This window comes from Paenibacillus sp. LHD-38 (assembly GCF_031157315.1).
Classification (GTDB): domain Bacteria; phylum Bacillota; class Bacilli; order Paenibacillales; family Paenibacillaceae; genus Pristimantibacillus.
In genome coordinates, this window is the sequence record NZ_JAVIFU010000050.1 from 1 (window position 1) to 46,815 (window position 46,815).

Annotated in this window: 38 protein-coding genes and 6 pseudogenes; 38 read left to right on the forward strand and 6 right to left on the reverse strand. The window is 44.0% G+C overall.

What is annotated here, in order from left to right:
- The first annotated feature begins 328 nt into the window (after positions 1-328).
- The 23 genes and pseudogenes from RCO25_RS28335 to RCO25_RS28440 all read left to right on the forward strand — a co-directional run bounded on the left by RCO25_RS28335 (position 329) and on the right by RCO25_RS28440 (position 23,530).
- Complete coding sequence (locus RCO25_RS28335) at positions 329-1,489, forward strand: enolase C-terminal domain-like protein (protein WP_308999437.1); 1,161 nt, start codon at positions 329-331, stop codon at positions 1,487-1,489.
- Between the two features lie 160 nt (positions 1,490-1,649).
- Positions 1,650-2,483, forward strand: a pseudogene (locus tag RCO25_RS28340) (glycoside hydrolase family 5 protein); the annotation flags it as partial.
- Positions 2,484-2,591: 108 nt separating this feature from the next.
- Positions 2,592-2,984 (forward strand): RICIN domain-containing protein, encoded by a 393-nt coding sequence (locus tag RCO25_RS28345; RefSeq protein ID WP_308999474.1) that lies wholly within the window; start codon positions 2,592-2,594, stop codon positions 2,982-2,984.
- A 516-nt stretch (positions 2,985-3,500) separates the two neighbouring features.
- Positions 3,501-4,280, forward strand: a complete 780-nt coding sequence (locus RCO25_RS28350; protein WP_308999438.1) for a phosphotransferase — start codon at positions 3,501-3,503, stop codon at positions 4,278-4,280.
- Positions 4,281-4,344: 64 nt separating this feature from the next.
- On the forward strand, positions 4,345-4,824 hold the full coding sequence (locus tag RCO25_RS28355) for a ribonuclease FAU-1 family protein (RefSeq protein ID WP_308999439.1): 480 nt from the start codon (positions 4,345-4,347) through the stop codon (positions 4,822-4,824).
- A 14-nt stretch (positions 4,825-4,838) separates the two neighbouring features.
- The gene (locus RCO25_RS28360) at positions 4,839-5,084 is read left to right on the forward strand and encodes a phosphotransferase-like protein (protein WP_308999440.1); all 246 of its coding nucleotides are present in this window, start codon (positions 4,839-4,841) and stop codon (positions 5,082-5,084) included.
- A 39-nt stretch (positions 5,085-5,123) separates the two neighbouring features.
- A complete protein-coding gene (locus tag RCO25_RS28365) occupies positions 5,124-5,744 on the forward strand; it encodes a chloramphenicol phosphotransferase CPT family protein (protein WP_308999441.1) in 621 nt (206 codons plus the stop codon).
- A gap of 319 nt (positions 5,745-6,063) precedes the next feature.
- Complete coding sequence (locus tag RCO25_RS28370; protein WP_308999442.1) at positions 6,064-7,302, forward strand: TolB-like translocation protein; 1,239 nt, start codon at positions 6,064-6,066, stop codon at positions 7,300-7,302.
- Positions 7,303-7,907: 605 nt separating this feature from the next.
- Positions 7,908-8,363 (forward strand): GNAT family N-acetyltransferase, encoded by a 456-nt coding sequence (locus tag RCO25_RS28375; RefSeq protein WP_308999443.1) that lies wholly within the window; start codon positions 7,908-7,910, stop codon positions 8,361-8,363.
- 234 nt (positions 8,364-8,597) lie between these two features.
- On the forward strand, positions 8,598-9,245 hold the full coding sequence (locus tag RCO25_RS28380) for a 2OG-Fe(II) oxygenase (RefSeq protein WP_308999444.1): 648 nt from the start codon (positions 8,598-8,600) through the stop codon (positions 9,243-9,245).
- Positions 9,246-9,813: 568 nt separating this feature from the next.
- Positions 9,814-12,426, forward strand: a complete 2,613-nt coding sequence (gene ppsA / locus RCO25_RS28385; protein WP_308999445.1) for a phosphoenolpyruvate synthase — start codon at positions 9,814-9,816, stop codon at positions 12,424-12,426.
- 380 nt (positions 12,427-12,806) lie between these two features.
- Complete coding sequence (locus tag RCO25_RS28390; RefSeq protein ID WP_308999446.1) at positions 12,807-13,379, forward strand: TetR/AcrR family transcriptional regulator; 573 nt, start codon at positions 12,807-12,809, stop codon at positions 13,377-13,379.
- A 343-nt stretch (positions 13,380-13,722) separates the two neighbouring features.
- On the forward strand, positions 13,723-14,475 hold the full coding sequence (locus RCO25_RS28395; protein WP_308999447.1) for an SDR family NAD(P)-dependent oxidoreductase: 753 nt from the start codon (positions 13,723-13,725) through the stop codon (positions 14,473-14,475).
- 50 nt (positions 14,476-14,525) lie between these two features.
- The gene (locus RCO25_RS28400; RefSeq protein WP_308999448.1) at positions 14,526-14,951 is read left to right on the forward strand and encodes an oxidoreductase; all 426 of its coding nucleotides are present in this window, start codon (positions 14,526-14,528) and stop codon (positions 14,949-14,951) included.
- On the forward strand, positions 14,908-15,603 hold the full coding sequence (locus RCO25_RS28405; RefSeq protein WP_308999449.1) for an oxidoreductase: 696 nt from the start codon (positions 14,908-14,910) through the stop codon (positions 15,601-15,603). The genes RCO25_RS28400 and RCO25_RS28405 overlap by 44 nt, the downstream gene beginning before the upstream one ends.
- 81 nt (positions 15,604-15,684) lie before the next feature.
- Positions 15,685-16,683 (forward strand): annotated as a pseudogene (locus RCO25_RS28410) (NADP-dependent oxidoreductase).
- 834 nt (positions 16,684-17,517) lie between these two features.
- Positions 17,518-19,695, forward strand: coding sequence for an alpha-glucan family phosphorylase (gene glgP, locus RCO25_RS28415; protein ID WP_308999450.1), 2,178 nt, complete (start codon positions 17,518-17,520; stop codon positions 19,693-19,695).
- A gap of 314 nt (positions 19,696-20,009) precedes the next feature.
- Positions 20,010-20,204, forward strand: coding sequence for a hypothetical protein (locus tag RCO25_RS28420; RefSeq protein WP_308999451.1), 195 nt, complete (start codon positions 20,010-20,012; stop codon positions 20,202-20,204).
- A gap of 256 nt (positions 20,205-20,460) precedes the next feature.
- A pseudogene (locus RCO25_RS28425) lies at positions 20,461-20,883 on the forward strand (VOC family protein).
- Positions 20,884-21,368: 485 nt separating this feature from the next.
- A complete protein-coding gene (locus RCO25_RS28430; protein WP_308999452.1) occupies positions 21,369-21,701 on the forward strand; it encodes a PadR family transcriptional regulator in 333 nt (110 codons plus the stop codon).
- Positions 21,702-21,769: 68 nt separating this feature from the next.
- Positions 21,770-21,904: pseudogene (locus RCO25_RS34960) on the forward strand (permease prefix domain 1-containing protein); the annotation flags it as partial.
- 45 nt (positions 21,905-21,949) lie between these two features.
- Positions 21,950-23,011, forward strand: a complete 1,062-nt coding sequence (locus tag RCO25_RS28435; protein WP_308999453.1) for an FtsW/RodA/SpoVE family cell cycle protein — start codon at positions 21,950-21,952, stop codon at positions 23,009-23,011.
- 372 nt (positions 23,012-23,383) lie between these two features.
- Positions 23,384-23,530 (forward strand): hypothetical protein, encoded by a 147-nt coding sequence (locus RCO25_RS28440; protein WP_308999454.1) that lies wholly within the window; start codon positions 23,384-23,386, stop codon positions 23,528-23,530.
- 118 nt (positions 23,531-23,648) lie between these two features.
- On the opposite strand, the gene RCO25_RS28445 is transcribed toward RCO25_RS28440, so the two are convergent.
- On the reverse strand, positions 23,649-24,938 hold the full coding sequence (locus RCO25_RS28445) for a sensor histidine kinase (protein WP_308999455.1): 1,290 nt from the start codon (positions 24,936-24,938) through the stop codon (positions 23,649-23,651).
- A 5-nt stretch (positions 24,939-24,943) separates the two neighbouring features.
- Positions 24,944-25,618, reverse strand: a complete 675-nt coding sequence (locus RCO25_RS28450; RefSeq protein ID WP_308999456.1) for a response regulator transcription factor — start codon at positions 25,616-25,618, stop codon at positions 24,944-24,946.
- Between the two features lie 229 nt (positions 25,619-25,847).
- Here RCO25_RS28450 and RCO25_RS28455 point away from each other — a divergent pair, with 229 nt between their 5' ends.
- The 3 genes from RCO25_RS28455 to RCO25_RS28465 are packed head-to-tail and all read left to right on the forward strand — an operon-like array spanning position 25,848 to position 29,450.
- Positions 25,848-26,654: a polyphosphate polymerase domain-containing protein gene (locus tag RCO25_RS28455; protein ID WP_308999457.1), complete on the forward strand. Its 807-nt coding sequence runs from the start codon at positions 25,848-25,850 to the stop codon at positions 26,652-26,654.
- Positions 26,647-27,339 (forward strand): DUF4956 domain-containing protein, encoded by a 693-nt coding sequence (locus RCO25_RS28460; RefSeq protein WP_308999458.1) that lies wholly within the window; start codon positions 26,647-26,649, stop codon positions 27,337-27,339. The genes RCO25_RS28455 and RCO25_RS28460 overlap by 8 nt, the downstream gene beginning before the upstream one ends.
- Positions 27,340-27,374: 35 nt before the next feature.
- Positions 27,375-29,450, forward strand: a complete 2,076-nt coding sequence (locus tag RCO25_RS28465) for a carbohydrate-binding domain-containing protein (RefSeq protein WP_308999459.1) — start codon at positions 27,375-27,377, stop codon at positions 29,448-29,450.
- Between the two features lie 878 nt (positions 29,451-30,328).
- Here the strand turns inward: RCO25_RS28465 and RCO25_RS28470 are convergent.
- Positions 30,329-31,373: pseudogene (locus RCO25_RS28470) on the reverse strand (IS110 family RNA-guided transposase).
- Positions 31,374-31,681: 308 nt separating this feature from the next.
- Here RCO25_RS28470 and RCO25_RS28475 point away from each other — a divergent pair.
- The 3 genes and pseudogenes from RCO25_RS28475 to RCO25_RS28485 form a co-directional block, all read left to right on the forward strand.
- Positions 31,682-32,155 (forward strand): hypothetical protein, encoded by a 474-nt coding sequence (locus RCO25_RS28475; protein WP_308999460.1) that lies wholly within the window; start codon positions 31,682-31,684, stop codon positions 32,153-32,155.
- A 45-nt stretch (positions 32,156-32,200) separates the two neighbouring features.
- A complete protein-coding gene (locus RCO25_RS28480) occupies positions 32,201-32,770 on the forward strand; it encodes a hypothetical protein (protein ID WP_308999461.1) in 570 nt (189 codons plus the stop codon).
- Between the two features lie 346 nt (positions 32,771-33,116).
- A pseudogene (locus RCO25_RS28485) lies at positions 33,117-33,482 on the forward strand (class I SAM-dependent methyltransferase); the annotation flags it as partial.
- 683 nt (positions 33,483-34,165) lie between these two features.
- On the opposite strand, the gene RCO25_RS28490 reads toward RCO25_RS28485, so the two are convergent.
- Positions 34,166-35,314 carry an IS4 family transposase gene (locus RCO25_RS28490; protein ID WP_308999462.1) on the reverse strand — a complete coding sequence of 383 codons (1,149 nt, stop codon included), beginning with the start codon at positions 35,312-35,314 and terminating at the stop codon, positions 34,166-34,168.
- A 966-nt stretch (positions 35,315-36,280) separates the two neighbouring features.
- On the opposite strand from RCO25_RS28490, the gene RCO25_RS28495 reads away from it, so the two are divergent.
- The 3 genes from RCO25_RS28495 to RCO25_RS28505 all read left to right on the forward strand — a co-directional run bounded on the left by RCO25_RS28495 (position 36,281) and on the right by RCO25_RS28505 (position 39,017).
- Positions 36,281-37,546: an acyltransferase gene (locus RCO25_RS28495; RefSeq protein WP_308999463.1), complete on the forward strand. Its 1,266-nt coding sequence runs from the start codon at positions 36,281-36,283 to the stop codon at positions 37,544-37,546.
- A 155-nt stretch (positions 37,547-37,701) separates the two neighbouring features.
- A complete protein-coding gene (locus RCO25_RS28500; protein ID WP_308999464.1) occupies positions 37,702-37,944 on the forward strand; it encodes a hypothetical protein in 243 nt (80 codons plus the stop codon).
- Between the two features lie 317 nt (positions 37,945-38,261).
- Entirely contained in the window at positions 38,262-39,017 is a 756-nt protein-coding gene (locus RCO25_RS28505) for a class I SAM-dependent methyltransferase (RefSeq protein ID WP_308999465.1), read from the forward strand.
- A gap of 369 nt (positions 39,018-39,386) precedes the next feature.
- Here RCO25_RS28505 and RCO25_RS28510 read toward each other — a convergent pair whose 3' ends face one another.
- Positions 39,387-40,019, reverse strand: coding sequence for a hypothetical protein (locus RCO25_RS28510; RefSeq protein WP_308999466.1), 633 nt, complete (start codon positions 40,017-40,019; stop codon positions 39,387-39,389).
- A gap of 160 nt (positions 40,020-40,179) precedes the next feature.
- On the opposite strand from RCO25_RS28510, the gene RCO25_RS28515 reads away from it, so the two are divergent.
- Together RCO25_RS28515 and RCO25_RS28520 are read left to right on the forward strand one after the other, a co-directional pair.
- On the forward strand, positions 40,180-41,073 hold the full coding sequence (locus RCO25_RS28515) for a LysR family transcriptional regulator (protein ID WP_308999467.1): 894 nt from the start codon (positions 40,180-40,182) through the stop codon (positions 41,071-41,073).
- A gap of 159 nt (positions 41,074-41,232) precedes the next feature.
- Positions 41,233-41,376, forward strand: coding sequence for a DUF1963 domain-containing protein (locus RCO25_RS28520; RefSeq protein WP_308999468.1), 144 nt, complete (start codon positions 41,233-41,235; stop codon positions 41,374-41,376).
- A 485-nt stretch (positions 41,377-41,861) separates the two neighbouring features.
- Here RCO25_RS28520 and RCO25_RS28525 read toward each other — a convergent pair whose 3' ends face one another.
- The gene (locus RCO25_RS28525) at positions 41,862-42,083 is read right to left on the reverse strand and encodes a hypothetical protein (protein ID WP_308999469.1); all 222 of its coding nucleotides are present in this window, start codon (positions 42,081-42,083) and stop codon (positions 41,862-41,864) included.
- A 326-nt stretch (positions 42,084-42,409) separates the two neighbouring features.
- On the opposite strand from RCO25_RS28525, the gene RCO25_RS28530 reads away from it, so the two are divergent.
- The 4 genes from RCO25_RS28530 (at position 42,410) to RCO25_RS28545 (ending at position 46,712) form a co-directional block, all read left to right on the forward strand.
- On the forward strand, positions 42,410-42,751 hold the full coding sequence (locus RCO25_RS28530; protein ID WP_308999470.1) for an ArsR/SmtB family transcription factor: 342 nt from the start codon (positions 42,410-42,412) through the stop codon (positions 42,749-42,751).
- 14 nt (positions 42,752-42,765) lie between these two features.
- Complete coding sequence (locus tag RCO25_RS28535; RefSeq protein WP_308999471.1) at positions 42,766-45,372, forward strand: heavy metal translocating P-type ATPase; 2,607 nt, start codon at positions 42,766-42,768, stop codon at positions 45,370-45,372.
- Positions 45,373-45,618: 246 nt separating this feature from the next.
- On the forward strand, positions 45,619-46,176 hold the full coding sequence (locus tag RCO25_RS28540; protein ID WP_308999472.1) for a copper resistance CopC family protein: 558 nt from the start codon (positions 45,619-45,621) through the stop codon (positions 46,174-46,176).
- A gap of 2 nt (positions 46,177-46,178) precedes the next feature.
- Positions 46,179-46,712, forward strand: coding sequence for a hypothetical protein (locus RCO25_RS28545; protein WP_308999473.1), 534 nt, complete (start codon positions 46,179-46,181; stop codon positions 46,710-46,712).
- Positions 46,713-46,815: the final 103 nt, after the last annotated feature.

Genomic DNA, 46,815 nt, shown 5'->3' on the forward strand with positions numbered 1-46,815 from the left:
ATTGCTCGTCACAATCACTATACCAAACCGAAGCGGTGTTTTCTATTTTGCAAGAGATTAATATTTTCTTGGTTTAGCTATACTTATCAAGGGTTTAAAGCCAATTTCGCTCTGCGAAGGTTGAGAATATAAGTTAAGATCAACTAATTGAAGTAAAAAACTTCGTGATCTGTAACTTCCTTTTTTTGATCATTTCATTATTCAAGACTACAGACTTCCAATTGATGAAGAATCTTTTAATCTTCAAACAGTATAATTCTATAATATGGTATTCTACTTACAAATCAAATCAGGAAATGAAGCCGTCGAATCGGTTATGGAGGATCCTGTGAACATTACGGGTATACATTCTGATTGGAAAGTGGAAAAAATCGAATTCGCCAAGTTAACGGGAGAACGAGCCAGAAGCGCGGGGGCTAATGGCAGAATCGGCATTCATGGCAAAAGCTGCACAGTGGATATCGCTAGAATTACGATCGATGGGCAAACGGGTTACGGTAGCTCGATTCAAATGACGCCGAAATGGGCCGAAGACATGATAGGCCGCCGATTGCTTGACTTATTCGACGACCGGAGCAGACTGCGCGAAGAGTATCGTTTGCAATTGGAATATCCAATATTCGATTGGTTGGGACAGAGACAAGGCAAGCCTGTTTATGACTTGGTGTCGGGTGCCCACTTGGAAAGAGGAGTCCCATTGGTTGTCCCCTGCTATGATACCTCTCTCTACTTCGACGATTTGCATCTGCCCGATGAGAGAACCGCGGTCGCGTTGATGCAAGAAGAAGCGATACAAGGATATGCGAAGGGCCATCGTCATTTTAAGATTAAAGTTGGTCGAGGCGGACGCCATATGCCACTCTGGGAAGGGACGAAACGAGATATCGCGATCGTACATGGGATCTCGGAAGTGGCAGGTCCTACAGGCAAGATCATGATCGATGCGAATAATGCATATAATTTGAACTTAACCAAAGAGGTCTTGGCGGCTTTGGCGGATGTGAATCTGTATTGGCTGGAAGAAGCGTTCCATGAGGATGAAGCCTTGTACGAGGACCTGAAGGAATGGCTCCGGCAACGTGGGCAGAATGTGCTTATCGCGGATGGGGAGGGGCTTGCCTCACCGCATCTTATTGATTGGGCGACTCGCGGCCGTGTCGATGTGCTGCAGTACGATATCATCTGGCCCGGCTTCACGCATTGGCTGGAATTAGGCGAGAAGTTGGATACGCAAGGGTTGCGGTCAGCGCCTCATTGTTACGGCAATGCTTATGGCATTTACGCATCGGGGCATTTGTCAGCCGCGGTGCGCAACTTCGAATTTGTGGAATACGACGACATTACAATTGAAGGAATGGATGTATCAGGGTATCGAATCGAAAACGGAGAGATTCATATTCCGACCACGCCGGGTTTCGGAATCGTCTTCGACGATGATCTTGTAACAAACCTTATAAAGCGATCCGGCTGGTCCTTGGGAATCCGATAATAAGCCAGAGAATTTAATGATTTTGGAGTACGGATTTCTATTATATTGTGGATAAGCGCTATTGCGTTGCAATAGCGCTTATTAGTGTGGTCAAGATGGTTTAAATCCTAATCAAGTTGTTGAAGGTCCAATGGGATTTGGCTAGGCAGCAGGATTTAAAACAATCCGTATCCCTGTTTCGTATTTGAATTATATAGGGAGTGCACCAAATTATACGATTAATTCTACATGGCTGAACAGAGTTAAAACAGTCGTTGACTATGCCTACAACGAGGGCTTGCATGTAATCATTAACATTCATGGAGACGGTTACAATTCAGTTACCGGGTCTTGGCTGTTGGTCAATTCAAGCGATCAAACAACGATTAGAGCAAAATATCAAAAAGTCTGGCAGCAGATCGCAAATACGTTTGTAAATTATGATGAGCATTTGATCTTTGAATCCATGAACGAAGAATTTGATGGTACTTATGGCACACCTAACACCACATACTATTCAAATCTTAATGCTTATAATCAAATCTTTGTAGATACCGTAAGACAAACCAGAGGAAACAATAGTGCAAGATGGCTTCTTATTCCTGGCTGGAATACTAACATTGATTATACAGTTGGTAATTATGGCTTTGTGCTTCCTACAGACAATTATAGATCGTCTACAATTCCGAGTTCTGAAAAGAGAATCATGATATCCGTTCATTATTACTCGCCTTGGGACTTCGGTGGTGAGGAATCCGGCACAATAACCCAATGGGGAGCAACAGCTATCAACGCTTCGAAAAAATCAACCTGGGGACAGGAAGATTATTTGGATTCGCAACTAAAGTCCACGTATGATAAATTCGTAATACAAGGATATCCTGTGGTCATCGGTGAATACGGTTCCATAGATAAAACTGCCTTTGATTCAACGAATAATACTTATCGTGCGGCATTTGCAAAAGCAGTAAGCGGGACTGCCAGGAAATACGGTTCTGTACCTATTATTTGGGATAATGGAGTCAACGGACAGTATGGTTTTGGATTGTTAAACAGGTCTACCAATGCTATAACTCAGCAAGGAATTATTGATGCGATCATGAGTACTATGAGCACTCATAAAATGAAGAACGTTACTACAGGTTTGTATATTGACGGCATGCGCCGTACGACAAACGGCTCAATTGCAGGCCAATGGAGCGAAAGCACCAGCAACAACCAACGATGGGTAATGGAATTCTACGAAAGCTATTACAAAATAAAAAATGTTGCTACAGGTTTGTATCTTGACGGCATGGGCCGTACCACAAACGGCTCCATTTGCAGGCAGTGGAGCAACGGTACCAGCAACAACCAGCGGTGGGTATTGGAAGCCTACGGAAGTAATTACAGGATAAAAAATGTTGGTACCGGACTTTATTTGGATGGCGGGGGCAATGCTACAAACGGCTCCGACTTGAAATTGTGGAGCAGCAACACCAGTACCAACCTGCAGTGGCAGTTTGTTAATCCCTAATCGTAATAAAAACAAATGGATGGTTACAGTAGGCCAATACAATCGTGTGACCTCCTCTGAAAATAAGTTCAAGTCACGATTCGAACAGCAGCATTTCAATGTACTAACCATACGATTACGTTAAATGGAATGGCCCGAGGACGGTTTTTTCGACGACTGATCAGCGTCAGATACAGCAAAAATATGACTGTATCTGACGCATTTGATTTCGTGGTGCGGTACTACCCCAATATTTGATCTGTAGCAGGAGTAGTTGTTCAACGAAAATAAAGTTTTAGACTAACGTAGTTGTAAGTAACTCATGAATACATAGCCTTCAGATAACACAGCATTCACGCATCGGGCCATACGGCCCGCGGTCCGCAAGATGTTTTTTCGAAGCAGCGGAAGCAGTGGACAACCCTGCACCGGCTAACTGCGAAAGCGCAGCCGCTCCTTCGGAGCCTGAGCCGGTGAGGGTTCGTGAATGCAAGAACGTTATATGAAAAGGCACGAAGGGCGGAAGAGGAGAGACCAATGGACATACATGATATTCCTGTTGAATTTGTAGATCAAATAGGAGCGATTAAGAACATCTCATTCCCTCAACAAGGGCATACTTCGCTTGTTGTTAAAATTGAAACTCGTGATCAGCAGTTCATTATTAAAAAGACTGAGCATGGTTTATTTAATGAATGGTTATCGGAGGAATATAAAGCATTACAATATCTTTCGACTACTGGACTACCGGTTCCAAAGGCATATGCTTTCCATATTCAGGACAAATCTAGATGGCTACTCATGGATTATATAGATGGAATTAGTTTGAGACATTTCCTGGCATGTAAACCTAATCTCAGGGATAGAGAGAAAGTTATATCTAACTATGGTTTATGTTTAAAGCAAATCCATGAAAGCCAATGCCCTGTTGGGTTGCGCAAGAATGATCAATCTTGGTTAGATATGATGCTCATGAAGGCAAGCCACAATCTTGCTAATTATAATGTGAATGGCACTGAAGAATTACTTATACGACTGAAAAATGATAGACCTAAACCGATTGAGAATACTCTGATTCATGGCGATTTTCACACTAATAATGTATTGGTTAACTACAATAATGTAATTGGTATTATCGATTGGCCTAGAGCTGCGTTTGGTGATCCGCGATTTGATATCGCGTTGGCAATCAGACCTAAGCAGGATGTTTTTGATCACAAGGGGGATAAAGAATTATTCTTTGAATCCTATGGTAGATTAAGGATAACAGATGAAGAATATAGGTATTTCCAAGAAGGTTTGTATAAGTTCTTTTAAATATCGCTTCGAAGGTGCCCCATCAGATAGACGATGAATTTGAAAGCGAGATTGTTACAGACAAATGTATATCGAAGAAGTGGATTTCACTGGGCATGTAACTCTTGTTGTTTTTAATAAAGTAAAGGAACCTATATCTTTTAAGCTGGCTGATCATGACGATTTTAATATTGTTGCAAATGGATTTATGTGGTTGCAGTATTTTCCAAGCAATGCCCATCATACAATAACGGCAGTTATTAATGAAAAAAGAGAGATAGTTCAATGGTATTTTGAAATTACCTTGGCTAATGATCTGACTAAAGATGGAATGCCTTATTTTGATGACCTATTTCTGGATGTGGTAGTGTTGCCTAACAAAGAAATATTTGTATTGGATGAAGATGAATTATTAAATGCATTGAAAAACGAAAAAATATCGGAGGACGATTATAGATTGGCAAGAGTGGAGCTAGATAAATTACATACGACTTTAACGGCTGGCAACTATGATTTACTAAAGAGATGGGATGCTGATTTTAAAACATTATGCTCTGTTATTTAAGTTACTGTTAGTTTGTGGGTGTGCGATGCCCATTAGAGGTTGTCATGCAGCGGCGGATAGCTACCTGGAATTCCGGCTACGAAGAGGACGGCTCTGTGCCAAAGCCGGTGAGATTGTGGCAGCAGGCTGTTCATATGCCAGGTATCTATGACCTGGAGGTTGACACCTCGGTGCTTAGTTCCGAAGAGTGTGCCGCCCTGATCCGCCAGCGCCTCGAAGAGGGGCTACTGCCTTCGGCTTTCCAGCGTCTTGAGGTTTAGATCAGGAACTTCTTTTCATTTCAATCAAGGGGGAAGCAAATGTTACAGGTAGATAAGCCCGGGCAGATTATTATTATAAATGGAACTCCGCGATCAGGGAAATCCAGTATTGCCACTGAGATTCAGAATACGTTCGAAGGTGTGTGGATGAACATTGGAGTCGACCGGTTCATGCAGATGATCCCTGAACGCTGCCGGCCTGGGATTGGGCATCGGCCTGGTGGGGAACGCCCCGACCTTGAGCCACTCATTGTGACCCTGTATCAAGCCATGTATGAGGCTATTGCTGCGCACAGTCGCCTGGGGCTGAATGTTGTAGTTGATGTCGGTCACCACGATGCTTATTCGATCCCGCGGGGGATTCTTCCCAGCTGTGCCCGGATCCTGAGTGGACTGCCCGTTTTGTTTGTGGGTGTGCGATGCCCATTAGAGGTTGTCATGCAGCGGCGGATCGCTACCTGGAATTCCGGGTATGAAGAGGATGGCTCTGTGCCAAAGCCGGTGAGATTGTGGCAGCAGGCTGTGCATGTGCCAGGTATCTATGACCTGAACGTTGACACCTCAGTGCTCAGTTCCGAGGAGTGTGCACGACTGATCCGCCAGTGCCTCGAAGAGGAGCCGCCACCCTCAGCTTTCCAGCGTCTTGAGGCCATGACGTAGGTGGTGGAGTATCCACTCTGAAACTACTCAGAAAGCGCAACAGTCGTATTATCTACCATGTATGGTGAAATTTGTTCCTCTACTTTGTTTTTTGATGCATCATCAACGTTTTTCGCTGTTGTAGCGTCTTGCTCCCGCCCTTATAACTCTATATACTCCTTTATATCCGCCAGAGGCAGGCCCGTTGAACGGAGAACCTCACGCTTCGGCAGCTCCTCTTTTTACTTTAATAAATTAGAATGCGAGTATATTAACAGATTAATTTTCGATAATAAAGGGCATTCATAATGGAAAATAAATTTCCAGTAGGTGAGTGCTTATGTTTTTTCGAAAACTTGTACTAACGATTGCCATCTTTTTCATGGTATGTCATCCGGTTGATTCAATTCAAGGTTCGAGGAAGGTGCCTGCGAAAGTTTCTTTTTTGCGGGACGGCAACGTGTGGGTATATGTGAATGGTACGGAGATTCAGGTATCGAAATCGGGGAGGGCGATGGCCCCGGAATGGTCCGTTGATGGAAAATTACTTTCCTATGTTGAAGAAGATGGAGGGGACCCGCTTCAGCAGAGCGTTCAGATCTATGATGTCAGCGCCAAGAAAACGATAAAAATCTATAAAAGAGGGTATTTGCCGAAGTGGTCTCCCAGCGGTGAAATTCTCGCTTATAAAGACGGTACCGTTCTCAACGTTTCCGACTTCAAGCAATTCAATAACGCTGCAATTGGAGTTGGTGAATATATCTGGATCCCTGACGGCAGCGGATTCATTTTATCAAAGAGTGGCACTCTCACTCCGGAAGGATGGACGGGAGGGACACTTTATAGGAAGGTTCTTCCACAGAATTGGGCGGAGGCGGGGTATTTGGAGAATGTCGACAAATTCTTTAGGCTGCCGAATGAGATATCAAGTAACGGTACAAAGATTATTGCGGTCGATCCCAGTAATTTTTCTTTCTCACCGAGTGGCGGCTGGCTTTCTTTTGTTGTATCACCGACCGCATCTTGGTCTATGGACAGCAATATGATTTGCGCGATCTCAGCAGACGGCCTTCATTTTGAAGTATTGGATGAGATCATTCTGGAAGTCGGACTTCCGAAATGGGCGCCATCGAAAGATATTTTAGCGTATATTGCAGGGGGAGGAAGACTGGTGTTCGGATTTAGGGATAAAGATTTAAAAACGAGGGAATTCCCTGCATTCGCAACCTATACACCTAAGAACTATGCCGACTTGGATTTCGCATGGAAGGATGACTATACGATCTTTGTCTCCCGAATTAAAGAAGCTGAATGGTCGAATGATTTTTCTAAGCATCCTCTTCCGGCTTTATTTGTCATTGACACAGTCTCGGGTAAGCAAAGCCAAATTACGGGCCCTCCGGAAGGATATGCTGATTACAGTCCCAATTACATCCGTTCCGCCGATAAATTGATTTGGATACGACGAAAATATTATTATAAAGACGCTAATATCTGGATTGCCAATCCTGACGGAAGTGAAGCAAGCCTATGGTTGAAAAATGCCGATTCACCGGTAATTTATTCACCGAAGCTTTAATGTGAAGTTAGTAATTGTTGTTGCATGGTTTCTAGATGTTACAAGTCCGCGTAAATCGCGGGCTTTTTTAGTTATGCGATCAAGTTCTTGTCACATCTGCGGCCGTACGAAATCCGGAAGAGCGAAACTTTTCCATAGTATCGGATGACAACGAGCGGCCTCGCTTGGTTTACCTCGAAAAAACCATAGATCTTATCTATCGTTATCATTGAAATAATGATATTGATCTATAATCTTTAATTTCATAGAATGAGGCATCAGGAGAGAGTTGCATTAATCGAATAGAAATAAGGGTTCCTCATTGCGCTTCCGGGAGAGGTGCACGCTGCATTCGATAAACAATAATTTGTAAAGAAAGTGGTGACCGTCCATGTAAACCATGGCTGCCGTACAGAAACAAAGAAGCATCGGTTCTATTCAATTCTTACCCTTTAATCTATTTGCGTCTGTTATGGGAATTTTAGGTCTGTCATTGGCTTGGAGATATTACTGGCTGGACCGCTCTTTCCCTGAATTCCTTACGGTGTTGAATCCTCATAGAGGGAGGATAGTTCAGCATAGTTGAAGAATTCAGGTTAGAGAAGATTTTGGGGGAGATGGTTTAGGTGAATGAAATTATTATCCTAAAAGTTAATCATCTAGATACTCATAAATTAAAACAGTTGGTTGTAGAAAGTGCTGGTGAAGGATTTCGTCATATTAAACGGTTAGTAAACGATTTTGAAACAGGAGCTAATATATTCGATAAAGATGGAGAAGCACTCTATATCGCTTATCAGAGCAGCGATGTTGTTGGAGTTTGCGGATTGAATCAAGACCCCTATATGAATAGCAAAAAAGTTGGACGTGTTCGTAGGCTTTATGTTTCCAAAAAGGTACGTCGATTTGGGATAGGGCGAATGTTAATGGATTCTGTTATTACAGAAGCTAGAAAGCACTATAACATGCTTGTACTAAAGACTGATAACCCTATTGCAGATACATTTTATCGCTCTATTGGTTTTTCGGTTAATATTAATTCAGAAAATGACAGTCATTTTCTTCTGTTATCATCCAACTAACGGGACACGTTACTGTAAGGACAACAACTTGCCGGCAATATTGGTCTCGAAAAAATAGTCATACAAAAAGCCTTAGGATTTTATTCCAAAGGCTTTTTTTTGATGAATTTCACAGGCTGCCCGACATAGATACAGTTTGATTATTTCGATTTTTCTGAATATAAAAGAGTAAATAGTTCAAATTTATGGTATGGTATTTTGTGGTGAATGTCATACTATAGGGGCTGCATAAGGATGAATGGGGATACGACTGAGAAAGAGCGGACGATATTTGATCATGCTGGAAATACGATCAAGACAGAAGATCGAGAGATTCGTATTCTTGCCAAGTATGAAGCGCCATTGGTTGTCGTACTAGGAAATGTGCTTAGCGATGAGGAATGCGATGAGCTAATTAAACATTCTAGGGAACAATTGCAACGTTCAAAAATAGGTGGAAATCATGCAGTTAATCAAATTAGAACGAGCAGTGGGGTGTTCTGTGAGGAGAATGAGACGATTACTAGAATCGAGAAGCGATTCTCTCAAATTATGAATATTCCTATCGAGCATGGTGACGGTTTACAAGTTCTGCTGTATACCCCTGGCCAAGAGTATCAACCTCATTATGATTTCTTCGCGGAAACGAGTCGAGCAAGTGCTAACAATCGGATTAGTACACTCGTGATGTATTTGAATGATGTGGAAGAAGGCGGAGAAACGGCGTTCCCCAAGCTTAATATCTCAGTTATTCCTAACAAAGGCATGGCTGTTTACTTTGAATATTTTTACAGCAATCATGAATTAAACGATTTCACCCTGCATGCAGGTACACCTGTGATAAAAGGGGAAAAGTGGGTTGCAACGATGTGGATGAGAAGGCAAGCCCTTCGCTTTTCCTAGACGTAAGATCATACCGTAGAAGCCTATGTGGCGTGATCTTTGAACAGGGGATCAAATCCCCTCGCCTCCGTATCCACCATGGAAGAATCCGACCTCATAAGGTCGGTTTTTTTGATTTTTAGTTCATCATATGAATCCGCTGAAACAGTTGAAGGATTATGGGGAACAAAGTTCGCTATTGAACAGATAGAGAAGAGATGGGGATATTCCATAAATGCGTGCGATTTACTACGAGGGATTAAAAGTTCAGATCGTTGAACTAATATGAAACCGACGCAACTTCCGGATTTCCTTAGGCTGCATAGGACCGCTAGGTAACTATGAAGTGACGGAGTTCGGCTCGAACCATGGTTTTTGATGTGACTTATGATAGCGGGAAATCAAAAAAGAACCTGGGTAGTTTTATCAGGTTCTTTATTATTGCATATAAATAGACACGATGATATAATCATGTTGCGACTTCGATAATTTAGGTTGGCATAATTAATTCAGCTTATACTTAAAGTGTACCATGCCGGTAAACTCTTGTCAAATGTTTTCTCAATTTAATAGTTAGGAGAGATATTGAATGAGTTCTTTGGTTCTTGGTTTTCAGGAAATGGAAAAAACGCAGCTTTTGCTCGTTGGCGGAAAAGGGTTAAATTTAGGGGAATTATCAAAAATTGAAGGAATACAAGTACCAGAAGGATTTTGTGTTACAACAGTGGGAAATCAAAAAGCCATCGAACAAAACGAAACGTATCATGCTTTGCTGGATCGACTAACCATGCTAAAAGTAGAAGATCGAGATCAAATTGGTGAAATCAGCAGGGAAATTCGACAAATCATTATGGAAGTAGAAATTCCATCCGATGTTGTGAAAGCAGTTACTCACTATCTCTCCCAGATTGGTGACGAACATGCTTATGCAGTGCGTTCTAGTGCGACTGCTGAGGATTTACCACATGCCTCTTTTGCAGGTCAACAAGACACCTATTTAAATATCATCGGCAAAGAAGCAATCATGCAGCATATCAGCAAATGTTGGGCTTCCCTATTTACGGACCGTGCGGTAATCTACCGTATGCAAAATGGATTTGACCACAGTCAGGTTTATTTGTCCGTTATCGTTCAAAGGATGGTTTTCCCACAGGCTTCGGGGATTTTATTTAGCGCTGATCCGATTACTTCCAACCGAAAGCTGCTATCAATTGATGCCAGTTTTGGACTTGGAGAAGCGCTGGTCTCTGGCTTGGTATCTGCCGATTGTTATAGAGTACAGGATGGGGAAATTGTCGATAAGAGGATAGCAACCAAAAAAATAGCTATCTACGGACGAAAAGAAGGCGGAACAGAGACAAAACAGATCGATCCTGATCAGCAAAAGACTCAAACACTTACGGAACAACAAATTTTGCTGCTAGCACGCACAGGAAGACAGATCGAAGCTTATTTTGGTTGCCCGCAAGATATCGAATGGTGTTTGGTTGATGATACATTTTATATTGTCCAGAGTCGGCCAATTACGACTTTATACCCGATCCCTGAAGTAAATGATCAGGAAAATCACGTTTATATATCTGTCGGTCATCAACAAATGATGACTGACCCGATAAAACCATTGGGATTGTCTTTTTACCTGTTAATAACTCCTGCACCCATGCGTAAAGCCGGTGGAAGGTTGTTTGTTGATGTTACACATATGCTGGCTTCACCTGTCAGCAGAGAAACTTTCTTAAATACCCTGGGAAAATCCGATCCGCTCATAGAAGACGCATTTATGACCCTAATAGAGCGAGATTTTATAAAATCGTTACCAGATGATAGAAAAGAACTGAGTCCCGATAATATCAGTAAAGGTATGTCGTATGCAGGTTTTCAAGCACAAATCGAAAACGATCCGGCAATCGTTTCTGATTTGATTAAGAACAGTCAAACATCGATAGAAGAATTAAAACAAAACATCCAAACGAAATCAGGAGCAGATTTATTTGATTTTATTCTGGAAGATATCCAGGAATTAAAGAAGATCTTATTTGACCCACAAAGTTCAAAGGTTTTTATGACAGCTATGAATGCTTCTTCATGGATCAATGAAAAAATGTACGAGTGGTTAGGTGAAAAAAACGCAGTAGATACGCTTTCTCAATCTGTACCAAACAACATTACTTCGGAAATGGGTCTGGCGCTATTGGATGTCGCAGATGTGATTCGTCCTTATCCGGAAGTAATTGATTATTTACAACATGTAAAAGATGATAATTTTTTGGATGAACTGGTTAAGTTTGATGGTGGACAGGAAACTCAAGACGCTATCTATGCTTATCTCAATAAATACGGAATGCGATGTGCCGGTGAAATCGATATTTCGAGAACTCGTTGGAGTGAAAAACCAATTACACTTGTCCCCATGATTCTCAGTAATATTAAAAACTTTGAGCCTAATGCTGGCAATCGGAGATTTGAGCAAGGGCGAAAGGAAGCTTTAGAAAAAGAACAAGAGATATTAGATCGATTGAAGCAATTACCGGATGGTGAACAAAAAGCTGAAGAGACAAAACGAGTGATCAGCTTAATCCGGAATTTCATCGGTTATCGTGAATATCCTAAATACGGCATGATTAATCGCTACTTCGTTTATAAGCAGGCTTTACTGAAAGAAGCCGAACAACTCGTACAAGCTAACGTTATTCATGAAAAAGAAGATATATACTATCTCACTTTTGAAGAACTTCACGAAGTCGTACGCACAAATAAACTGGATTATCAGATCATCAGTAAACGAAAAGACGATTACAAATTTTTTGAAAAACTAACTCCCCCACGTGTAATCACGTCTGATGGTGAAATCATTGCGGGTGAGTACAAACGAGAAAATCTGCCAGACAAAGCGATTGTAGGTCTACCTGTTTCTACGGGAGTTATAGAGGGACGAGCACGTGTCATCATAAACATGGAAGATGCTGATCTGGAAGATGGAGATATATTAGTCACCGCCTTTACTGACCCTGGCTGGACATCATTGTTTGTATCCATTAAAGGCCTGGTCACCGAAGTTGGCGGACTGATGACCCATGGAGCCGTTATCGCTCGTGAATATGGCTTGCCAGCAGTTGTCGGAGTGGAGAATGCTACCAAACTGATAAAAGATGGGCAACGTATTCGCGTGCACGGAACAGAAGGGTATGTAGAAATATTATAATGTCTGAATACGTCAAGTAAGAGCCTCAGTCATAAAGGATCTATTTTGGCGCAACAAGCGTAAACGGCTGTCGCCGTCCTCTGTGGCAAAAGCAGTCGTTTCGCGGAGATATATAAGCACATTTATATGTGAAAACGTATAAATTCTTATATATTGAAAAAAAACAAGCCGGCTTAGTGCCGGCTTGCCTTTGATCAGTCATAATAAATTATTCTTGTAGGAGTGCCTTTATAATTTGTTTTTTTCACGTAAAGTTCGGCTTGACCGCCACCGTCAGTAAATCCGATCAAATACATCATTCTCACCAGGGCAGACAGAGCGTTTTCCTATATAGTCTGATCGTTCACTTAAATGTATAATTATTGTCTGAGGTGATTTCAATGGCAAGATCCAAAGAATTTGAAGTTAATGAAGTATTGGATAAAGCAATACAACTGTTTTGGACACAAGGATATGAGAAAACTTCGATGCAGGAATTAGTTGATTTTATGGGCATTCATCGGAGAAGTATCTATGACACGTTTGGGGACAAGCATGCCTTGTTTATGAAAGCTCTCGAACGGTATGAAGCTAAGCAAACCCAAAAAATGAGATTCCTCGTTGAAAAGAAAAAGCCGGTCAAGGAATTAATCCGTGAAATGCTCGATTCGACATTGAGAAATGAAGGAGAGCCTCTGGGATGTTTACTTGTGAATTCGGGTGTGGAATTGGGGGTATTGGATTCGGAAGTTGCATCCTTGGTTGATGAAAGTTATTCCAAGACTGAAGCGTTTTTAACTCGAATTCTTCAGGAAGGGCAGCAAACCGGTGAAATCAGGGCTAACCTTGAAGCTAAAGTTATGTCTCACTTTTTAATGAATGCCTGGTTGGGACTACGCACATTAGTTAAGACCACAACGGATCAACAAAAGCTAAAGGATATTGTTGATACGACGCTGGCTGTATTAGATTGAACGTGATTACAACCAGTGTCATTTTTGAATTCCATATCAATGCGGGCGAATAACAGATAGAACTTAAGGGGCAACTGGACACCCTTAATTGTTGCAACGATACAAGTTCCAAGATAAGAACTTGTATCCTGACCGTAAAAGTGAACAATTTTGGTTATGATGACTAACGGGATCACTTTCTAGGCATAGGTATGAGTTAATCCTTTCAAAATAATTCTTTACCGATCATTCTAGAAATGGTATAGTAAAAGCATGTTAGATCTAACTTTTTTTATTCTAATTAGAACGATCATTCTCGATTATATTGCACACATGAATCTTAACTTTTGGAGGAGAGATGAATATGAAGTACACCGTAATCACAGGAGCAAGCTCCGGCATTGGATATGAGACCGCATTGGCGTTTGCTGCACGTGGCAAAAACTTGATTTTGGTAGCCAGAAGATTGGACAAATTAGAAGAGCTTAAATCGACGATCCAAAATAACCATCCTGACGCAGATGTTGTGATTCGTTCAAGCGACCTTTCGGTTACGGATCAAGCCTATACCTTGTATAAGGATTTAAAGGAATACCAAATCGAGACATGGATTAATAATGCAGGGCTTGGTGAAGGCTCCTTTGTAGCCGAGCAGAAACTGGAAAAAGTCGAAACCATGTTACGCGTTAACATCGAATCCTTGACCATCCTGTCAACACTATATGTGCGAGATTATGCTGACGTAGAAGGTACTCAATTAATTAACGTATCATCAGCACTCGGATATGTCATTGCTGTAGGTAGTGTTGCTTACTCTGCATCAAAATATTATGTGAGTGCCTTCACAGAAGGGCTTGCAAAAGAACTCGAACTAAAAGGCGCGAAAACAAAGGCAAAAATCCTGGCACCAGCCATAACGGAAACGGAATTCGTGAAAAAATCAATCGATGTCGAAGATTTTGATTACTCAGCCAACTTGCCGAAGTACCATACTGCAAAGCAAATGGCGAGCTTCATGCTGGATCTATATGATAGCAACGAAGTGGTAGGGATCGTAGACCAGAACTACGATTTCAATTTGAGAGGGCAAATCTATCCGATCTATGAAGGGCTGTAATATTTATTTGATTGATGGGATACATCATTTGAAAAGGGGAATATGGAAGAATGGAAAAGTTGTGGAGTAAAACGAAAATCGGAAAAATGGAATTGCCTCATCGGTTATCGATGGCACCAATGACACGTAGTAGAGCTCAAGAAGACGGTACACCTGGAGAGGAGGCTTCCCTTTATTACGCCCAGCGCGCATCCATGGGACTTATTATTACAGAAGGTGTGCAACCTTCAGATGATGGTCAAGGTTATTTGTGGTCTCCCTGGATATACACGGAAAAGCATATTGAAGGATGGAGAAAAGTTACAGATGCAGTGCATAAAGCTGATGGGTATATGTATATCCAATTGATGCATGCCGGTCGTATGTCGCACCCCGACAATACCCCATCATCGACAACCCGTAGCACCTTCCCCCATCGCGCCAGGTGCAGAAATGTTTACTGCTACAGGCATGCAGGATATCCCCGTACCACGTGAATTAAGTAAAGAAGATATTCAAACGACCATTGCTGACTTCCGCAAAGCGGCTGCGGCAGCTATTGCAGCAGGAGCTGATGGTGTTGAAATTCATGGAGCTAACGGTTATCTGATTAATCAATTTATCGGGGAGAGTTCGAATACGCGGACGGATGAATATGGCGGATCTATAGAAAATCGTGCTCGCTTCGCCATTGAAGTAGCAAGAGCCATCGTCGATGAGATTGGAGCCGAAAGAACAGGCTTCCGCATTTCGCCAGGGACCCCTCTTGGGGGAATTCACGATGGTGAACAAGGTCCTGAACTTTACCGTTACTTGGTGCAAGAATTAGCTCAATTGGATTTAGCTTACCTTCATATTATGCACCTCGGAAATGAAGAACTGCTCCGAGACATTCGTTCCCTCTGGACGAATCCATTGTTAGTTAATCGGGCTGGACGGGCACTGGAAGATCTTAGTTCTGACATAGATAGTGGTCTTGCTGATCTAGTACCCGTCGGTGTATGGTCATTAGCTAATCCAGATTTAGTGGAACGACTTCAAAAAGGTGCGCCATTGAATGAAGCGGATCCGGCAACATTCTTTGGTCACGGAAGCAAGGGATATACGGATTACCCTACGATGAATGAATTAGCTTCTCAAGAAAGGTAACAATAAAAATGGCGTACAACTGAAAATTGTACGCCATTCTTCTTCCGCGGGCACTGATTATGCATAGAAAGAGGATAAAACATGAGAGCAGCGCAATTGCACAAGTATTCAAAAAAAATTCAACTGGAACTGAATGAGGCGGAAATACCGGTAATCAATAACGATGAGGTTCTCATTAACGTAAAAGCTGCGGGTGTAAATCCATTAGATATTCTGATTATAAATGGCAGTATTCGGATGATTTCTGATTATGAGTTCCCATTAACTTTAGGAAATGAACTATCAGGCGTTATTGAAGCCGTAGGAAAAGAGGTTGTGAATTTCCGTGTGGGTGATCACGTTTATACGCGATTGCCGATGAACCAAATTGGTGCTTTTGCGGAATACGCAGCGGTGAAAGAAGAGGCTCTAGCCATAATGCCTGAAAATCTTTCGTTTACTTAAGCAGCGGCTGTACCCCTCACTGCTTTGACGGCATATCAAGCTTTACATGAAATGCTTCATGCTCAGCCCAATAAAAAGCTGTTTATTCCTGGAGGAACCGGAGGCTTTGGTGCAATGGCAATTCCTATCGCCAAATCCATGGGTTTGTATGTCATTACAAGTGGCTGCGAAAGAGGCAGATCACGTACCCTGTCGATTGGCGCAGACCAATTCATTAATTATAAAGAAGAGAATTATGCTGACGTTCTATCCGACATTGATTATGTGATCGACACCTTGGGAACCAAAGAGATCAAAGCCGAAATGGGTATTCTAAAACCCCAAGGAAAATTGGTATCCTTGAAAGCTGCGCCAAATTATCACTTTGCGGCTGATCAAAATTTTCCATTATGGAAAAGACTATTATTTGGCTTAGTTGGGTCCCCCATCGATTTTTTGGCACGCAAGCATCAAATTGAATATCGTTTTATATTCGTGCAGGCCAATGGCAGTCAGTTACAAGAGGTCACTAATCTTGTTGAACAAGAAAACATCAAGCCCTCAATAGACTCCGTTTATCATTTTAATGACATTAACAAGGCATTGGTTAAAGTCTCTACTGGCCATTCGCAAGGCAAAGTAATTGTAACGTTCTAAGCCGAGCTGTCGTATCTGGAATTCCGATGACAGTGACTTTTAGAAAAGCGACATATTTTTTTATAAGAATGATCATTCCCGAATTTTCAGTCTCTCCGTGCCCTGACCCAAAAAAACTGACACAAGCGTTTCTGTCTAGGGACAAACACCACCTACATTATTGACTGAGTGAAGCTTGAGAATGCAGGCTTTTTAATTTATATGTACGAGAAATTGTGTCATCAAAATGAATAAGTCAGGCACAGAAGTATTCAGTTGTAATCTAATCCATTCAAGCATATATGTAAAAAGCTCCTAAAATTCAGGAGCTTTTTAATTTGGGCAATTTATTTTCTGCTACAAATCAAAAGAGATGAAGCAGCTTTATCAACATATTATTTTTAGCGAGCAATAGAACACATATAATGTGTAACAATATATCCAGATGTTAACTTTTTTAAGATTAACGTCAATCTGAGGCTCTTATTGCATGGTATTGTAATACAAACTGCAGAAGTGAACCAAGTTATCGTTAAAGTACATTTACTCCGTCATTCTTTCGCTACCCATGCTATTCAGAACGAAAGGATCCCAATCGACAATGTAAAAGACACTTCTCCATCAAAGATACGTTGAGGTTATAGCATACTGTGCTGCCCCAATAGCTCAACAATTGCCAATCTCAGTCAGTGATCTGTATGAAAAATGGGTTTCCAATACCCGGCTTGCCGGGGTTTGCCACACCGTGGCTCCCGCTTGCTATAGGCACGTGTACTGCAAACCGGCATATAGTATAGAGGCATCAAGTCATGCGCTTACAAGGCGAAGCGCAATTTTTCGCGAAAATGAGGTGGGATGATGTCAAACGGCGGTGTAGCGTATTTCTCGGCAGAATTTGGACTTGACGAAACTTTACCGATTTACTCGGGCGGCCTTGGCATATTGGCAGGCGACCATATCAAGGCGGCCTCAGACATGAATGTTCAGCTTACAGGCGTAGGCATATTTTACGGTAACGGTTACTTCCAGCAGCACATCGATGAGGGCGGCTCGCAGCAGCATTTGTATCACAAAATCGACCCAGAGGCGAGCTCCTACCCAGTTCGTCTCGTGCGGGATGCCGAAGGGCGGCCTCTCGTCGTCGACGTGATGGTGGGCGGCAGGCAGGTGTATGTGAAAGCGTGGTCCGTTCAGATGGGCTCAGTCAATCTGTACCTGCTCAATACCGACGTTGAATCGAATAGCGATGCGGACCGCCGCTTGACCGACACACTCTATCCGAGCGAACAAGACGTTCGCATAAGCCAGGAGATGATCCTCGGCATCGGCGGAGCGAGACTGCTTGCAACGCTGGGCATCCGGCCGGACGTCTGGCATATGAACGAAGGGCACCCAGCGTTCCTGACGCTCGAGCGCATCCGCATGCTGTCCGCCGAAGGAGTGCTGTTCGAGACGGCACTCGAAGCGGTCAAGGCGAGCACTGTATTTACGACGCACACACCGGTTCCGGCCGGGCATGATGTCTTCTCCATCGACATGATGGACCGTTATTTCGGCGACTATTACTGGCAGTTCGGGACGGACAGGGAGCGAGTGCTGTCGCTCGGACGAGTGGGCGATGCGTTCAACATGACACGGCTTGCCGTCAGCACGTCGTCAAAGGTGAACGGGGTGAGCAAGCTGCACGGTGAGGTGACCCAGGACATGTTCCGCCGGTGGATGCCGCATATTCCGAGACAGGACATTCCAGTCGAATCAGTCACGAACGGCATCCATATCGGGACGTGGCTGGCCACCGGCATGAAGAAACTGTTCGACCGGCACCTCCCGTCCGACTGGGCCGTCCGCACTGCGGAACCGGAAGTATGGGCTGCTGTTCGGGATATCCCACACATAGAGCTGTGGGAGGAGCATCAGCGGGCGAAATCTGAAATGGTCCGGGAGTTGGGCCTGCCGCTTTCCTCATCCGGTGGAGGCCCGTTGATCGTCGGCTTCGCCAGGCGGTTTGCGACGTATAAGCGGGCACTGCTCATCTTCCGCAATCTAGAGAGGCTCGCGCACATTCTGGGCGATCCGGAGCGCCCCGTGTGCTTAGTTTTCGCCGGAAAGGCGCATCCCGCGGACGGACCGGGACAGGAACTGATCCGCAGAATAGTAGAGCTATCCAGGGAGGAAAGGTTCAAGGGCCGGGTTTACATCGTAGAGAACTATGCGATGGATAAGGCGAAGAAGCTGGTTCAAGGCGTCGACGTTTGGCTTAACACGCCCGTGAAGCCGATGGAAGCGAGCGGTACAAGTGGGCAAAAGGCGGCCATGAACGGCGTACTCAACTGCAGCGTACTGGACGGCTGGTGGGCGGAAGGCTACAATGGGCGGAACGGCTGGGCCATCGAAGGCGCGACGGACGGCGACCTCGAGTACCAGGCGCAGCAGGACAGCGAAGCGCTTTACCGACTGCTCGAGAAAGAGATTATTCCGCTGTTCTACAAGCGGGGTGATCGCGCAGTCCCAATGGAATGGGTCAACCTGATGAAAGAATCGATCTGCTCAATCGCGCCCGTCTTCAACACCCACAGAATGGTAAGCGATTACTGGCATAAGTTGTATGTCCCCACGACCGTTAGGGGGAAGCGGTTCGCCTCTGACAACTTCGAGGTCGCATCAAGGGTTGCCACCTACAAGCAATTCATCCGTGACAACTGGTCCGGCGTCTGCGTCAGGAAAGCGGACATTCTGGCCGACCACAGCAGCAGGATCGGGCTGAACAAGACGGCCTTCCGTGCCGAAATTCAACTCGGCGCAATCTGGCACAAGGACGTTCGAGTGGAGGCGGTCGGCTCCGACGGCCGTCATGGCATCTGGAAGGTGAAGCTGGAGCCGGTACAACAGCAGGCCAAGGGACTATACGTCTACGAGGGCGCTTCACCCGAGGTATCAATCAACATCTGGAAGGCTAACGTGAACGTGCGGGTCACGCCGATCAGCCCAGATTTCACGACCGATTTCGAGATGGAGCTGGCTGCTTGGGGATAACGGAAGAACGGCATATAAGACGGCGGAGCCTTGAAGGACACCGTCGTCTTGCATTCCCGTAAATGGTATTTCAGAAGAGCAAAGACGGTAAGAAAGAATTGAAACCCGGCGATAAAGTGAAGTTCCACGACGACGACGAGCGCGGATATGCGAAGCTTGAGACCTTTCACAGGCGAAGACGTCTGGTACTACATAAGCGATGAGTATGTGTACCTCACCGATTATTTTGATGGGCTGATCCTGTATGACCGATCGTTGAGCAAGAAGAAGGGGAGTCATGATTTTCTCTATTTTAGGAAAACGGAGCTATACGTTTGCTGAATGAGGAAATGATGATGAAGTGCACCATGACTCTGGCTGCCGCATGTATCCTGATTGCTGCTTCGATGTTCATGCATGGGATGCCCCATGTTGCATCGGAAGCCTTGCTGCCCCAGCCTGAGGAAGATTCGAGGGAGCTGCAGTTGGACAGCTCTGTGCAAGCCGCACTAATTGTGTTTCCAGAATAAATATAGCACAGTTTTGCAAGATGTCGGAAGTCAAAAACATTGTCCCATTAAATGTCGCGTAAATCGCGGCATTCTTCATTTATGAGATCAAGTTCTTGTCATTGACCGGTGTCAAGAACTTGATCCCATTCCCGAGGGGAGGGAGCATCATTAAGCTATCGGGAGATTGGTTTAAAAAGAAATCGTAAATTTTGTGTTAATTTGTTTATATTAATTTGAGATTAGATCAAAATTTTAAAAAGAGGTGTTTCTTAAGATTTTAGGTATCAACCCTTATTTAATATTGAATGGAAATGGACAGGAAGCTGTTTCATTTTATGAACATGCATTCAATACAAAGACCCTTATTCTTCAAAGATTTGGCGACATGCCTGGGGAATAAGATACAAAACTATCTGATGAAGAAAAAAATCGTATCTTACATGCACATCTCAAAGTTGGTTCAACAGATTTAATGATTTCTGACACATTTACAGGTCTACCTTATCAAATTGGTGATCAAACCACCTTAGCTATTTTAATTAATGACGTTGAAACAACGAAAGAAGTATTCGGCAAATTACAAGATGGTGGAAAAGTGATCATATCATTACAAAAAACTTTTTGGAGTCCTTTATGCGGACAAGTAATAGATAAATTTGGTGTTACATGGCAGGTTTCAACACAGTCAGCTCAATAGTGAGTATGGCAAGAAATCGCTCAGAAAGGTGCAGAGTTGAAATTTGCTCCACATGGCAAGAGGATTCCAGGTCAGTTTGACTGGAATCTTTTTTTTGTGCTTTTCAACTACAAATATGCGACACAAATTACCCACTTTGTTTGGAGTAGCGACACAAATTACCCATTTTGATTAGAAGGAGCAACATTTATTGAAGTATTCTTATGGATTAAGCAGCTTCAGCGCTGAAATAATGTTCCAAAGAGGGAGTATTGTGTCGTTTATGATGGGAGTATTGTGTCATTTAACAACATCATAAAAAATCCTTAATAAAGGAATTACGCCTCTATTTAGACATTTGTACAAAATGCAGCCTGTTCAACCTCCGGGGACCAAATGTTTATCGGAAATGGTTGAACTTGATATTTGTAGATATTTCCAATATTATTGTACATAGATATACGATGCATAGTGGTTCGATGCAATTCGCTTAGGAGGCGATTTTTTTGAAAATTAATAAAGAACTTTTAAAGGGAAGCACAGTCGGTTTAGTTTTAAAGATGCTAGATCAAAAGGACATGTACGGATACGAAATCATCAAAGAGATGCAGCATAAATCCGGTGGCGTTTTTGAGTTCAAGGAAGGGACCTTGTATCCGATTCTGCACTCCTTGGAAACAGACGAATTAGTTATAGCCTATTGGGAAGTGAAGGAATCACGTAATCGCAAATATTACCGGATTACGCCCAAGGGTCAAAAGCAGCTGTCAGAAAAAAAGCGAGAATGGAATTTGTTTCGCAACGCTGTAGATGGTGTACTTGGGGAGGGTAGTGTATGACAAATATCGGCACCCACCCGGAAATTGTTCTTTTTCTGGATTTAGTATGAGGCCAAGTCAGAGCCAAAAAGCTTCACTATGATATCAGGGAGGAATTATCTGCACATCTTGAAGAGCTAGTAAAAGAAAACCTCGCTAACGGAATGACAGAAAAGGAAGCAGTTGATCTAGCGGTTTCTCATATGGGTGAGCCCTACCAAATCGGAAGACAGCTCGATCATACTCACCGTCCTAGGAAGGATTGGTTCATGTTTGTTTTGATCGCATTACTATCCGGAGTAGGATTGCTGGCCATGTATAGTCTTCAAATCGCCGGTACAGGACCGACAAGATACATGGATTTCTTTGATCGTAAAATGGTTCATATTAGTATTGGTGCTGTTTTGATGACTATCCTATGGGCATGTGATTATCAAAAAATAAAGAAATATTCGGAGTACATATTTGGTTTTGGAGTTTTATTACTGATATGGGTGAATTTTTTCGGTACTAATGTGAATGGAGAGTCTGCATGGTACTACGGTCCTTTTTTAATCTATATTCCGACCGTTTCGATATTGATTATGATCGTAGGGTTTGCCGGAATCAAACTGTTGAGGGAACATGACTGGAAAGGTAGTATACTGCTTATCGCTTATCGAGGGATATTGCCTATTCTCTTATTAATGAAAACAAACTCTTTTACGATGGCCGCCTTGTACTCGCTGATATTTATCTTTTATTTGTGGCTAACGAAGGGTTATGCTTGGCAGGTTATTGCCTATGTAGGCAGCAGCGTTTTGTTGATGGCTTACGCTCTCATAAGCAAGAACAATATGTTTACACGAGAATTCAGATATTTGAATCAGACTGATGATCCGTATGACAGCGATTATGTGGTCAAGCGTTCTTTGGATGCTATGCAATCTGCCGGATGGTGGGGAAAAGGTGAATTTCCTATGACTATTCGTTATCCTCAAGCCGATGGGTTCCTTCCTAGTTTCATAAATTATTTCGGCTGGATAGCAGGGGCTGCCGTTCTTTTGTTAATTATGGGTTTTATTGGCAAGACTATCATCGCTTCCACAAAGATAAAGGACGAATATGGCAAGCTTGTGTTTGCAAACATAGGGGCACTGTTTGTCTTACAATTTATCTGGGCGGTTGCAATGATATTCGGATATGCTCCGTTTGTCGGCATCACACTGCCGTTTTTAAGCTATGGAGGTACTGATCAAATCATCCAACTCGCAGCTATGGGCCTGCTTCTTAGTATATACCGCCGCAGAGGCATGGTATCCGTTCACAGACGGACAAAATCAACGGATTGAGAGAATTACAAAACACAGCTCGTTGTAGGGATCGATATGGCAAAAGTACATGTGGCACAGTATGAATGAAATGGCTCAAATTGATTGTAGCCACCAATGCCATGGCGGCTTTTTTCATTTCAGCACGGGAAGGGAACTAACTTATTATTTTATCCTCGAAAAATGGAGATATATAGTGTATGACACCAAATACAAAACGTAGGGAATGGGATCGAGTTCTTGTCATTTATGGGATCAATTGTATGAAAAATCGGTTCAATCCCTTGTCTCGTCTGGATTATCATATGGTGTCATACACCATAATTTATCGGTAACGGCGTTCCTCGTGGGAACGCCGCTGTTTTTCCTAGTGGACGGCGACAAGAACTGCCGATGGTTATCTCGCGGAATTTAACTTATTTTACCGTGCAGAAAGAGACTTCGGTCGAACTCGGAATGGGTCAGACGTTGTCAGATCATATCGACTGGAAGGTCACCTATGGAGGCTGCGGCATGTACTTGGACCCTGAGGGCGGTTGAAGTTATTCGACGGCTCGACGCGGCCTGTAATTATAGAATGTCCCGAAACGACAAAAATCAAAAATCCCTTGCGACCGCTGAAACGGTCGTAAGGGATTTTTTTTCGTTTCGAGGGCCTCTAGTCCAAATGCAGATAGAAAGTCGTCGATTCCCCAAGCTCGCTCTTCGCGTAAAGCTTGCCGCCGTGCTGATCGACGATGGATTTGGCAATGGCAAGACCCAGTCCATGGCCGCCTTGGGCGCGGGAGCGGGAAGCGTCCGTCCGATAGAATCGGTCGAAGATCCGGTGCAAGTGCTCCGAGGCTATGCCTTCGCCCGTGTTGGTGACCGACAGGACGACATCCTGATGCTGTTTCTTCAGCGCAATCTCGATCGATCCACGTGTACCCGCGTATTTGATGGCATTGTCGAGCAAGATCATGATGACCTGCTTGATCTGCTCGCTGCTGCCGTTCACCGTCAGTCCGGGCTCAATATCATAGTCGAGTTGGAGCTCCTTCTCGAAAATAACGGCTTCCATCGTCAGCATAATCGTCTCCACTGCTTCGCTCAGGTCGAACTCGGCGCGTATCATGACGGAACGCGAGTCCTCCATCTCGGTCAGATAGAGGAGATCGCCCGTCAGCTTGGCCATGCGAAGCGTCTCCTGCTTAATGACATGCAGCCACTTGGCTTGGTTTACGATCGTATCCTCGCTGTTTGCGAGCATCACGTCTGCGTTGGTCTGAATGACCGCAAGAGGCGTCTTCAGTTCGTGGGAAGCATTGGCGATAAACTGCTTCTGCTTCTCGAACGCCTCCTTAACCGGAGCAATGGATCGGCTGGCGAAATAACGGCTGATGAAATAAATGACGACAAGCATAACGAGTGCGACGGCCCCGAACGTATAAATCAAATTCGTCAAAATGCCCTGCTGCGCGGTGACATCCGTGAAGACGAACATGTTGCCGGCAGCAGCGGACGGCTGAACGATGAACGCCCATTCATTGCCGTCCAGCTTGAGTTGACCCGTGGTTTTACCCGTAGTTAGTGCCTTCTCGAGTGCCTCTTGGTAGAAGGACTCCTCCATATCAAACCGCGAGTCGGTGCTCGTTAACGTGCCGGAGCTGTCCGCTTCCAGTTTGAACGATACGGACCGTTCGGGTCGCCAACCGTTGTCTTCCATGCCTGCAGGTGGCTCGCCTTGGAACTCATCCGGAGGTGATGCGCCGTCATCGTCCGGTTCGAACCGTCTAGGTCCGTCCTGCTGTTTATGATAAAATTCTGAAACTTGATGAAGCTCCATATCGATGTCGCGTTTCACGTCTTGATAGGTGATGGCATAAATGGCCATGAAAGCAGCCAGCATCATGACGGTGATCGTGATCAGGTTCAGCAGGAGAAATCGGTTTTTAAGCTTTTTGAACATGCTACTCACGTCACCTCCAGGATGTACCCAACGCCCCTGATCGTTGCAATCTTCACGGACGAATGGAGGAAGGTCAGCTTCTTCCGCAAGAAAGAGATGTACACCTCCACATTGTTGTATTCCGCGTTCGAATCGAAGCCCCACAGTTTTTCGATAATTTGCTCCTTCGACGTGACCGCCAGCTTCCGCGTCACAAGCAGCTCGAGCAGCTCGCTTTCCTTCAAATTCAGCTTCAATTCCTTGCCTTTGACGGTCAGCTTCAATAGCGTCGTATTCAGCTCAATATCCCCGAACATCAGCGCGTCCTCCGGGACGACTTCTCCCTTACGCCTTAGCGCAGCGCGTATGCGGGCCATCAACTCCTCGGTCGAGAACGGTTTGGCCATATAGTCATCCGCACCGTAATCGAGTCCGGTTACTTTGTCCGTGATCTCGCCTTTGGCCGTGAGCAGGATGACCGGCGTCGCCTCGCCATCCCCCCTCAGCTTGCGGAGCACGGCGAAGCCGTCCATCTCCGGCATCATGACATCGAGCAGGAGGAGATCGTAGATGCCACTCAGCGCGTAATCGTAAGCGGATCTGCCGTCGTGGACGATATCCACGGAGTAGTTCTGCTTCTTCAATAATTGGGATAAGGCTTCCGCCAAATGTATTTCGTCTTCCGCGATTAAAATTCGCATCGGCTTTTCATCCTTTGCTGTTTTTCTAGACTTGATAACCCCATTATAGCAAGCGAACCTTTAGCCAACCTTAACTGTTTTCGTTCAATCGCTTCAGGTAGCTATATATAGGAAACGCAATTTTTTTAAGGAATTGTAAATCGATTTAAGATTCATTAAAGGTTGGGGGACTAAGATACAGACATGAGAGATGAGAACACAGCGAACCGCGGAAAGGAATGAAACAAGGATGGCCATTGAAGTGTTCAACCGTTACGAGAACAAATACTTGCTGGACCATGATGCGTACCTTCGATTCTATAGCGACCTGCTTGATTATATGGGGCTTGACGATTATAACAAGCAGCATGAATTTTATTCGATCAGCAACCTCTACTTTGATACTCCGCATGATTCGCTTATCCGGACGAGCTTGTCGAAGCCGAAATACAAGGAGAAGCTACGGTTGAGAGCGTACGGCGTGCCAAGCGGCGACGCGAAGGTGTACCTGGAGATGAAGAAGAAGGTATTCGGTCTCGTCAACAAACGAAGGACGGGGCTGAAGGTGAACGAAGCGTACGAGTTCGTGCGAACCGGGATCGAGCCAGTATTCCAGCCTTACATGAACAAGCAAGTGATCGAGGAAATCAAATATTTCCTCTGCCGCTACGAGCTCGAACCGAAGGTGTATCTGGCTTACGAGCGGAAGGCGATGTTTAGCAAGGAGAGCCGAGACCTCCGCATCACGTTCGACACGAACATCCGCCATCGCCGGTACGACCTGGGACTGGAGCTTGGCGATCATGGTGAGCTTCTGGACCCTGCCAACATGTGGCTAATGGAAGTGAAGGCGGAGAATACGATTCCGCTGTGGCTTTCACGGCTGTTATCGGAGCACGGATTATACCGCACTAGCTTCTCCAAATACGGTAACGAATACAAGAAGACGGTAAGACACGGCAACGCGCGACCGACGTTGCGGGTGCAAACAACACCGACTACCCAAACGACAAAAACAACACCATTTATGGAAAGAGAGCGTGTACTCTATGTTTGATTTCGAAACCTTGTTCAATCCGACCTCCACGACAACCACGATGACGCTTGGCAGCTCCATCGTCACGATCCTGATCGCCATCGCCCTTGGCGCCATTATCAGCTTCACTTACATGAAGACGAGCCCGACCGGCTATTCGCAAAATTTCACGCTAACGATGATCATTCTGCCCACAATCGTCGCCATTATTATTCTCCTGATCGGCAGCAATATTGCCCGAGCGTTCAGCCTTGCGGGAGCCTTCTCCATCATCCGGTTCCGAAGCGCGCCCGGCGATCCGAAGGATATCGCGTACGTCCTGTTCACGATGGCGGCCGGTCTGGCTTGCGGCGTAGGCGCCTTCGGCTACGCGGTATTGTTCACTTTAATCCTTTGCGGCTTGATGTTCATCTTGAGCAAAACCAACTTCGGAGCGAGAAAGTCGGATCAGAAGCTGCTTAAAGTCACGATTCCGGAAAACCTTGGCTACGAAGAAGCATTCGCCGAAGTATTCGCTACGTTTGGTGTTGCGTATGAAATGAAAAAAATCCGCACGACCGAGCTTGGCAGCTTGTATGAGCTCGTCTACACCGTAACGTTGGATCAGAACACGAACCAGAAGGAATTCCTCGACGCGATCCGATGCCGCAATGGCAACTTGGATTTGTCCCTGACGATGGTCCCTACGGCTCAGGCCGAGTACTAATGCTACAACAATTACAATTCGGAAGGAAGATCGATATGAAAAAGACGAAAATAAAACATTATGTAGGCGTAATCGCTTTGTGCACGGTGCTTCTGGCTTCGGCCTGCAGCAATGGCAGCAATAATACGGCGGCATCCGGCAATGCGGCGGTCGTGGAGACCGCTTCGACGGATCAGCAGACGGAGACAGCAGCGGTTGCTACAACCGAATTGTCGATGGACGAACTCGTGGAGCTCGACGATGAAGACTACAACACGGAGTGGAGCGAAGACAGCTCAACGAAGATTGTTTTAAACGGCACATCAGCTAGCGTGACGGGAGCCGGAGCCGCAGCAGGCGAAGGCGGTTCGGTGAGCATTACGGAAGCCGGCACATACGTATTAAGCGGCACACTGAACGACGGCCAGTTGACGGTGAACGTGCAGGACGGCACGGTACACCTGGTCCTGAACGGCGTGGAGCTGCATGATAACGACAGTGCTCCGCTGTATATTGTGAAAGCGGGCAAGGTTGTCATGACGCTGCAAGAAGGCACGGAAAATAAGCTGTCGGACGGCACGAACTACGTCTATGCCGATGCGACCGCCGAAGATCCGAACGCTGCCTTGTACAGCAAGGCGGACCTGACGATTAACGGAACGGGCAAGTTGACGGTGGAAGGCAACTTCAACAACGGCATCAACAGCAGAGACGACTTGAAGCTGGTATCGGGTACGATCGCGGTTAAAGCAGTAGACGACGGCATACTGGGCAAAGACCGCGTGGCTGCTCTGGAAGGTGCGACGCTTACGGTGGAAGCGGGCGGAGACGGCGTGAAAGCGACGAACGCAGAAGAAGAAGGCAAAGGCATTATTGCCATCGGCGGCGGCACGTTCGACATTACGTCCGGCAACGACGCGCTTCAAGCGGAAACATCAATGCTGGTTAATGGCGGTACATTCTCGCTTATCACTGGCGGCGGCAGCGTGAACGGAGAGACGCATGTCGAAGAGCGCGGCGGCTGGGGCGGCGGTCAACAAGCTGCGCCAGATACGGCAAGCACGGCGACCGGTACGGATGCGGCGGTAACGGAAGAAGAATCGACAAGTGCCAAAGGGCTGAAATCAGGTACGGATATTCAAGTTGGAGGCGGCACGTTCGAGATCGACTCAGCGGACGACTCCGTCCACAGTAATGGCAATCTGACGATAGCTGGCGGCGAGCTCATGCTCACAACCGGTGATGACGGCATCCATGCGGATACGGCGGTTACGATCGCAGGCGGGAAAATCAACATTACGAAGAGCTACGAAGGCATCGAAGGCTCCGTCATTACGCTGGCGGGCGGCGAGACGACGGTAACGGCGTCCGACGACGGCGTAAACGTGGGAGGCGGTAACGACGGTTCGTCCGTGAACGGACGTGCGGGACAGAACACGATTACCGACGGAACGCACATGCTGACGATTACCGGAGGCACGTATTACGTGAACGCGACCGGCGACGGACTCGACTCAAACGGTTCGATCGCGATGAGCGGCGGCACGGTAACCGTTAGCGGTCCTACCAATGCGGGCAACGGCTCGCTTGATTACGACGGCACGTTCGAGATGACGGGCGGCTACCTGATCGCCGCGGGCAGCTCGGGCATGGTGCAATCGACTTCCGATACGTCGACGCAGCAATCGGTACTCATGACATTCCCGCAGGCACTGGAAGCTGGAACGATGGTACGCCTCGAGGACAGCGAAGGAAACGCGATCGCGACGGTCGCTCCGGCAAAGGCGTTCCAATCGATCATGATCAGCTCGCCTGACCTGAAGCAAGGAAGCACGTACACAATTTACTCGGGTGGCTCGTCTACCGGTACCGAAACGAACGGCTTGTATGAGGGCGGCGAGTACACGGGCGGTACGAAGGTCGTCAGCTTCGAGATTACGAGCGCTGTGACTTGGGTGAACGAGTCGGGCGTAACGACTGCACAGAGCGGCATGGGCATGGGCGGAGGCAGAGGCGGCATGGGCGGCGGTGAGCGTCCGATGAGAGGCGAGGGCGGTCAGCCCCCGGCTGATGGCACGGTCCTTGAAGCCGCACCGCAAGGAACGACGGACACCGGTACGCAGGCGCAATAAGGTATCACGCGCGGTAAGGATTATTCGCGAACGGTAAGAAGCTGCTCCCAAGCGGATCGACATTATTGTTCAAAAAAATGAAGTTTTAGACTGAAGTGCTTGATTTAATGTGGTTTATAAGATTGAAAATCTTCAGCCTTCTAAATTTAACTATTGGACTTGACAAATAATTAAACAGCGGCGGACTAAGACTTGAAAAATAAAGTCTTAGACTGCCGCTGTTTTCATTGAACTAACGTTATCCGTCCCTCGCTACACGATTCAAGCGAAGAGCGCGGTGATGGTGTCGTCTTGAGCGCACGATTCTGTACTTCGTCACGGTTACAAGTTTGCTTGAACCCATTCCCGACGAGTGACAAGAACATTTTCCCATTCCCCACAGAGAGATCATGCAGTACTATGTAGTCTATTCTAATACAAAAGTGCTGCCGTAGTATTCATGAGTAAGATGTGATTAGAGAATATAAAGCATTGATTGAAAATGCGTCATTAAGCTCCCGTGGTACGATATGTTTTTCTCACGAATGCTCGCTTATTCGCAGGATTTCGCCCGGTTAGTAAGGGCTGAAAGACAAGAAGGGGAACGCCGTGTTAGACTTCGGCAACGTGAAGGCGCACGGGAATAAAGGGGGAATATTGACGCCCCATATACTTCCATTTACTGCACGCATTCTCCACGCCGCCCTTGGAGGTTTTCACTCCCATGTCTTAACGGGTCAAAGCCCTCTCATTCCTTCGTTACGCCTATCCAAGGGGAGGAGGCCGGTCTTGCTAACGGTACGGGTCGGTGCCCTTTGGTTTAATGAATCCGGTACTCCGTGCTTTCTTTGAAATCCTGCGAATAAGCCAAAACTCGTACAACGAAACGGGTTGTTAGGTTAAGCTGCTTGCAAGAGCGGTAACGTTTTTTGTGGCATGTAGGCTTGACCGCTGCGCGCCATCCCGACTAGTATTCTAGGCAATTTACCGCATAGTTACATAATGGACATCATTTTCTTCATCTTCTTGAATTGCACATTGTAGGCATGCATCGCTTGAAACTCCGAATTGTTCATGACCAAACTCATAGTAGCCATGAAGAGGAAACGGCGAAGGCGGGATCGTCCGCGTTTGCTAATCTTCATTTACCCCGTCCATTTGCCTGAGCTCGCTTCTGCGAGGTTAAGTCCTGCATGGCGCAGCAAAGCATTTCCGTGAACAAATCCGCTTAAGTCCCCAGCCTCACCCAAAATACCTGCTAGTGCAATGACACTAATTCCTTTAATCGCGAGGATGGATTTTGCAAAGGGAATGCGTTCTAATACGGTTGAAATTTCCTTCTCCACAACCTCTAGCTGTTCGTAAGCAAGGTCGTACTCGGCGAGCAATTGTTTCAAGTGAAGCTTGTAGTAGTGCGAAGCTGACGGAGATCCTACAGAATGGTTGGCCAGCTCGATGAGTGCTTTTGCTTTTCTAGCACCACGGGGCCGTTTCATGATGGTTTTCCATCCCTGAATCAGGTTCTGAGGTTGCAGCTTACTGAGCTCCGTTGGAGTAGGGAGGAGGCGAAGCGTAGCGATGGAACCGATAAATGTGATGTCCTTGAATACGTGGCGTAGTTCAGGGAAAACAACGTCAACCCAGCGGTGAATCTGGTTTTTGGTTCTAACAAGTCGTTTGACGACGAAGTCACGATTAGAGAGAAGCACACGTAGATCCTCGAATGCTTCGGGGGTCGTGCGAGTTTCTGAGTAGTAACCGTTCTTGACCATGTCGGCGATAACGAGTGCATCCTTTCTGTCACTCTTTGAGGGCGTATTGTCGCGATTTTCTTTGTTCTTTTTGACGAGATGCGGATTGAGCGATGTCGATCCCGACAACTAAATGCTGAGCAGTAATTTTTTCAATGCGTTGATTTTGTTTGTCCTGCGATTTAAACTTCATAGTAGAGCGTCCTCCTGGATGATGGGATTTTTAGGGCTATGACCCGTTGCGTACTCCCATCGTACCGAGGCGCTTCTTTTTTTGCAAAGCTGATAATTAACGCTCTACAGGAATGCTAACGGGCAGTTTAACGTAATAAAATTCCCTGCATTTGATATGCAACAATATAATTTAGCATAACGTCTATAATAGGTGTTGATTCTAAATTTTGGAGTATATAGGCGTGGGAAAAGTAAAGCGTATGCCATATCAATAACCAAAGGAGGTTTCAAAATTGAAACCAAGCAAAACAATAACAACCTTAGCACTTGCCTGGTACTGGTGCAATCGTTTATGGGGAAGTCTCATTTGATAAATTCACCCCCACTGTAGCTCCTGAAAGAGCAGCGGAAGTACATGCAATTCAGAAAAAAATGCAAACAACATGGAAGAATGGAAAGAATCAAATCATCAGTGAAGGAAAAGAAAATATAACTGATTGGACATTTACGGACATAAGAACATTGCATGAGATTTTCTTACCAACTTTAACAAATGAGGAAAAGTCTTTTTTTCTTGAGGCTTTTAATGGTGAGGAGAAAAGAAAAAATCTTGAGGTTGGAGATTTCATGCCAGGTTTACTTTTTAGTCACGACAGAACGGAAGCAAAATTATATTGGCAAAAAAAAGATGAATCATATGTTTACATAAGTTTAAAAACTCGAATAAATGAAGAAGGACATAAGATGTGTTATGTAGATGGGAATGCAAGGAAATTGCCTAAAATAAAGAGTCAAGAATAACAAAAAGAACAATCTGTTTATCATATTTTTCAATTGGAGGATGAAATGAAAAAATTGATATCAATTGTTGTTTTTTATGCGATTATTACTTTGTTAACTGCTTGTTCAAACAATATTGAAACGACAGTGGTAACGTCAGAAACTCCAGTAATAACGAGTCATCCGATTGAAAGCGGAGTACCTTCGGAAGTTCCATCAGAATTATTGAAATATCAAAGTAACGATGGCTGGACTATTCAATATCCTGCATCATGGGATAAAATTACTGATAGTACTTTGCAAGAAAGTGCCACCGAAAAATATATCTCTTTTCGAACACATGTTATCCCTGATGAGGGTGTGGAAAAATGGTTGGATTCAGAGATCAAACGAAAACTCTCATTTGAAGAAGCAGATAACAAACTTTTTGAGGATGTAACCAAGGAAACAAAAGGTGATTTTACGGTTTATAAATATGCAATACAATCAGCATATGTTCGACCTACTAATATTTCCGAGCTTAGAAATATCATTTATGTCGACAAGGAGCATATTTATGAATTTCATGGTCAAATTCCACCATTAACGAAAGCGGAATTTGAAAATATCGTTAATACATTTACATTCGAAAAGTGAAAAGGTAAAGATGCTTCACAGTCATGTAAAAATAAACAAAAACTATCGGGGCATCTCGATACACTTTGTTACTCAAACGGGTAACGATAGTTCCACCCCTGAAGGGCTGCCACATGGCAATCCTTCGCTACGATAACGGGTAGTTTTGTCTAATAAGGCCTAAAATTCCTATTGTCAAAAATTCTCCTATGGTGTAATTTGGAAGCATCCTTTTAGAAAGTGAGTGATTATCGTGAGAACCATTATTAAATCAGTTGGCGACGCAGTTATTTTCGAGGTGCGGAAGGGATAGTTGCTTGCGCTGATCTCTTCCGTGCAAAAACCAAATCACGGAGGGAAAGCATATATGTCTTTTAGTAATTACGGTGAACTCTGCACGGAGGTCTATGACCTAACCAAAAAAATTGGTCAATCATTCAGCGGAGATGTTGAGTATTATCGCGAAAAGCTTAAACATTGTAAGGGACGCATTCTGGAGGCCATGGTTGGCTCAGGACGCGTGATCATTCCTCTTCTTGAATCTGGCCTGATCGTAGAGGGAGTGGACTATTCCACGCAAATGTTGGCTTCATGCCGAAGCCGATGTGATGAACGCGGATTAACTACCAACTTATATGAAGCAAACTTGCAGGAACTTTCTTTGCCACATAAGTATGAGGCAATCATCATTCCTGGGGGTTCGTTTAATTCAAGTACATCCTTGAAAGCGTTGGTTTTTCCAATGTCATTGTTTGTGCAGATTTTGAGGATGGAAAAATTCCAACAAGCGGCAATCAGAAATTCGTTTATCAAGCCACTAAACTATAAATCACATAAGCCCCCGTACTTTACTGTGCGTGGGGCTTGTTAAGCTAACGAATACGATAGTTGAACAAACTGAACTGAACCTAAGTCGGTATATGTCGCCAGAAGAGTTTCATCTATGAGCACAGATTGACGAAAGATCAAATGTTATTCTTATGGGAGTTAATGCACTTCAGTTGTTTGGCGGCGGAATGAAACGCTCTTTAGATAAATGGAAATATAACGCATAACTGTATTCTGTCGTATTAAAAGCTATTAATATAGAAAAAGACGATTGCTATCAAACAATTGATGAGTATTTTGAAGTATGGAACACAGCAAGTTGTGATGACATAAATTGAAGTATTGCCGCCAAAGTTAAGGCGGCTTTTTTTATTCCAGCGTACCAGAAGAAACCAACAGAAACCAACTATCAATGATATCACTAGCGTTGCATAAACATCCGATCCGTTATAATCGAAAAATTCAGAAAACGAATTTTCAACTCGAAATCCAAAAGGTCGAACATCCCTTAAAGGTAGCCCTGTCCATTTGGTAGTTTATGTATATTTATTCATCAACGTTCTTCAACTAGTCCTTAGCCTGATGTCACTATGAAGTCTCTTTACGTCTACGACCTGCAGATGTTCGACTCGGTTGTCGCTTTATTCGCTCGATCCATTCCGAATAGGGTCGCCACAGCAGTGTCTTCAGCCAGCGGCTGAGTTGTAGCAAGGAATGCCCCGCTTTTATGTTCAACTTTATCAGTGCTAATAGGCAAAAAGCGATAAGCGCAATCCATACTTGGTTATGTACGGCTCGCTCGCTTGTTCCGTAAAACCACTTGATCTGAAGATGCTGTTTCATCCACTTAAAGAACGTTTCGATCGCCCAACGGCTGCGGTACATCTCACTGATTTCTTCACTGGTCAGATCGAATCGATTGGTAATTAGAACGAGTAAATTCCCTTCCGAATCATCAGTTTGAATCATGCGAAGATCGTGCTTGACCCGTTTTTGTGGTGACCCAATACGAACTCTTTCATCCACAACTACTTTACTGTCTGGTGGGATTTCAAACGATTCCAGCGGCTCAATAACAGCGTTATTCTTCAAGCGTGTGACAAAGCGAATGTTGTCCTTGCAGTACCTGTTGAATGCATCGTAATCCACATAGCCGCGGTCAAAGACATAGGTTACGCCTGTTTCATCAATAAGCGAATCCATTTGTGTACGGTCATTCTTCTTAGCAGGTGTGATGGTCGCCTTTTCCGGTAATACATCTTGCTCGCCAACAAAGGAGAGGCGCATGTGAATCTTAATTCCCGCCTTCGACTGGCGAAACACAGCCCATTTATATTTCTGTAAACAGAGCGAAATGGTGGTAGAATCGATGATTTTCATGTCATTGCGGAAGGCTGCGGGATTTCTCTGTGCTAGAATTTGCTTGACCAATCGCTCGAAGACCAACTGAAGCAGGTCAGGATCAACCTGATTATGCTTCCGACAAAGCTGCGCAGCACTGATTGATTCAAGCCCGAGTTCCTGCTGAAATTCCTTGCATAACACGTCGTCAGCAATGTCTCGGAGACCGTCACGTCCTTGCAATTGAGCGTGAAGGAACAGTTTTAGATAAGCAGGTGTTGTGAGCTTTTTCACATATTTATCCTGACCGGTTTCAGCGATCTGATTTGTGAACGTTTTTGTACAAATTGGCGCTAGCCATTTACCAAATGAAGTGAATAGGGTATTCTTATCCATGCGCTAATCCTTTCGTGGATTATGGACAGGAACTACCTCCCATAACCATTGTAAAGGATTTTTTTGCGTTCGTATGAATAAGTATCAGAAAGTTATGAAGATTCAGATAAAATTAATGCAACGCTAGTGCAATGATATGAATGTTGAATTATTACTAATCGAAGATCGGAAGAGTGAAATTATTTTATTTCTGATTTAGAGATAATCATACATTGACAACATATATAGAAAATTGTCGGAAGACAAGAACATTGTCCCATTGGAAGCTGCATAAATTGCAGCTTTTTCGATTTATGGGATCAAGTTCTTGTCAATAAGTCATGAAAAGAACTTGATCCCATTCCCGACGAGTGACAAGAACATGGACACGTTCCCGATGAAGTAATTGTGGGAAGTTAAAAATAGATTATGCTGGATGCTAAAGCGAGCAATTATGCAGCACTCAGGGCGAATAAGGAGTAAGAAATAAATGAAAGAAAGGAATTAAGACGATGGGACTCTTTTTAGTGCATAAGCGGCAAGAGCTTCTATTATGATCCCTAAGGGCACTTTTACCAAACAAATGAATACCGTGTTTCTCATATACATGCTCAGATTTCCTTGATCCCAAGCTTTCGATGTTGCTCCATTGAAATTGCTTCGGCAGGGCATAGAACGGGCTGGTGATGAGGCAGCATTGATTGACGGAGCGGAGATATGAGCAAGTTTTTCCGGATTATCCTTCAGCTGTCTATCCCTGCAATTTCGACTCTTGTTTAATTTCGATTTTATGGCGACTTGGAACGAGTTTCTGCTTGCACAAATATTTATTACGAAAGATACGATGAAAATGTTGTTTCCAGTCTGGCTGGATCGGTGAAGGGATAAGAGCACCGGAAAGCGTTAATTTGTGCCAATTAATCTTCCTCTAATGATTGTCCGCTATAATCAGTTTATCTTTTGCCAACTGAGAATAGAGGTGACATCATGGAAAATATGCAAGCGGAAATGGAACGGCAAGCGCCTCGGCCGGAGGTTCGTCAGAAAAAAGAGCGGATCGAAGAAGTGACGCTTCTTCGCGCGTTTGCCTTTTTGGCGGTGGCGCTTCAGCACTGCATTGCGGAGTATATTTATCGGCCCGACATCCTGCCGGCTGACTCGATTATGCTGGCGATGCTGTTTCATTTCACCCGGTTCGGGACACCGACATTCGTATTTCTGTCCGGTCTGATTTTGTTTTACAATTACAGCGGGAAGTTGCATTACCGTTCGTTTATCCGAAAAAGGTTCGGCGATATTTTTATTCCTTTTCTAATCTGGACGATCATTTACTGGATAGCGGTGGAAGGGGTATTCGGCGGAAAGCTCATGCAGCCATCGGCTTGGACGAGTATCTTTCAGCAGGTGATCAAGCCGACATACGGCTACCATCTGTGGTTTATCCTTATGATTTTTCAGTTTTATTTGTTATTCCCGTTGTTTTCCCGGATGGTTGGAACAATCCGGTCAAGGCTGCGGCCCAATTCGGAAGATGAATTATTTCCCAAGGTTGCGGGGATATCCCTGGCGCTTGGTCTGCTGCATGGAGCGCTGATGTGGCTGTCCTACTACAAAATGCCTGACTGGGCCGCTTCCGTAGGCGGTTTTTGGGCGGAGCTGATCGTGAACCGTTCTTATTATTTTGTCATGTACTTATTTTACTTCCTGATGGGGAGCGTATGCGCCTTCGGCTTGAACCGGTTTCGGAAGTTCGTAGGAGATGCTATGGGCTGGACGATGATTGCTTTCATCGGGGCATATATTTGGCTCGGCTATGATGTTTTGCGCTTCTCATCGGAGCGGATCAATTTGAATCTTTCCACCTATTTGAAGCCTTCTACTTTTGCGATTATCGTCTCCCAGCTGCTGTTGCTGTACGGAGCCGCGCTGCTGCTGCAGAAAAGGAAAGGCGTGCTTTACCGCATCCTGCTGTTTATCGGAAGGCATTCGTTCGGCGGTTTTCTGGCTCACGCGTTTGTGCTCATGCTGGCGAGCGGGGTAACACGGCCCCTGCATCTCACCGGGTATCATCTGCCTGCGGCGTTGATTACATTTATTTTGGTTGCAGCAGGAGCGATCGGATTAGCCAGTTTACTGGAAAAGCTGCCGTTCGGACGATGGCTGGTCGGCCCAACGGGCCGCCGAAAGCCGAAGGCGCCTGAGGCAAGCCGTTCCGTTGTGCAAAACAAACGCCGGCTGAATTTGGAGAAATAGTAAAATGTTGAAGGGACGTCACTTCGTGATGTCCCTTTTTTGACGATATTAAATCTGTTACTTTCTTACTATTAAGCGTTATTTTTGCTGGATGCTCATCTTGTGGGAAAAGATAATGACTGGTAAAATACGGTTAGACCGAAAGGAGGACTCCAATGGATCAAATTCCGAACGAGCCGCATAATAAATATTATCAACCGATGCAGCAGCTGCCGAAAACAAACAGTAAATCGATTGTGGCGCTTGTTCTTGGTATTCTCGCTATAGTTGTGCCCTATCTTGGATTTCTTATCGGTATTGTTTCTATCGTGTATGCAAGTTTATCTTTTAAGGAAATCAAAAAAACGGCGAACAAGGCCGCGGCTTGGCGATTGCCGGACTTGTATGCGGAATTATAGGCACTGCTTTCTATGCCATTTTTTTACTAATCGCCATAATTGCTTTAGTCTTTATTGGAAGCACCGGTACAGATCTGAATTATTCATCGATCTAGCCCACTTATTAGAACGGCGGACCGGCCAGATAGACACTATTAAAAAATGTGCCCGTCTGACCGGTCTTTTGCATTTATACGGAAGGTCCAAACGAATCGTTGAGTTGAGCGTCGGTTTTGGATTTTTTCCAGTCGGCATGAGCGCTCTGTACTCTTTTCCAAAATTCGTCCCTGTCTATGCTCAAAAAACATTTTTAATGAAATACTGGGAGAGTGACGAGTATGAACAGTAGAGAAAGATTTTCGAACCGGTTCGATTCATATTTGAAGTACCGCCCGACCTATCCGAAAGAGGCTGTTGATTATTTGTACGACTTCGTCGGTTTGCGTTCGAACAGTAAAATAGCAGACATCGGTTCCGGTACAGGGATCTTTTCAAAGCTACTTCTGGAACGCGGAAGCCATGTGATCGCGGTCGAGCCGAATCAGGAAATGCGGGAAGCCGCCGAGCAAATGTTAGAAAGCAATCCGAACTTTCAGACTATATCAGGTTCTGCAGAATCTACTGGATTACCTGATCAGTCGGTTGAGTTTATTGTCTGCGCACAAGCGTTTCACTGGTTTGATCGCTTAGCAGCGCAAACAGAGTTCCGTAGAATTCTACAGCCAGGTGGGAGAGTAATACTAATCTGGAATTCCCGTCTTACAAACGGTACTTCATTTCGTGAAGAGTACGATCAACTGCTTCATACATACGGAACCGACTACGAAAAAGTCAATCATAAAAATATTTCTCAGACGATGCTTCTCTCTTTTTTCAAGGAAGGTACGATGCGTGAAGTGCGATTCAGAATGAGTCAGGAATTCGATTTCGAGGGCTTGAGAGGCCGGTTGCTATCATCTTCCTACAGCCCTGTACCCGGGCATCCGAATTACAATCCGATGATGACGGAACTGCGAAATCTATTTGATAGGAATAATCAGGATGGTTTTGTTCTATTCGATTATGAAACTGAGATATTTTGGGGAGAAGTATAGATCAAGCTTCGATTATAGAGAATCATTGTGCTAACGGGTAACGTTAGTTGAATCAGCAAAGCGGCAGCCTAGGATTATATTTACCAGTCCAAGGCTGCCGCTACTTATTTTTAGAACCTAGCGCTTGGAGTGATAATCCGTATGGGATCAACACAGCGAGTCCAATACTTTATATTCGGCCGGCAGCACTCTTATTATTTTATTCAACAGTAACAAGGACATATATTGTGTACCAATTTATCTGATGTGACTTTAGTTGATTTGCAGACGCTTGCAGCAATCAACATGAAAGAAGTTCAACACCATGAATTTAAAGGTGCATTTCCTCATTCTGATTCATATCGATTTTAGTCAATTTCACCTGCTTCATTACGATATCTTTCGTTTCCGAAGCCGTCTTGGAGGCATTTGACCTTTTGATTCAAAGCCAAGCTTCTGACGGTTGAGCAGCGGATACTCATAAAGCGGTCCTTCATAAACAATTTGAAATTGAGGCTGCTTTAGAATATCGTTTGGCGTGACCAGCGACGATGGACGGTCCCACATCTGAATACCGCTTAAACGCATCGTTTCTGCGACGAACTGTGAGCAAAAATAGGAATGGACGGGATGTAGGTCCAGCTCAAACAGCACCCCGACCAGACCGATTAAATTATAACGGTAAAGATGCTTATCTTTTTCAAAATTGCGAATAATACGTATCAGTTCAGCTTTCTGCTCTGCCGTTACAGCTAGCCGTAGCAGCGCGCAGCGCGTACCTGGAAAGTGGCGGAAGGTTCCCTCATACACATCCTCCCTGACAAAGCCAGCAACTAATGGATTATTTGCTTTTTTTCGACCGAAGCTAAACACATCTTGCAGCTCCTCATTCAGCACGATGGATGCGTGATTATACGGTGCGCTGGTAAATCCTTTAATCAGTCTCGTAAACAAAGTACCTGTATCAGTAAGCAAAATATAGATGCTCTCGGTCATTCCGTTATCGATATTAGACTGTCTCATGCTGTACACCTCTCATTCTCAGGGCTGATTGTATCGTTTACAGTAGCCTATCGATGACTAATACCTTGTGTAATTTGAGTATAGTGAATGCAGTAACATTGATCAATACTATTGTTTCTATTGTTATGATAGTAAATGACTATTATAAGGAGACCAGTCGATGGATACCCGCCATATTCAATATTTTTTGGCTGTATGCGAGCATCTTCACTTTACTAAAGCGGCCGAATATCTTGGTATCAGCCAGCCTACCCTAAGCCAGCAAATTCATGTACTTGAAGGCGAACTCGGTATGCCGCTCTTCGATCGAATCGGCAAAAAAATTATGTTGACGGAAGCCGGCGAGCTGCTGCGGTTACACGGCGGGAAAATGATTCAAGCGGAAAAAGACGCCAAAAACGCCATTTTTGAACTGTTTGCGGGAGAAAGAGGCAGCATCCGCCTAGGTGTTTTTCCATCGGATTTGGATTTCCAGCTCGTGCCGTTGTTAATTTATTTTCACCAAAAATATCCCAAAATCCAGCTTCAAGCCTTATCCACGATCCATGTTCAAGAAGAGGTTCTGAGCAACAACGTAGATATCGGCATCGGTTTAAAAAGCCCTCCCGACACAAGACTTGTGCAAGAGCCGCTCGGATCAGAGCCCTACAATTTGCTTGTTAACCGTGCAAGTCCTCTTGCCAACAAAACACAAATTGAGCTTCTGGATTTAGAGCATATTCCGCTTGTCATGTACCCTGTTGGCTTTCTTGGCCGGGATCTGGTGGAGGATGCTTGTAGAGAACATGGTTTTTCGCTAACTACCGTCATGGAAACAAGCACGGCAACCTCGCTGCTGCAGCTCGTTCGTGCTGGAATAGGGGGAACTGTACAGCCCGAGCACCTGATCAGAGGACAACCTGACAACTCAGACCTCGTATCCATTCCGATTGTTGGGCACACGCCATTCCGTCATCTGGTACTTGTCTACCGTTCTGACCGCTTTATTAGCCACGCACAGAAGGAGCTGGCAGCGCGGCTCGCTGTTTTCTTTCTCAAGCAGGACGGCCATTGAACACATATGATCCGCATGAAAGGCACTTGTTGGTGAAGTGTCCTTCTTGCGGGTCAAAGTTAAGTAAAACGCATATGGTTAGATGTTTACGAGTTACGGAATATGTTCTCAGAGACATCGGAATTTGCAAAGAAGGTAAAGGATTTCAAGGAGGAGAGGTTGCTGGAGCACCTTTTGATGCAGCGCGACTCAGAGACCGGAACGGGATGGGGAGACGAGGGCCGCCTTTATTTCTGGATCCGGGAGCAAGACTTTGCGGAGTTGAATTTTGAGCATGTATGGGTCATCTTGCAGTACACCTAGATCTTCGTCATTAGTGATACAGGAGCAGCATTGACAGTAATATTGAACAGCATGCGGTTACTGAAAGAGAAAAATTAACCACCAGCGGCTGCGGCAACCTTAGTTGATTCCGTTCCCAAAAAATAAAACCGTACCTCCAAAAAGAGGAACGGTTTTATTGCTAATTTGATACTTATTATATTTAACAGGGAAAAACAACATGTATAATGTGGTGTCGGATGACAAGAATATAAGCCGATTAATTACCGCGTAAATCGCGGTTTTTTTATTTTATCGGTACAAATTCTTGTCCAAATACAATGTCAAGAATATGTACCGATTGCCGAATGATGACAATAATGTGTTCCGATTCCCGATGAGATATTTATCTATTGATATCTTAGCTAGAATTTTCGTTGAAAAGTTGGAGATTTGTCCCCATCTAACAAGAAAAAGGCCGGATATTCGGCCTCTTTCTTGTTTATAAATTTATGCATGCTTCCAAGTCATTGCTTTTCCGATTTCGGACAAGAAGGGAACTTTTCTCCTACAATAAGATTTACTTGTTGACCATCATTATCGATGAATTTACCAGCCTCGGTTATGTAATCTTCCGTATTATGCTGTTGATCCACATGCCTCCACGGTTGTTGGTTCATTTGTTTGAGGACAATCAGAAAATTTTTCTCAGGTTTGAAATTCCCTGGTTTCTCCTGCAGCAAAAACATATTTGCCTGATTCCGCAACAATCTCATTTGTTTTGTACAAATCGTTGGTCGTAGTACTCATAGAGAACAGTCCCTTAATGATTATATAATCCTGCCAACATGAAAAAATCTCCATTTGTACAGGTGTTCATAAATTACTCCATCAAACTAAATACTAAATAAATAATAAACATCGAATGATAATCTTCAATGAAGCTATTTTTTGATGCCAGTAACAAGGATATTCCCATGAGAGTGAAAGAGGATATAATTGACACACATATTAGGGGATGCTAATATAATAGTCATATTAGTGAATTCTAATTCGTTTACGGAGGTTATGTCTTATGTTATTAGCTCAGTGTGATGTAAAAGCCAAATTCATGCGTGGATTTAGTGATAAAACAAGACTTCAGATACTTGAATTGATTAAGGACGAAGAGAAAACCGTATCTCAAATTGTGGATCAAATTAAAGGTAATCAATCTAACATATCTCAGCATTTGGCATGCTTAAAGGGCTGTGGAATAATCGTCAGTCGTCAAGAAGGCAAATTTATTTATTATAGTTTGCGAAACGATCAGATTGGTCATTTGCTAAATGTAATGAATGATGTTTTCAATCAAGTTGAAAACGAAGTCGCTGCATGTGAAAAAAATGATGAATTAGATTGTTGTTCGAAAGTATAAGGGAGGAAGACAGAATGGACACTGATGATGAGAAAAAAGATTCCTGTTGCTCCAATAAAAGCCTTACTCCTGAAAAAGAAACCAAGTTTAAAAAAAGCCTTACAATAGTGAATAACATTTCTATGGATGCGAAATGCGAAGATGAATGCTGTAATTCTCAGCCCCCTAAACTAAATAAACCAACTTTTAAAAAGAGTTTAAATGTGATAAATGTAAATAACCCTCCCGTATGTGAAGATGCATGTTGCAGTGCAGCATCAGAACAGGAAGAATCAAATACAATTGTTCCTGACAATATTGATCATCAAAGTATTCATTATATGGTCCATGGAATGGATTGCTCTGCTTGTGCAATGACGATTGAAAAATCAGTGAGTAGAACAGAAGGAATAACCCACGTAGACGTAAATTACAGCACGGGTAAAATGCGAGTCGTAGCAGTAGATGCTTCTGCAATAGAAAAATTACCGGGATTAGTTAAAAAATTAGGTTATACCATTGAAAGTATGGAGCAAAAGAGAACAGGAACGGGAACAGCTCAAACTTTCATTATTGAAGGAATGGATTGCGGTTCTTGCGCATTGACGATAGAAAACCATTTTAAGAATAACTCGGATATAAAAAGTGTGAGTGTCAACTTCTCAACTGGAAAGATGATCATCGATCATGACAGTTCAGTAGAAAATATTATAGATGAAGTATCAAAGACCGGATTCAAGGCTTATTTAGATTCTAACAAACGGTTAACCGTTGCAATAAAAGATAAACGAACATCGAATACCGTCGTTTTATCAGGCGTGCTGCTTCTTTTAGGCTTACTCGGTTCCTACACAAGTTTATCTGTTATTTTTATCAATGTGCTTTATGCAGCAGCTATCGTTATTGGTGGGTTTAAACCAGCAAGAAGTGCCTTTTATGCGGTTAAGAGCAGATCATTAGATATGAACGTGCTCATGACAGTAGCGGTGCTCGGCGCCGCGATTATTGGACAATGGTTTGAAGGGGCTACCGTTGTATGGCTGTTTGCATTAGGAAATTTGCTTCAAACGAGGTCCATTGAAAAGACGCGCAATTCCATTCGAAGTTTGATTAATCTTGCTCCTCCCGTAGCCTATGTCAAACAAGGCCGTGAGCTGATTCAAAGGCCCGTTGAAGACATCGCTATTGGAGATATCATAGTGGTGAAGCCTGGCGACAAAATCCCGCTAGACGGGCAAGTCATTGCCGGAGAATCCAGCGTAAATCAAGCACCAATAACAGGCGAGTCCATTCTAGTGGATAAACAAAATGGTGATGTTGTATATGCAGGAACGATTAATGAACACGGTGCTTTAGAAATAGCCGTTACTAAACTGGTTGAAGATACAACACTTTCTAAAATTATTCACCTTGTTGAAGAAGCACAAGAACAAAAAGCGCCAACAGAGGCTTTTGTAGATAAATTTGCTAGGATCTACACGCCAATTGTATTCGTTATTGCACTTGTATTTATGGTAATTCCACCTATATTTGGTTTTGGATCTTGGGGGGAATGGTTTTATAAAGGACTAGAATTATTAGTTATTGCCTGTCCTTGTGCGTTGGTAATTTCAACACCTGTAGCGATTGTATCCGCAATTGGGAATGCCGCTAAGAACGGTGTGTTGATCAAAGGCGGAGCTTTTTTAGAAGTAGCCGGGAAAATCACTGCAATCGCATTTGATAAAACAGGTACATTAACAGAGGGAAAACCGAGCGTTTCGCAAGTGATTGTTTTTGAAACAAGTAAAGACCAATTAATATCAATAGCTCAGACTTTGGAAGAATTTTCAACACATCCCATTGCTAAAGCAGTAGTTAATTATGCTAAGGAAAATGGACATTCCTCTGTTCAAGCTAAAGGATTCAAGAACCTGGTTGGAAGAGGCGTAAGCGCCACAATCGCAGACCAGGAATATTTTGCAGGAAACCTGAAGTTGTTCCAAGAAATAAACACACCATATAAGGACAAAGAATCACAGTTTCAAGCACTTCAACAAGAAGGGAATACAATCGTAATTGTTGGGACGCATGATCACATATTAGGTGTAATCGCTGTTGCGGATACGGTGCGTAAGTCTTCTGTTAAGGCACTTAAGGAACTTCAAAGTGCAGGTGTCAAACAAGTGGTTATGTTGACTGGTGATAATGAGGGCGCAGCAAAAAAAGTGGCTGCTCATACTGGAGTGAATCGTTATTTTTCCGAACTGTTGCCCGAAGACAAAGTAAAGAGCATTCAACAATTACAAGCAGAAGGCCATACGGTAGCTATGGTGGGCGATGGAATCAATGATGCTCCTGCGTTGGCAACAGCAAATCTAGGTATCGCAATGGGTGGAGCTGGGACCGATACTGCCATGGAAACAGCTGATATCATATTAATGGCAGATAATTTAGAAAAACTACCTCACACCGTTAAGCTTAGCCACAAAGCATTAAGTATCATTAAACAAAACATTTGGTTTTCATTAATAATTAAGGCAGTAGCTTTAATGCTCATTTTTCCGGATTTACTTACACTTTGGTTAGCTGTTATAAGCGATACAGGTGCAGCATTACTCGTAATTCTGAATAGCATGAGACTATTGAGAATTCGGGATTAATTTTCGGAAATAGAAATAAACAAACCGTCTAAGTTAAAATGAAGTGCAGCACTTAGAATGGACATCGGATTAAAACCCGGGTTTAACTGATGAAATTTCAGGGCTGCACTGCATTTCTTTATGCGATACCTCTTCTTTTTTTCAAAGATAGTAATAAACAAAGGAATAGGAGTATAACACCCATTTACAGTTTTCTTTTATATAATAAATACGTTTCAAATATGAAATATCGTGGAGGGAATTTTTTTGCGTCATGTTTATGTTTTGACATTTCTATTATTTATATCGCTACTTAATGTGTTTCCATCATATGTATCGGCACATACGAAGCTTCAGAATTCTTCACCTGAGCCAGACGCTAAAGTCACAATCGAAACTAAGGAAATAGTGATGGAGTTTAATACAGAAGTGGAGCCTTTAAGTTCATTCAAATTGATAAAGGAAGGCGGGAATGAGCTCACAATCGGAAACACGGAGATCGTAGATAATCGAATGATCGGTACATTTGTAGAAGGTATTCCAAATGGTATTTATACGGTCGAATGGAAAATTGTTGGGAGAGACGGGCATCCTATTCAAGGCGATTTCAGTTTTACTGTCACTGTACCTATTAAAACCACTGAGCCATCGCAAGCACCATCGCCGTCTATAAAACCTACAGATCCTAGCACAGAGGAGAGTATGATTGAAGACAGAGATACTGCGCTAGTTCGGGATCGTGAACAAGCAGGATTTTGGATCGTGACCGGCGTAATCACAGTTGCCTTGATCGTTATTATATTCGGTAAGAGGAGGAAGAAATAGTAATGTGGTATTGGGCTGCTGAGCCTTTCCTATATCTATGCTTTGGGATTGTGAGTGGTTATGTTCTTTTAAGCCTTGTACCGGAGAATTATCGTCCGGTTAATCAACTATCTCATAAAGTAGTGGCAGTTGTCGCATTAGGAATAGGTTTTTTTTCATTTTTCCCTATATTAAGAATTGTCTCGTTCTTTGCAGAAGATATCGGATGGAGTTTAACCTTTCGAAAAGTGTTGCTTGATTTTACAGAAGGACGAGCTTTCTTATTTACATTAACGCTGTCTATACTCTTAGCAGGTGTTATCATGCTTAATAGCCGTGTAAAAGGAACTGGGGGATTGAAATCAATATTATTCATTCTCTCCCTTCTCATGGTAGCACAGGGATGGTCTAGCCATGTTGCTTCTTGGTATGGTACTTGGGGAATTCTTGCTCAAACTGTGCATTTGATGGCAGTTTCGCTATGGGTGGGTCCTTTACTTATGGCTGGTTGGCTGAACCCCAGAACGAATCATTGGAATGGTATAATGCTCCCATAGGTTGAGACACGGGAGGAAGAAAAATAAGTTATAATGAAGCAATGGAAAAACGGAACCGATATACCTCAGAGTTTAAGACGAAGGTTGTACTGGAGGTCCTCCG

What these genes read in the sequence shown, in the direction of transcription:
- RCO25_RS28345 (WP_308999474.1), top strand. Translation starts at nt 2,592, where the DNA reads ATGAAGAACGTTACTACAGGTTTGTATATTGACGGCATGCGCCGTACG.
- RCO25_RS28350 (WP_308999438.1), top strand. Translation starts at nt 3,501, where the DNA reads ATGGACATACATGATATTCCTGTTGAATTTGTAGATCAAATAGGAGCG.
- RCO25_RS28355 (WP_308999439.1), top strand. Translation starts at nt 4,345, where the DNA reads ATGTATATCGAAGAAGTGGATTTCACTGGGCATGTAACTCTTGTTGTT.
- RCO25_RS28365 (WP_308999441.1), top strand. Translation starts at nt 5,124, where the DNA reads ATGTTACAGGTAGATAAGCCCGGGCAGATTATTATTATAAATGGAACT.
- RCO25_RS28370 (WP_308999442.1), top strand. Translation starts at nt 6,064, where the DNA reads ATGTTTTTTCGAAAACTTGTACTAACGATTGCCATCTTTTTCATGGTA.
- RCO25_RS28380 (WP_308999444.1), top strand. Translation starts at nt 8,598, where the DNA reads ATGAATGGGGATACGACTGAGAAAGAGCGGACGATATTTGATCATGCT.
- ppsA (WP_308999445.1), top strand. Translation starts at nt 9,814, where the DNA reads ATGAGTTCTTTGGTTCTTGGTTTTCAGGAAATGGAAAAAACGCAGCTT.
- RCO25_RS28390 (WP_308999446.1), top strand. Translation starts at nt 12,807, where the DNA reads ATGGCAAGATCCAAAGAATTTGAAGTTAATGAAGTATTGGATAAAGCA.
- RCO25_RS28395 (WP_308999447.1), top strand. Translation starts at nt 13,723, where the DNA reads ATGAAGTACACCGTAATCACAGGAGCAAGCTCCGGCATTGGATATGAG.
- RCO25_RS28400 (WP_308999448.1), top strand. Translation starts at nt 14,526, where the DNA reads ATGGAAAAGTTGTGGAGTAAAACGAAAATCGGAAAAATGGAATTGCCT.
- RCO25_RS28405 (WP_308999449.1), top strand. Translation starts at nt 14,908, where the DNA reads ATGTTTACTGCTACAGGCATGCAGGATATCCCCGTACCACGTGAATTA.
- glgP (WP_308999450.1), top strand. Translation starts at nt 17,518, where the DNA reads ATGATGTCAAACGGCGGTGTAGCGTATTTCTCGGCAGAATTTGGACTT.
- RCO25_RS28435 (WP_308999453.1), top strand. Translation starts at nt 21,950, where the DNA reads ATGTTTGTTTTGATCGCATTACTATCCGGAGTAGGATTGCTGGCCATG.
- RCO25_RS28440 (WP_308999454.1), top strand. Translation starts at nt 23,384, where the DNA reads ATGGTTATCTCGCGGAATTTAACTTATTTTACCGTGCAGAAAGAGACT.
- RCO25_RS28445 (WP_308999455.1), bottom strand. Translation starts at nt 24,938, where the DNA reads ATGTTCAAAAAGCTTAAAAACCGATTTCTCCTGCTGAACCTGATCACG.
- RCO25_RS28450 (WP_308999456.1), bottom strand. Translation starts at nt 25,618, where the DNA reads ATGCGAATTTTAATCGCGGAAGACGAAATACATTTGGCGGAAGCCTTA.
- RCO25_RS28455 (WP_308999457.1), top strand. Translation starts at nt 25,848, where the DNA reads ATGGCCATTGAAGTGTTCAACCGTTACGAGAACAAATACTTGCTGGAC.
- RCO25_RS28460 (WP_308999458.1), top strand. Translation starts at nt 26,647, where the DNA reads ATGTTTGATTTCGAAACCTTGTTCAATCCGACCTCCACGACAACCACG.
- RCO25_RS28465 (WP_308999459.1), top strand. Translation starts at nt 27,375, where the DNA reads ATGAAAAAGACGAAAATAAAACATTATGTAGGCGTAATCGCTTTGTGC.
- RCO25_RS28480 (WP_308999461.1), top strand. Translation starts at nt 32,201, where the DNA reads ATGAAAAAATTGATATCAATTGTTGTTTTTTATGCGATTATTACTTTG.
- RCO25_RS28490 (WP_308999462.1), bottom strand. Translation starts at nt 35,314, where the DNA reads ATGGATAAGAATACCCTATTCACTTCATTTGGTAAATGGCTAGCGCCA.
- RCO25_RS28495 (WP_308999463.1), top strand. Translation starts at nt 36,281, where the DNA reads ATGGAAAATATGCAAGCGGAAATGGAACGGCAAGCGCCTCGGCCGGAG.
- RCO25_RS28500 (WP_308999464.1), top strand. Translation starts at nt 37,702, where the DNA reads ATGGATCAAATTCCGAACGAGCCGCATAATAAATATTATCAACCGATG.
- RCO25_RS28505 (WP_308999465.1), top strand. Translation starts at nt 38,262, where the DNA reads ATGAACAGTAGAGAAAGATTTTCGAACCGGTTCGATTCATATTTGAAG.
- RCO25_RS28510 (WP_308999466.1), bottom strand. Translation starts at nt 40,019, where the DNA reads ATGAGACAGTCTAATATCGATAACGGAATGACCGAGAGCATCTATATT.
- RCO25_RS28515 (WP_308999467.1), top strand. Translation starts at nt 40,180, where the DNA reads ATGGATACCCGCCATATTCAATATTTTTTGGCTGTATGCGAGCATCTT.
- RCO25_RS28525 (WP_308999469.1), bottom strand. Translation starts at nt 42,083, where the DNA reads ATGTTTTTGCTGCAGGAGAAACCAGGGAATTTCAAACCTGAGAAAAAT.
- RCO25_RS28530 (WP_308999470.1), top strand. Translation starts at nt 42,410, where the DNA reads ATGTTATTAGCTCAGTGTGATGTAAAAGCCAAATTCATGCGTGGATTT.
- RCO25_RS28535 (WP_308999471.1), top strand. Translation starts at nt 42,766, where the DNA reads ATGGACACTGATGATGAGAAAAAAGATTCCTGTTGCTCCAATAAAAGC.
- RCO25_RS28545 (WP_308999473.1), top strand. Translation starts at nt 46,179, where the DNA reads ATGTGGTATTGGGCTGCTGAGCCTTTCCTATATCTATGCTTTGGGATT.